The organism is Psychrosphaera sp. 1_MG-2023 (genome assembly GCF_030548245.1).
GTDB lineage: Bacteria > Pseudomonadota > Gammaproteobacteria > Enterobacterales > Alteromonadaceae > Psychrosphaera > Psychrosphaera algicola.
Window position 1 is genome coordinate 1 of sequence record NZ_JAUORW010000017.1, and the last position, 57671, is coordinate 57671.

Genomic DNA, 57671 nt, shown 5'->3' on the forward strand with positions numbered 1-57671 from the left:
ATGTATGAGCCAATTTTCGAATATTCCACTATGATGAACCTAGCCATATTAGATCAGATATTTAACCAAAATGGTATAAGGTGAAACATGCTATTCCTCTGCACTCGGTTGGAGGTTCCAAATATCGCTAAAGCTCGACTCATATTACAAGCTATGGAATGACGTTTACTGCCAGAAAAGCTCGTCATCTCAAAATCGCGAAGCGATATTTTAGATCTCCTTCAATATGCAGAGGACGTTTTTGTTCTGAACCTGTGAGCTAATTTAAAACGAATTATGAACTTCCTCAGCACTCGGTTGGAGGTTCCAAATATCGCTGTGGCTCTTTTGGAATGACGTTTTTTGTTCTGAACTTTTGAGCTGCCTGCAAGGTGAAACATACTATTCCTCTGCACTCGGTTGGAGGTTCCAAATATCGCTGTGGCTCTTTTGGAATGAAGTTTTTTGTTCTGAGCTTATGAGCCAATTTAAAGCGAATTTAGAACTTCCTCTGCACTCGGTTGGAGGTTCCAAATATCGCTAAGGCTCTTTTGGAATGACGTTTTTTATTCTGAACTTATGAGCTGCCTGCAAGGTGAAACATGCTATTCCTCAGCACTCGGTTGGAGGTTTCAAATATCGCTGTGGCTCTTTTGGAATGACGTTTTTTATTCCGAACTTATGAGCTGCCTGCAAGGTGAAACATGCTATTTCTCTGCACACGGTTGGAGGTTCCAAATATCGCTAAGGCTCGACTCATATTGCAAGCTATGGAATGACGTTTACTGCCAGAAAAACTCGTCATCTCAAAATCGCGAAGCGATATTTGAGATCTCCTTCAATATGCAGAGGACGTTTTTGTTCTGAACCTGTGAGCTAATTTAAAGCGAACTATGAACTTCCTCTGCACTCGGTTGGAGGTTCCAAATATCGCTGTGGCTCTTTTGGAATGACATTTTTTGTTCTGAGCTTATGAGCTGCCTGCAAGGTGAAACATGCTATTCCTCTGCACTCAGTTGGAGGTTCCAAATATCGCTAAGGCTCGACTCATATTACAAGCAATGGAATGACGTGTTTCAGCAAAATTACAGTGTTGTTTTGAAAAAAGCTGTTTCTTTTGTCTTTTAAATGGTGGTGATTTATGGGGTTTTTATGCATAAATATATGCACGAGATTTGCTATGCCGTCATTAAATTTTTTCAATGGTATTCGAGTAGACTGTGTTTAACATGATTTGTATAGGTAAGGACTAGAATCAGTAGGTGGTTTTTCGTAGTTAATGTTTACTAGGCTTTTGTTTACAAAGCTAATATTTACAAAGCTTTGTAAACAAAAGCTATGATTATAAAAAGCTGAGGTTTAAGTATTGGTGTTTTACGTTAAACGTTAGTTAAGAAATTTAGGCACTTTTTTAGCACAAGTAGAAGACACCGCCTTTGTTAATTAGGGTTTGTTAGTCAGAATTATTAAGCTGTTCAAACGAATAAAGTATTTTGTCTTTTTATGCAAAATTGAATTAACGGACTAAGATTAGTGCGGTAGTAAAAGTGCGATTAGTTTGCCGTGATTATTAACTCAATAAATTCGACATTATTCCAAAGATTTACAATAGTACTAAAAATACTCTTATTGCTTATTATATTAGATAGTTGCGTCTTACCAGAAAGTTGGTAAATTGAGCATCTTGAATTACAGGTAGAAGTATTTTTGCCGACTTCTTACGTGTAAGAGTTTAAATTTCATTTATGGCGAACTAGGTTTTTTGGCTCTAAAATGAGAGAGACCGAAAATTTTGGAAGATGTAAGGGATAGATGTTTCATTTTTTAAAGCTGAGTTGGATTATTGCAGTTTTGCTATTTGCCAGTTGCGGCGCGACGGCTGATACGTATTCAAAAGATAAACTAATTTCGGAACTCGATAATTTGAAAATCAGCAAGATCGCTGTACTCGGTGTCGCCCTTGATAAATCAAAAGATCTGTTGTCTTCAGCCCAACTACATGCTGATAAACAATCGATAGTAAAAGCCGTATTAATACAAGCTGAGATTCTTAAAAAACTAGAAAGGTATCAAGAGGCGCAAGAATTACTTGATACCTACAGTAACAGAATTGAATCGCTAGATGATCCAACCTTTAACCTTAGAGCAGACTTGCTCCGCCTTGCTTTATTAGACAATGCAGCAGAGTTTGACAAGTCTAAGCAGTTAACTCAAAAAATTATTTCTAAAATTAAGAGAGCTTCACAAAATGAGCTTGTTGCTAGATCTTACCTTGAAGTAGGTTATAGTTATTATCTAGATACTGGAATGGACAAAGCGATAGAATTTTATAATAAGGCCTATGAGATATATTTTAGACTTAATGAAGAATCGGGCTTGGCTGACGTTTTTAATTCCTTATCATTGGTTTATGGCGAGCAAGGCGATAAAAATTTAGCGGTTAATTATTTGAAAAAAGCCCTCGCTATATACAGCAAGCTTGGTTACCGCCATGCAGCATCGTTAGCGCATTATAATTTAGGGTTTACCTACGTAGACATGGGGCTTCTAGAGGAAGCAAAGTCGCAGTTTAGTGCTTCAATTGAAATTAGCCTAGACATCGATGACAAGTTAAATTTGGCGTATTCGAAATCGGCACTAGCACGGATTTTTATTAAGCAATCACAATTTGTTAATGCGGCAAATCTTTACAAAGAATCCATAGCTATTTTCAAATATTTTGACGATGAAGTCACTTCATTCCGTATGAAGGTTGGCCTGCTAGAGTCGTATATCGGAAGCAAAGATAAAATTGCTGCCGGTAAGTTATTTAATAAGCTTCAAATAGATTACGCCAAATATGGGCAACCGGGTTACCCAAGTAAGTTCCTGTTAATCTCTGCGCGATATCACGAACTAATGATGGACTATAAACGCGCCTTTGAAACACAATTGGATTATAGCCAGCGACTACTAAAAAACTTTGACCGGGTTCAAGAACAGGACGTAGAGAAGCTAATGGTTGAGTTTGATAGTAAAATTAAGGAATCTGAAAACTTATTACTACTCAAAGACAATGAAGTAAAAAAACTTAGGTTAGAGCAACAAAATAGTCGGCTTTTCTTTTTAATCTTAGTGGCAGTTATGGCGATTTTAATAGTGGTTGTTATTGGCTTCTTGTTATATCGACAAACTCTACACCGGACTCGGTTTCAGAAAATGGCCTTACGTGATCATTTAACTAACGCCCCTAATCGACGTGCGGTTCTACAATATGCAAAAGAACGTTTCTCTGAAGCACGACAAACAAATATGAACTTTACCATTGCTTTAGTTGACTTAGATCACTTCAAAACCTTTAACGACCAATATGGCCATGACGTTGGCGACGAAGTTTTAAAATCTTTCTCTAATGCCTGTGCATCTGCGCTAAGAAAGCAAGACCGATATGGACGTTATGGTGGAGAAGAGTGGTTATTAGTGTTGGGTGATACAGATAAAAACGAAGTCACCCAGATATTTAACAGACTAAAAGCTAACTTAGAGAAAATAAGCATCAACGGTGTTGAAAAGCCTCTTACGGTTTTGTTTAGTATGGGTGTCGCTCAATATGATCCTGACACCGATAAAAACGTCCAAGACATGATCCGTCGCGCTGATAGTAACCTTTATGAAGCAAAAGGCATGGGAAGAGACCGAGTAATTCAATAACTGTCTTTTTGCCAGGCTCCTTTTTGCTTTAGGGCCAAATGTCTGCCTTCAATACTCATATAAGAAGTTAACTACACTATGTTTAAACTAAATCATCGATTCGAAGAAGACTCTATTTTTGTCACTAAACTCGAACTTTGCCAAGTTCGATTGCAAAACGATGCTCGCTTTCCCTGGTTTATTTTAATCCCCGAGGTTGAGGGGGTTGAAGAAGTTGATGCGTTGAGCGTTTCTCAACAGCACGTACTAATTGATGAAAGTTCTAAAGTGTCAGCTGCACTTAGGACCGTAGTTTCTGCTGATAAAATAAATGTCGCTAATCTTGGGAACATTGTTCGTCAACTGCATTGGCATGTGGTTGCGAGAACAGAAAATGACGTTGCCTGGCCAGGCCCTATTTGGGGGGGTGGTACAGCAGAAAAATATGAAGACAAAAAAAGAGTCGAATTAATCGACTCTTTTCTAACTGCATTAAACAAGTAAATGTTAAACGTTGTCGTTTAAAAACTCGACTAATTGCGTTTTGCTTAGTGCGCCAACTTTAGTAGCTGCAACTTCACCATTTTTAAACAACAATAGTGTTGGAATACCACGAACGCCAAATTTAGGTGGCGTGTTAGGGTTTTGGTCAATGTTCAATTTTGCAATTGTAACGCTGTCCATTTCTTCAGCTACTTCGTTCAAAATCGGAGCAATCATCTTACAAGGCCCGCACCATTCTGCCCAAAAATCTACTAATACAGGTTTGTCGCCGTTTACGACAGAGTCAAAGCTGTCATCGGTTACTGCAACTATTTTATCGCTCATTTTAAACTCCGAAATTATATAAAATTTATACGTCTATTTTGAATAATATGTTTCTTATTGCAAGTGTTAAGGTTATGCTTATCAGCTATGACTAAGACACATTTAACTGAAACAAAATTTACCGACTTTGATGTACATGAAAATGTACTAAAAGCCCTTTCTAAACTTGGCTTCGAGAATTGTACGCCTATCCAGGCTATGTGTATGCCGCTTATCGAAAAAGGTTCCGATATAGCAGGGCAAGCACAAACTGGTACGGGTAAAACGATAGCGTTTTTAACCGCTACATTTAACCGTCTTCTCAAGTCTGACACTAAACCTGGCCAGCCGAAAGCTATTATTTTGGCACCTACTCGCGAATTAGCAATACAAATTCATAAAGACGCTGTGGTATTCGCTGAGACAACTGGGTTATCTCTTGGACTTGTTTATGGGGGCGAAGGTTATGAATCTCAACGCCAACTTTTACAATCAGGAGTTGATGTAGTAATTGGCACGACTGGACGTGTAATTGATTACTTAAAACAAGACGTATATTCGCTTGAAAATATTCAAGCCGTGGTACTAGATGAAGCAGACAGAATGTTTGATTTAGGCTTTATTAAAGACATCCGTTATTTATTTAATAAAATGCCACCTAGTGACCAACGTCTAAACCTAATATTTTCTGCGACAATGAGCTTTAAAGTAAAAGAACTTGCTTTTGAACACATGAATGAACCAACTCATGTTCAAACTGAGCCTGAACAAATGACAGGCCACCGCATAGTAGAAGAGTTATTTTATCCTCAATCTGACCAGAAATTTTTATTGTTACTTTCACTAATCGAAGACGATTGGCCAGATAAAGCAATTATTTTTGCCAATACTAAACACGTTTGTGAAAAAATATATAACTGGATGAAAGCGGATAAACACCGTGTAGGTCTACTAACGGGTGATGTGAATCAGCGTAAACGCTTAAGTATTTTAGATGCGTTTGCAAAAGGTGATTTAGATTTCCTCGTTGCTACTGACGTAGCCGCTCGTGGACTTCATATCCCTGCGGTAACACACGTTTATAACTTTGATTTACCAGATGACCGTGAAGATTACGTGCATCGTATTGGTCGTACCGGCCGAGCGGGTGCTAGCGGGCATGCAATTAGTTTTGCATGTGAATCATATGTTTATAATCTACCAGCTATTGAAGAATATACTGGCCATGCGATACCTGTTTCGCATTATGACGAATCTGCGTTGTTGGACGATGTCCAAAAACCTCGTTATCAGAAACGACGTCATCATCAAAGACGCCGGAGTTAATTGGTAAGGTCAGATGTAAATGGAAAAAAACAGTAGTTATGCCGTAATTGACTTAGGGTCAAATAGCTTTCATATGATGATAGCTCAGGTGGTTGCTGGTAGTGTTCAGATTATTGGCCGGGTGAAACGTAAAGTTCGCCTAGCCTCTGGTCTAGACGAAAATCTCATTTTGTCTGACGAAGCAATGCTAAGAGGTTGGGAATGTCTCGACCTTTTTGCTGAGCGACTTCAAGATATCCCCATTAATAATATCCGCATTGCCGGAACTGCTACACTTAGACTCGCTACAAATGTTTCTGTTTTTTTAGATAAAGCCGAACAAATTTTAGGTTTGCCAATAGAAATTATATCTGGTGAACGCGAAGCGCAAATTATTTACAAAGGTGTTGCTTACACATCAAGTCGAAAAATACGCCGTTTGGTTATTGATATTGGTGGTGCTAGCACTGAGTTAATCGCAGGCGATGGAGATACTCCTGTAATATGTAAAAGTTTGAATGTCGGGTGTGTCACCTATTTAGAGCGTTACTTCCCGGGTGGTTACCTTTCAGAAACGAATTACACTAATGCTATTGCAGCGGCTGAGTTAGAAATTTCGACGATTCGCGACCTCTATAAAGATTTTAACTGGAACGAAGAAGTTGGCGCGTCGGGTACGGTGCAAGCCATTCAAGAAATTCTAATCCATCAGGGGCACGACGAAATCATTACGCTGGAAAGGCTTGTGGCTATCATGCAGCAGTCTATCACCTACGGAATTATTGATAATCTGACGATCCCCGGTTTAGTTAAAGACCGTCGCATGGTATTTCCAAGTGGTGTATCGATATTGATCGCAATCTTTAGACAACTGAACTTGACCGGGATGACACTGGCCGGTGGGGCGTTGCGCGAAGGTCAATTGTATTCGATGTTACCTGAACTGACAAAAATGAATGTTCGCAATAGGACAATCGAAAGTGTCATGACACGTTATCATGTCGATAAAGAGCATGCTAAACGAGTTGCAGAGTTGTCGATAAATTTGGCTAAACAAACCGAACCCAGTTGGGATCTGCAACAATTCGAAGCGCTAGACATATTGCGAGCAGCAGCTATGGTCCATGAAGTGGGATTACAAGTCGCCTATAAAGGTCAACAACTGCACTCAAGTTACATACTGGCAAACACCAATTTACCAGGCTTTACCGAAGCGCAGAAAAAATTACTCACTTCTTTGGTGTTAAACCACAGGGAAGACATAGATAAAGACTCGCTTTATAAGCAAAGTTCAACGTCAGTGTTACTTGCATGTCGTTTAGCTCGTATATTGAGGTTAGCGGTTATTTTGGCGCTCAGACGAGCAGACGAAGTTTTACCTGCAGTTGAAATTGTTGTAACCAATGAAGATATCGCGCTCAAATTGCCTAAAAACTGGTTGGATAACAATCCACTAAGTAAAGCAGAACTGAACCAAGAAGCGGGTTCACAAGCTGAACTAGGATGGAAATTATTTCTGGATTAAAGACATATACATAAATGAGTACAAAAAAACCGAAATCAAATTTCTGACTTCGGTTTTTTTTTGGTTTTTAATTTGTTCTTAATAAACAGGATAAGCCCTAAATCGCACGTCCTTTTTGTTTAAGTGCATTGATTGAAGGCTAATCAATCAGGAATTAGGCTTATTGCCGAACTTATTCGTTTAACCAAATCGCGGCTCTTTTGGCAAAGTAGGTTAATATCCCGTCTGCGCCGGCGCGTTTAAATGCTAGTAAGGATTCCATCACAGTTTCTCGTTCAGACAACCAGCCATTTTGAATTGCCGCCATGTGCATGGCATATTCACCACTTACTTGATAAGCATAAGTTGGTACTTGGTACGTGTCTTTTACGGCTTTTACGATATCAAGATAAGGCATGCCCGGTTTAACCATAACCATATCAGCACCTTCTTCAAGGTCTTGGGCGACTTCACGCAAAGCTTCATTACAATTAGCAGGGTCCATTTGATAGGTCTTTTTATCTGCACCTTTGAGATTACCAGCAGAACCTACGGCGTCTCTAAAGGGCCCGTAATAATTAGATGCGTATTTTGCCGAATACGCCAAAATAGAGGTGTTGTGATATCCGGCAATTTCTAATGCGTCTCTTATTTCCCCTATTCGACCATCCATCATATCGCTTGGTGCAACTACATCCGCTCCAGCTTCAGCATGCGACAGTGCTTGTTTGACTAAAATTTCAGTAGTAATGTCGTTAAGGACATAACCGTTGTCGTCGATGATGCCGTCTTGGCCATGGATTGTGAATGGATCTAATGCAACGTCGGTAATAACGCCTAGTTCAGGGCAGGCCGCTTTGACAGCGCGAACCGCTTTTTGAGCCAAACCCTCTGGATTATATGCCTCTTCAGCCATAACTGATTTTATAGATTGCGGTGTTACCGGAAAAATCGCAATGGCCGGTATGCCCAACGAAACTAATTCTTTTGCTTCATTAACGAGATGATCAATGGTCATGCGTTCTATGCCAGGCATCGAATCGATAGTTTCTTTTTTGTCTGTCCCATCCAATATAAACATTGGATATATTAAGTCATTTGTAGTTAATACGTGTTCACGCATAAGTCGACGTGAAAAATCATTTTTACGCATTCTGCGCATTCGCGTAAATGGAAATGCACCTAAATCATTGTGTGGCATTAATATTTTCCTCTGAATTAAATATGATAACTCGATTTCGCCCCGTTTCTTTGGCCTGATATAAGGCGTCATCGGCTTGACCAATAATATCCTTTGGGCTCATCGAATGAGTTGCATCGGTAAAACCTACGCCAAAACTTGCATTACAACTTATGGGGCCTTTTTCACTATTAATCGCAAGTTGAGAAATCTTTATTCTGATTTTTTCTGCAAGGGCAAATGCTCCCAGCTTTTCAGTATTTGGCAAAATGAGTGCAAACTCTTCGCCACCGTAGCGGAATACTTCGTCGGTTGAGCGCTGCAAGGTTTCTGCGGCGGTGAGCGCAACGCTTCTAATAACTTCATCGCCGATCAAATGCCCGTAGGTGTCGTTAACTTTTTTAAAGTGGTCTATGTCAAACATAACTAAAGATAGCGGCAGTTGTTCACGTCTGGAACGGCGTAGTTCCGCTAAAATGCGTTTATCAAAATGCCTGCGATTATGGATACCGGATAAAGCATCTAATGTATTTAGTTTTTCTAATTCGTGATTTTTCTCTTTCAGTTCACGTAGGGTAACTTGCATCTCAAAATTTTGGTCGGCTAGTGTTTTATTTAGTTGATCAACCGTTTCTTCATCCGGACCAGAGCCGTTTGAGGTTGTTTGCTGCCAGTAGTTTTCAACTACATAATAAATGATGGCAAACATCCAAAGATTTTGCGGCGTTAAATTCGATTGCAGGTTTGCAGCGAGAAAAATAACCGTATAAAGCACAGAAACAATGAGTAAAGAAAGTGGAATGTAATGTGTTTTTGGTGTTTCAAAATGGATGTTGGCATTTTCAAAAGCAAATAAAAGATAGCTTAATAGAGACGTTAAAAAGACAAAGGTTAGTATCAACAGAAATACGCTTGGCGGCGCAATAAAAGTAGTAAGCGGAGTTAATATGGTAAAGCTACAGGAAAGCTTGAGAAGCAAAGTTATGCGGGGGGAAATGTCCTGACCTAAAGATAAGTAGCAATACAAAGAGATTAAGTTAAATGCGAATAACGCCAAGGATGCATAAATAGTAATGACTTGAGAAATGGTATCAGACCCTAAACTCAGGGAATTATCGAGGTTCAAACTTAAAGTCATCAGCATTAGAGAAAGTAAAAAGCCGCTTTGTAAGCCATTTACTATTGATTTTTTTTGGATGGCGATGATGCCGTTAAATAACATGGAGCCGATGATAAGCCCCATCCAAATATACGCTAAAGGAGATAACTGATAAATTTCAAATATCGGGTTATTGAACATAAATTAAATTTGGTTCATTAAATTAGCTGAATTCCCTATGGATCCAAGTTGAGTCTACAGCGCAAAATATAAATATAACGCTAAACCGAATAACTTCCATCCCAATATTTTTGTTATCTTTTAACCTAACGCAAATTTTAACGATACGTCGACGCCACCAAGCATTTTATTTAATACTATTTTAGGCGTTTTATCTTGTATTGATTATTTGAATTTGCTTTTTTAAGGGTGAATGAGCCCAATATTGCACGTTCTATAACAATGACTTCGTTTGCCTTTAGTTTAAGCCTGTCCGTTGTGGTCTGTTTCCAAATTTGACCATTATCTAAATAAATCTTTAAATGGCCATATGCCGTTTTTTTGACTTTAGTTACGGTAGCGGTAATTTGCTCTGCAGATTGTTCGTCCAAATATTGCTTGTGTTCGAGGCCAAATTTACTGTTAGCTGACTTTTTAGGCGCTTGTTTTACTGCCTCGTCGCTGTGAGCTACTTCGCCTTTGCTAGAAAAAACACGATCTGCCAAATTGTCGTAACAATTGAGTCGTTTGATATCAGCTTTAATGCTGTTGCATGCGGCATAGTCTTTATTAGAAATACCCGCAGCATTAGCAGAAAATACTGAAGTTACTGCTATTAATGTGAGTAGGAAAATAGAAAACTGCGTTTTACTTGTTGTCATCTTGTTCTCGCTTTTTATTTACAATCGTCGCCATAATTAGCCCAAGCTCGAATAACATCCACATTGGAATTGCCAGTAATGTTTGGCTAATAACATCCGGAGGAGTGAGCAACATTCCAAGTATAAAGGCACCTACGACAACATAAGGTCGTTTTGTTTTTAGTGTTTCTACATCGGTGATCCCAGCCCAACAAAGGACAAAAACAACGATTGGAACTTCAAATGCGAAACCAAATGCGATAAATATTTTAAGAATAAAATCCAAGTAACTGCTTATATCGGTCGCTATCGTAATACCTTCTGGGGCTACACTGGTAAAGAATGCAAAGGCGAGCGGAAAGACAATAAAATAGGCAAATGCAATACCACTGTAAAAAAGAAAAACAGAGGAAAATAAGATAGGCGCAGCGAGTTTTTTTTCGTGACTATATAAACCCGGCGCAATAAATCCCCACATTTGATGCAGCAAATACGGGAACGCCGCAACGATGGATAACATGAAAGCAAGTTTAAATGGCGTTAAAAATGGTGCAGCAACATCGGTTGCAATCATACTTGCACCCTCAGGCAAAACATCAATTAAAGGCGCCGCAATTTGGGTATATATCTCGTTTGCAAACACAGCCAACACGGCAAAACACAAAAGAACGGCAACAACGCTACGAATTAACCGTTGTCGAATTTCTATTAAGTGCTCAATGATTGGGGGTTTTTCAGTCTTTTCTGTTGTCATCAGACTTATCTTTTTGGTGCTCAACATTAAGCGGTTGGTTTACGCTTTCTGCCGCTTTGGTAAGCTCATCTACAGATTTCTGTAGTTCGGGGGAAAGGCTATCCAATCCTTGCTGTTCAGCCTTTTTGAGGTTTTCATGGAGCTCGTGCACTCGTAATTGCTCGTTTACTTCCGCACTAAAGCTCTGTGTCATTTGTGACAACTGCCGTTTGAACTGCACTACTTTACGCATAGCAGCTGGCAAGCGATCAGGCCCTAACACAATTGTGCCAACAACCGCGATGAGAATCAGCTCCCAGAATCCCACTAGTCTTTTTTCACTTTTTCTTTGTTGGTTTCAACAAACTCAGCATCTTTCTTTTCGTCAGTTTTATCTTCAACTACGGGTTCGTCAGAAACAGAATTTTTAAATCCTTTAACGGCAGAGCCAAGATCGCTCCCTAATGATTTCAATCTCTTAGTGCCAAATAATAAAATTACAATTACCAAAACGATCAGTAATTGCCAAATGCTAATTCCACCAAACATGTAACGCCCCTTTTTAAACAATTACTGCTATTATAAAGTCATAAGTGCTCAAATTCATACCCTTAAATCACATTAAAACGATGCAATCGGTCGAGGAACAGGATGCCTACAAAATGTACGGGAAATTAATCACCAATATTTTAATATTTGTGAGTTTGATATTCGAAGTTATGGCTACGGAATTGCCTTCAAGTCCACAACAAGATATCTGCAAAGGCAGTGATGATAGGGTCTCGTCGGTAAAAACTGAATCGAAAGAAAATACTAACGCTCCCAGTCCTCAATGCGTCAATCAACCACTACCTCCGGCGGTCGAAAATAAAACAGATAAAGATATAACCGAATTAGAAAAAGAGCTCGAAGAAAAACGACTAAAAGTATTGTTTGTCGATGTTAATACGGTGATGGAAACTGTCGGCGATACTATGGATTGGACGGCAAACTGGGTTGATGGTTATTTTGCAAATGGTAAGCCCGGTAGCGACAAAGCAAAAGCCTGGGGCCATGTTGTTATGGGTTGGGAACCACGCGATGGTGAGTGGGGAAATTTTCCCGTTAAATTTAAAGTAAGAGCGAAACTTCCTAATCTAAAGGATCGTGTCGAATTAATTTTAACTGACGATGAGCAAGATGATTTTAAAAATTTACCCTACGAATCTGTTCGTCCCGATGCGTACAAATCGAGTGAGCGTTCTTTAGGTGCCGCGATTCGTTTTCTACATTCAGTATCGGAGGATATCAGTACATCTTCTAGATTAGGGTGGGGTGACAACCAACTTTACGCCCGTTCGCAAATGTCCTATCGTAAGAGGTTTTTTAATGACAAAGTGTCATTAACGCTGCAACCCTCTTTAGAATATTATGTGAGTGACGGTTGGGGTAGTCGCTTTCTAATCGACACTGGATTAGAAGTCAGTCCTATTAATGAACTTCGTTTAAACTATTCTATCCGTGACTTACAAACCTATGAAAGCCCAGAATGGCGTTCGGGTTTGTATTCAATTACGGCAGTGAGTGACAAGTCTGTCGTGATCGTTGGCTTATCTTCGGTTGGTGTTGTAAAGCCCAAATACGCTCCGGAGTTTTACAAATTTAGTGTTCGTTACCGCAGAAAAGCTATCCGGAGTTGGATATTTTTTGAAGTCGAACCGTTCCTAGAGTTTAGTCGTGAACCGGATGTTGATAGTTTAGTCTCTAAGCATGGTTATACCGAATTCCAACGAGACATCGGCATAACCCTTAGATTTGAAGTGCATTATGGATTTTTGTAATGAATGATCCGCAATGACTAGCGGTTTTTAATGAAAACCCGATAAGCAAAGTAGATAACTGCAAGGCCCAAAAATCCACTTAACCCATACCACAGTTGATTGTCGAATTTGGCAAACAACGCTGTGAGTAACAAAGATAAACTCGATAGTGAAAATAACGCGAGGTCTTTCACAAATTGTTTGTGTCCATTTTGCGCTATCTGATACTCGCTAATGAGTTGTTGCTGTAATGTGGGCAACTGCTTAATGCTAGTTAAACTTGCGTGTACTAAATCTGGTAAACCTGGGGCTTTTTCAATCCAATAAGGCGCATTTGATTTAATTTGTTTCCACGCTGATTTAAAGCCAATTTGCTGATTAACCCAGTCTTCTAAAAATGGTTTTGCGGTTTGCCACAAATCAAGTTGCGGATAAAGTTGTCTTCCTAGCCCTTCAACATACAACAGTGTTTTTTGCAGCAATACGAGTTGTGGTTGTACTTCCATTTCAAACTGTCTTGCGGTGTCGAATAAACCGATTAACACTTGAGCAAAAGATATTTGGTCCAGAGGTTTATTAAAGATAGGTTCGCAAACCGTGCGTATTGCCATCTCAAATTGTTCGACATTCACATGTGCTGGAACCCAGCCAGATTCAACATGCAATTGAGCAACTTTTAGATAATCACGGTTAAAAAATGCGACAAAATTTTCAGCAAGATAGCGTTTGTCACCAGAATTTAAGGTGCCCATGATCCCAAAGTCGATTCCGATGTATTGTGGATTTTCAGGAGTTGTCTCAGCAACAAAAATATTACCAGGGTGCATATCGGCATGGAAAAAACTGTCCCGAAACACCTGAGTAAAAAATACGCTCACGCCTTTTTCTGCAAGTCGTTTTAAATCTGTATTTTGGCTTTTTAGTCGCTCAACATCAGAGACCGGGATGCCATAAATACGCTCCATAACCAGCATGTTTTTACGGCAATGTTCACTGTAAATTTCTGGAATATAGAGGTCATCAGATTGTTCAAAATTTCGTTTTAATTGCTGACCATTTGCGGCTTCTTGCGCGAGGTTTAATTCACTATGTATGGTTTTTTCGTATTCTTCTATGACTTCTAAAGGGCGTAAACGAACGCCGTCTTTTAAATAACGTTTAACAAGACCCGCAGCGAGTTTCATTAAGCTAATATCGGCTTCAATTTGCTGAGTAATGCCAGGTCTAATGACCTTTATTACAATGTCTTTTGGCTGTTGGTCAACGAGTAGTGTTGCGGCATGAACCTGAGCAATAGACGCTGTTGCTAACGGTGTGGTTTCAAAGGTTTCAAAGCGTTGGTGGATATCGTCGATGCCAAGTGCCTGACAAATGATGTGTTTTGCTTGTTCGCCGTCAAAGGGAGCGATTTGATCCTGCAGTTTTGATAACTCAACACTAAATTCGTCAGACAATAAATCTTTGCGAGTGGATAACATTTGCCCAAGCTTAATCCAAACTGGGCCAAGAGATTCAAGGGCCAGTCTAATATTGTATGCGTTGGCTGATTTTTGTTTGGTTTTTGGATACCAGAAAAACACCAAAAGAATTAGCTTGATATACCAAGGACGGAGATGCTTTGGAATGCCGCTAAACAAGCGATAGTACAAAGCGGTATGGAATATAAATGCCAAGCGGCTTAAGTTCGAGAGTTTCAAACTGACTTCCTAAATTGAGTGAACATTGAGAATAAACGCTCAGTTTGAGCATGCAAGTTGTCGACGTCTTCAATAAATTGGTTTATTTCAATGTTATCTGGCGTGACTTTGAGTTCGTCGGTCAAGGCGGAAGCAACTGTGTAATCAATATCGGCAAGCTTGCGGGCAAGTAATTGGTTTAATTTTATGATGACACTTGCAACACGGTGTGCAAGGGCATCACCTAAATACGTCGACAACCACTCTTGCCAATCTATGTTGCTTTCAATTAACAAATTTGAATAGGCCTGTGCAATTCCAAGGTCACCCTCAAGTTCGAGTTCATCCGATTTGATGAGTTTGGTCAGCACCGACGCATCGGATAACGATTTTAATTTATCGAATTTTGTACGGACGGTGCAGTCGCTACCTTCAGCATTGGTCATTAACTTAATTTGGTTATTAATGACCAACAAACTCAGTGACAGTTTTAAATCGGTTAACGTGACAGTGAATTTTTTGTTTTCTAACTTAGCCAGTTTTTGCTTTGCATTGTAGTCGTAACCGAGTGCTTCGTTCAGCGCCGGTTCAATAATCATAAAGGCAGCATTTAACAGCATAGTTAGAATTTAAATCCTTTGTGTAACGCGACAATACCGCCGGTTAGGTTTGAATAATTGACTTGGTCAAAGCCCGCGCTCTGCATCATCGTTTTAAGTGTTTCTTGATCCGGGTGCATTCGAATCGACTCAGATAGGTACAAATAGCTTTCTTTGTCATTGGCAATTAATTGGCCAACGTTAGGTAATATGTTAAACGAATAAAAGTCATATACCTTGCTTAACCACTCTTGGTTTGGCTTAGAGAACTCAAGTACTAATAATCGTCCACCAGGCTTTAATACGCGATAAATCGATTTAAGCGCTGCGTCTTTGTCAGTTACGTTACGTAAACCAAATGCAATAGTAACAATGTCGAATGTATTGTCGGCGAATGGTAATGCCTCTGCATTTGCTTGAATGTATTCTACGTTGCCAACAACGCCTAAGTTTTCAAGCTTTTCACGACCTACTTTTATCATTGAGTCGTTTATGTCGGCTAAAACGACTTGGCCATTTTCACCAACGATTTCGCTAAATTTACGTGTTAAGTCACCAGTACCACCGGCTAGATCGAGTACCTTGTTTCCGGGGCGCACTGCACTAGCATCAATTGTAAAGCGCTTCCAAACCCGATGAATTCCCATCGACATTAAATCGTTCATAATGTCGTATTTCGCCGCGACAGAATGAAAAACATTTGCGACTAGGTTTTGCTTGTCATTTTTGTCTACAGTTTGGTAACCAAAATGGGTTTTTTCTTCGGATTTAAATTCTGAGGTCATTGATTTTTGCGTACTGTTTTAATTGAATGAAGCTAGTTTACTGAATTGTGTAGGCGAAACCAAAGAAAAAATCAGAATATCGAATTGTAGAATACTTAACCAAATCTAATTTCTTTGCTAGACTGACAAAATAATAACAATAAAAAAAAGCACCTTATGCGCATACTTATTTTTATCGTGTCATTGATTTACACCATCAACCTTGCCGATGCCAGTCAGCAAGCGCTTTTGCGTGTTCAGTGGCAACAATTAGAATTGCAAAAACACACTTTAGATAAAAATCAAAAACTCAGTCGAGTTCAGGCGCTGACTGCTCAAATTCAATCCAATAACTTAAATGCTACTCATGTTTCGCAACTTTATAACGATGTTTTTGAAACGGGAACGGCGAATGACGCTGAATTAGCATTTATGAAATGGTCGATGTTATCTCAACTAGGCTTTGACTCATCTGCTTTTCGGTTGGTCTATTTAAATCAAAATAATCATAATCAAGTCGCCTTATTATTTAACAGTAGTGATGGCGCTCGTATTTTGCTTCGTGACCAAGTATTAGATAAAGCGGAATTTAATGAACATTTAAATTTACAACACTTGTCGGTGGTATCTGTAATCGACCCTGCGTCGGTGCATTTTAGTCGTGCTGGAACTCGAATTTAATAGTGAATTTTCGCTGAATTGTTATTTGTGATCTTTTGAGGTGTTGAATTGAAACTTTCCCGTCAGCTTTTTGTAATCCACAGTTTAATTATTACCCTCTTAGTCGCCGGATACGCGTGGCTTTCTTTGTTAAACGTAAGGCAACTTACGGTGCAAGAGTTAGTGAATCAATCGAATACTGCTGCCCAATATTTATCTGACCCCCTCCATTTGGCGTTAATGTCTGCAAACCAAGAACTCTATCAAGCCAAAATAGACAGTTTTTATGATGCGGGGAATTATTCACGTATTAGTTTGTTTGCAGCGGATGCCACTAAATCCGTTTTATATCAACGTACTGATCTCAGCGCTACCGCGGGGGTGCCGCTTTGGTTCCAAACGATATTGCCACTAGAAGTTATAATGGGAAGCCAAGAACTGTATCGCGGTATTGATAAAATTGGCGAGTTGGAAGTTGAAATACATCCATATGCGTTTTATCAGTTTATTTGGCGACAGTTTACCGACATGTTATCTATTACTATTTTTGTCGGACTTATCGCATGGGCTTTAGGGCTAGCTCTTTTTAATATTGTATTGCGCCCCATTAGCGCGGTTCAACGCCAGGCGGCAGCTGTTGCTAATAAACATTATCCACAAATAGAAACTCGGTCAGGTATTGCTGAGTTTGAGCAGTTGATTCAAGCCCACAATGATATGACCAAGCAAATTAAAATTTTGTTTGATACGCAACAGGAACGGATGGATGAACTTAAGCATAGCGTTTATCACGATACCGTGTCGGGATTACCTAACCGCGAATACTTTAACTCTGCCATAACCGATGTGATTAACACAGAAAATGACAAGGTTCATTGCGGCTTGGTGGTCGTGCATTTAACTAATTTGGGTAAGTTGAAACTCGAACAGGGTTTTCCTACCTATAAAACGGTACTTGAATTTGTAAAAAACAGCGTCGAACGAACCCATGGTTTAGGTAAAAACATTCAATTATTTCAATTGAACGAACAAGAAATGGGCGTTTTGTTATTGCATTTTGGGGCGCAGGAAATTGTTGATTTTACCAAAGACATTGCAAAGCAGATGGTCGATTGCACGCCTTTAAAAATATACGGCGGTGCCGTTTTAGGTGCAGTTGAGCTCTTAGAAACGGATACCAACAAATCACTGTTAAAACGAGTTGATACTGCGCTTAAACATGCGATTACCCAAGGTAAACGGTTTTATGTTGATAGCTCCGTTGTTAATGAGGCGGGCTCAACGGTTTATGGTTCTAAAGGTGAGTTATTAGCAGCGATGGAAACAGCACGAGTTGAGTTCTTTCTTCAACCTGTAGTTTCCACCAGTCAAAATACCTTGTTGTTTACCGAGCTATATACGAAGTTGACGGTCAACGATCAGGCTGTTTCACTTGGTACTGTTATTACAATGGCTGAAAAATTTGATGTAACTGCAGTGCTTGACCAACGGACCTTAGAAGAACTTCATAAACATTATTTATTTGGCGCTGTCGCGGGCAAAGTTTCTATCAATGTATCGGCATTTTCACTTAAGTCCGAAGAGTTTATGAAATGGTTAGTGGAAATGTTAGAAAGCTCACCGGGGTTGGCTAATAATTTGATCATGGAATTTGATGAAATAGATTTGTCTCACTGCCAAACTGCGCGCGAAGCCAGTTTTAGAATCGCCAATATGGGGGTGCAAATTGCAATCGACCACTTTGGTCGTGGCTCAAGTAGTTTGGCGAGATTTTCTGATATGAAAGTTCATTGGCTAAAACTCGATAGCCGGTATATTAACCATGAAGACTCGTCGGCAAACAAAGACTACTTAAGCATGATTTGTGATCTCGTTGATAAACTAGGTGTTAATGCGGTTATCCCTAATATAGAAACTCACACTCAACTAGACCTAGCAAAAGAAGTAGGTGCATACGGCGTTCAAGGATTCCTAATAGCAAAACCACTGTCAATTTATGAGCAAATCTAATTTGCAAGGTTTAGTAACCTGTATCCCATTTTGAGAAGGGGAGACAATAATTTAGTGCAGCAGTACTCGTAGGGCTATAGAACCGCTATGCCGTTTACTAGCTGTCGGTAAATACTCGATTTCGTCCGGTTGCCTTAGCCATTCTCATTGCCGATGTGGCTTTTTGTAACGTACCTTCAATTCCGATTTTAGGATTATATGATGTTACACCGAGGGAAACGGTAACTTTGGGTAATCGTTGACGGTTTTTAGCATTAACAAATTGTAATTTTTCTACGCCTTGGCGCACTTTTTCGGCAATCTCACCTGCAGTATGTACATCAGCCTCAGGGATCATAATCAAAAATTCTTCACCACCGGTGCGAACCGGCAAGCCGCTATCCGCAACGTAACTTTTAACTTTCTGAGCAACTTTAGATAAAATTACGTTTCCTATCGTGACACCGTAGTTATCATTAAATTGTTTAAAGTGATCGAGGTTTATGGCAATGGCCGCGATGTTTTGAACATCGTTACTGACCCACATGTCGACAGTTTGGTTTAAAACCGAGCGATTAAATAGCCCAGTAAGTTGGTCGATTTGTTTACTTTCTTCATACTCATCTATTTGTTGTTGAAGTTCCGCTGTTTTCGCCTGTGCTTGGCGTAACGCTTTCAACAATACGGTCTGAGAATTTTTCATCGAGGAAGAAATCTTAATGAGTCGGTCGATGACCTGTTTCGACAACGTTGTGTCTTCGCGGTCTAACATCGACATGCCTTCATCTAATATAGAGATATAGTTCGACGTGTCTTTATGTGCTTTTGTTGCATGTTTTTGCGTGGTGGATACGACATTGTGAACATCATCAACAATGGCTTCTTGCTTGGCGTCTTGTTGTAAAATGAAGTCTTTGTACAATGACTCCATCAAAAATGAATCTATGGTTTTGCCGGCCTTTAAATCACGGTCTAATGTTTTGGAAATGTCCTTATTTGATTCAGCCATATACTCATATACAACCCCATAATTTATGGGATTGGCTGGCAAACGATGTTGTTTCAAAAAACCTAACGTTTTTTGTAACATGCCGTCAGCTTGCTCTATGGTATCAAGGTATTTCATGCCGCACAGACTCCAGGGCGATTTTCAACGCAAATAAAACTTGGACACATTGTACTGCTGCGCTACGGATAAGCAACAAGAACAAAATGTGATTATCGTGTTGTAAATTCACAACAGGGTTAATGAACATTCCCTTATATTCATGTTATAAACTAAGATTCTTTTATTTTAAGGTCAAGAAAATACTGTAATATTTACTGATGGACAGCAAAAGTGAATGATTACAGTAAGTAAATTTAGGTCATACGAATGGAAATGAAAAAAGCAAAAAGCCAGCAGCAAAAACTTGATCGAACAAATAGCATCATTGATGCCGCCGAGCAGTTATTTAAAACTAATAAAGGTGAACTGCCTTCTGCCAGTCAAATCGCTACCGCTGCAGGCATTGCCAAAGGTACGGTCTATATCTATTTTACGAGTAAAGAAGCTATCTTTTTAACGCTTCTTGAGCGCCACATTCAAAAGTGGTTACAGGATATTGCTCGTAAAATGCAACAATTTGAAGAAAACAACTTAGATGATATTTGTCAATTTATGTTGGAGTACTGGCAGCAAGAACCGACCCTAGGTCAGTTGTATCGAATTAGTGACGCTATGTTAGAGCCAAAGGTTGATGACAAATTTCATTTTGGATTTCAAACTCGTAAAGTAAATGAATTTAAACGCTTAGTCCCTACTTTTAAAGAACTCAATCCGGATGTCACGGCAAAAGAATGGAATGCCTTGTTGCAACGTAGCTTGGCATTAATTGCTACCGCTTGGGTTTTATCAAAACCTCATAGTGATCTTGGGGCTGATAAACATGACTTCACAAAACTCGCGACGAGTCTACTAACACCGTTTTGGGAAGCGACATTAAGTAAAGTAGTGACTCTGGAAAAACCAAAATCCGGATGGCGTAAACTATTAGGGAATTAAGTGAAATGAAATTACTTCTGTTGGTTTTACCAATTTGTCTGCTGGCTGGTTGTGCCGCCACTCCGGATGCATCTAAAAACTTTAATCGTGTGTCGGACACTATTTGGGAATACCGCCAAGCTCAGTCACCTTTTTCTGCGGATCCCAATAGTGATGATCCGCGGGCTGGGCAATTGCCAGATCTTTCTGCAGAAAAGCTTCACGAAGAGTACGAACAAACATTAAAACAGTTACAACTATTAGCGGATATTGATGTTGCTTCCCTATCGGAACAAGAACAAATAAACCACGTTGTACTGACCCATAGATTACAAAACATTGCTGATGAATATCGATTTAAAAGTCATCAAATGCCATTAACCGCAGAAGGCGGTTTTCATACCTCATTGGCTTTTTTACCAAGTGGTGTGAACGTTAAATCTAAACAAAGTTTACTCAACTATATTGCTCGATTAAAAGCCTTTCCAAAATACTTTGACCAGCAAATAAAGTGGATGAACGAAGGGCTAAAAAAGGGTAATAGTCAACCCAAAGCAGTGTTAGCTGGATACGATGGCACCATAAAAGCCTTTATTACAAAAGTGCCAACAGAAAGTGTCTATTACCGTCCGTTTACTCAGATCGGCGATTTATATTCAGAGCCTGAAATAGCAGAGCTACAAAATGCCGCTCAACTTGCGATTAGCGATTTTGTTGTACCTTCTTATAAGCGTTACCTTAACTTCTTCAATCAACAGTATTTTCCGCAAGCTCGTGACACCATCGGGGTTAAGTACACACCAAATGGTAGCGAGTTTTATCAAAACCGAGCGCTGCATTACACAACGACAAATATGTCTGTGGAAGAAATTCATCAGAAAGGATTGCAGGAGGTGGCTCGAATAAGAGCAGAAATGCAGTCGACTATTGAGCAGGTAAATTTTTCTGGTTCATTTAGTGAGTTTTTAGCGTTTCTGCGAACCGACCCGCAGTTTTATGCCAAGACACCAGAAGAGCTATTGATGCGAGCGGCTTATCTATCTAAAAAAATGGATGCCAAACTGCCTCAGTTATTTAAGCATTTACCAAGAACACCTTATGGGGTTGCGCCGGTGCCAGATCATATTGCGCCAAAGTACACAACTGGGCGATATGTGGGCGCGTCTAAAGATACAGACGCCGGCTATTATTGGGTTAATACCTATGCACTTGAACGTCGACCTTTGTACGAATTAGAAGCACTAACGTTACACGAAGCAGTTCCGGGTCATCATTTGCAAATTTCGTTGTCCCGTGAAATGACTGATACTCCAGCTTATCGCTCAAATTATTATATGTCGGCCTTTGGTGAAGGGTGGGGCCTGTATGCCGAAAAACTGGGACTAGAAGCAGGGTTTTATGAAGACCCATACTCTAATTTTGGACGTTTAACCTATGAAATGTGGCGCGCTTGTCGATTAGTCGTCGATACCGGTATGCACATGAAGGATTGGACAAGGCAACAATCTATCGATTATATGAAAGCTAATACCGCGCTTTCAGAGCATAATATTGAAACTGAAATAGATCGTTATATTTCATGGCCTGCTCAGGCGTTGTCTTATAAAATAGGTGAACTTACGATATCACGATTACGACAAGAAGCTGAGCGACAACTTGGCGATAAATTTGATATCCGTGAATTCCATTATACTGTGCTTAAGAATGGTTCTGTGCCGCTGTTGGTACTAGAAAAACAAATTCAAAAGTACATTTCAAATACTAAACAAAAGGAGAGTCTCTAGTTGGTCGTTAATCAATTAATACGATTCCTGAAAATACAATTTAGTCAGGTTACTTGGAATACTATCTTCCTGCTATTTATTGCCCACGCGGCGATAAGTTGGTTAGCGCTGGTGGGTGCTGGAGAGTCGGCACTAACTCGTTGGGATGCGTTTGTCTATTACTACGTCGTGACAACAAGTACGGTTGGTTTTGGCGATATGAGTCCAACTACAGAGGCGGGTAAATGGATAGTCGCGCTGGTGCAAATCCCATTAGGATTGGCAATTTTTGGGGCACTATTAGGTAAATTAGGACAATCAGTAACAAAAGTATTAAGGCAAGTTATGACAGGCGAAAAAGATTTTAGTCACTTAGATACGCACATTTTAATTTTTGGCTGGCATGAAACTCGTACCGCAAAAATTATCGAACACATACTTGGCGACAAACGCCGCATGCAACGCACAATATTATTGTGTGTTTTTGAAGATATGGAGCATCCATTTTTAGATAATCCAATGGTTGAATTCGCTCGTCTTTCTTCGTTTACTGATGACGATGAATTGAAGCGGGTCAACGTGGCGGAAGCCGATCGGATAATAGTGGATTGCATTACCGACGACATGACATTTACGTGCGCTTTAAAACTCAGTCCTTTAGTGGCGGATGATTGCCATATAAGTGCTTACTTTGACGACGAGACGAAAGTTGAAATGTTAAATAAGTATACTGATAATGTTGAATGCAATAGCTCTAAAACGGCTGAGATACTTGTACGTTCAATGCAAGACCCAGGTAGCAGCCGATTACATGACGAATTGATGTCTACGCTTCAAGGTAATACTCAGTTTTCTACACAAGTACCAGAAGATATTGGTAACGTTCAGTTTGGTCAATTATTTTACTATTTTAAACAACATCATAATGCGATTTTACTTGCTGTCGCTAAAGATCGTATCGGTTTGGACATGACACTAAACCCGGCTAGTGACTCACTAATCACAACAGGTGATGTGCTGCATTATGTTGCGCTTGACCGTATTTTACACGAAGAAATTGACTGGACGCTTGTCCGTAAAGGAAAGGACGTATAATGAGTGAAGTACTCGACCAGCTATTAACGCACCTTAGTTTAGAAAAAATAGAAGAAGGTCTTTACCGTGGACAAAGCCAAAACTTAGGTTTTGGTCATGTATTTGGTGGACAAGTTATTGGTCAGGCGTTAAGTGCGGCCAAAGAGACTGTGGATGAACGTTTTGTGCATTCCTTTCATAGCTACTTCCTGCGTCCAGGGGATGACCGTAAACCGATCATTTATGACGTTGAAAATATTCGTGACGGTGGTTCCTTTAGCACACGTCGGATTAAAGCAATTCAATTTGGTAAGCCGATCTTTTATATGACAGCGTCATTTCAAAGTGAAGAACTTGGTTATGAGCATCAGGCTGCTAAACCTGACGTGCCAGGTCCGGACGGTTTACTTTCTGAATACGAGTTTTATCAGGAAAACATTGATAAAATTCCACCGCATTTACATGATATCGTTAGTTGTGAAAAGCCGATTGAAATTAGGCATGTACAGGTTAACAACCCATTTAATCCGAAGGTGATGAATTCACGTCGCCAAGTTTGGATTAAAGCGAACGGCATTTTACCTAGCGACCCGCGGGTTCATCGCTATTTACTCTCTTATGCCTCGGACTTTAATTTTTTACCTACGGCTTTGTTTCCGCATGGAAAAAGCTTTTTACAACGAGACATGCAAGTTGCCACAATAGACCACTCGATGTGGTTCCATCGTCCGTTTCGGATGGATGAATGGATTTTATATGACATGGAAAGTACCAGTGCGAGTGGCGGCCGAGGGTTTGTTAAAGGGCAATTTTTTGACCAAGCAGGTAATTTAATTGCGTCGGCAACTCAAGAAGGTGTTATTCGCGACCGACAAAAGTTTCCTCGAAAATAAGATAAGTAAAAGGTCGACGTGTAAAGCGTCGACCTTTTTTATTGCATTATTTTTTGTCTAACCTAATGACTTTAACGACTGCAAAACTTCAGTACTTAACAAGCTGTTAATGTAATTTGCGGTTTGTTCGCCTTCAGTTGATAGGTGCATTAAGCCCGCTTCATCTATTTTCACCAGCTTTTGCTCTCGAATACATGTTACTAATCCTGAGATGACTTTTTTATCAAAATACTCAGGTGCTTTTAGGTCGTGTAATTTGAGTAAACGTTTTGCTAGCTTCAAACAATCTCGTTCCAATTCGCCACGTTGTACGCCGTCAAGTTGCGCTACGCGATTAAACGTGAGTGCATATCGTTGTAGGGTATCTTTCATTATACGGGCCAATAGGTTCAGCTGAGAGTAACCATCACTTTGACGGTCAACCAAAAATTCGCCATCACTATTTAGTTGAATAACGTCATGGGACTCGAAGTATTCAATAGTATTATCGATATATAATTCCAAGTCGGTGATCGTCATGAAAAACTCGTCACGTAGAAGAGGAATAAGCGAAGATACAATTTCGACTACGTCTCGTTTTGTTGAGTTTCGGCGGGTTAATATGATCCCTGCGATTACAGACGGTACCGCAAAAAGGTGAACGACATTATTGCGGTAGTAGCTCATTAATATTGCATTGGTATCGTCAAGACGAATAATCGTGCCGTATTCGTCGTTCTCAGATTCCACTTTCTCTAAACGGATGGCTTCATCAATGACTTCGCTACTGGTTAAACTAGGTAGTTTCACCTTGTCTGAATATGGAACCGCTTGCTGTAATTGTAAATAGAACTCAATTAATTCATCCATTTCGTCACGCGGCAAAGCGTGATTTTCTGACGTTAACAACGCCATCGCACAAAGGTTTACGGTATTGATAACGGCGGCGTCATTGATGTTTTCCATTACTAAATTTGCCGTGTGGTTTACAACAGGTGTTAACCATTTTGGTTTGACAACGTCGTCAACTGTTATGAGTGACCGCCAGTCAGGTTCTGTTTGGTTTAGGATCTCGTTTAAATTAATTGGCTTACCGAAGTTGACATCACCGTGGCCATAATTTTTAAGGTTACGAAGTGCCTTAAAGATCGCAAATACCGATTCTTTTTCTTTATTTTTACCCTGCAATTCTTTTAGGTAAGTATTTACTTCCATTACATGTTCATAGCCAATGTAAACAGGGACAAGCGTAATAGGTCGGTCTATACCACGTAACATGGCTTGGATTGTCATCGCCAACATACCTGTTTTGGGGGGTAACAAACGACCCGTACGAGAACGCCCACCTTCAGTGTAATATTTGACTGGGTAACCTTTAATAAACAGCTGGCTAAGGTACTCACGAAATACGGCCGAATATAACTTGTTGCCCTTAAAGCTGCGTCTTAAAAAGAATGCGCCGGCTTTTCTAAATATAGGCCCTGCAGGCCAAAAGTTGAGGTTAATACCCGCCGCAATGTGAGGCGGAACAAGCCCTTGATGATAGATTACATAGGTTAACAATAAGTAATCCATATGACTGCGGTGGCAAGGAACATAAACAATCTCGTGGCCTTTTTGCGCCAACTCACGTAACTCGTCAGAATTATGGACACGTATGCCGTTATAAATCTTGTTCCAAACCCAAGTTAATATTCGTGAGAAGAATCGGACGTAAGTCTCGTTATAATCACCTGCGATTTCGTGTAGCAGTTTGTTTGCGTTCTTTTTCGCTTCAACCAAAGAGATGTCTTTGGTTTTCATTTCATCTTGCAGCGCTCTTTTCAACGCAGGACTTGCCAGCATACTGTTAAAAAATGCCTGACGAGCCATGATTTTAGGGCCTGTTGCAACTAAACGCTGACGTTCGAAATGAATACGCGCAACACGCATTAGTTTATGAGCTGCATCCACAGAAGTACCGTGATTGGCGACCATTTTTTGCAGGGATACTGGCTTACTAATTCGCACAAAATTGTGGCGACCTGAAAATAATACGATAAAAAACTTTCGAAGTGGCGTGGCTTGAATCGTTGCAGCTACCAGATCCCAAATACCAATTTTGTTTTGGTCATCGGTTGCTTTGCGTTCAACCCCTGGCGAGCGACCCCAACAAATCATTACTGGAACAAAAAGGACATCTTGTTGGCTTAATTCAACTTGCTGCAGAATTTTTTGACCTTCTGCTAGCGTATCCCGCATATGTGTTTTTTCATTTTTGAATATCGACTTAATTGGTTTAACACCAAAAGTACGGTTAAAACTCTTAAACTGAATTTTAAGTTTCGAAAACGGCGAGGCTAAGTTATGTTCACGACATGCCTGCTCAAACGCAAGTTTGTCAGTAAATGAATCGGTGGTTAACACATAACTTATCTGTTGATTCTGACTCAACGTCGATAAATCGAGTGAATAATCGATAACAACTTTGGTACGAATAAATGGTCGAGTTAACCAATAAAATACAGATGCAATAATAGACATTTTTTCGCTTAATTAATGATTTTCAAAAAGACGAGGTTGATTTTAGCAAATCGGTTCGTAAATCCTACAAATGAATTTAGTTTTTCTATTTGCAGTTTATAAATGACTGTATATACTGACAGTTATCATTACTGTATGGAAAAACAGACTTATGCGCCCGTTAACAGAACGACAAGCTCAAATATTAGACTTAATTAAACAAAGCATCGTGAATACTGGTATGCCACCAACACGAGCCGAAATTGCCACAAGACTAGGATTTCGTTCTGCCAATGCGGCGGAAGACCATTTAAAAGCGCTAGCTAAAAAGGGCTTTATTGAAATATTGCCAGGTACATCCCGCGGTATTCGTTTGACTGAAGATATTTCGCAGATGGAAACTGGCCTACCGGTTATAGGTAAAGTTGCTGCGGGTTCGCCAATACTGGCGATGGAACACGTGGACAGCCACATAAATGTCGATCCAACTATGTTTAACCCTGCCGCTGACTTTTTATTGAAGGTTGAGGGTGAAAGTATGCGCGATATCGGCATAATGGATGGTGACTTTTTGGCGGTCCATAAAACTCAAACTGCTCGCGACGGACAGGTCGTTGTTGCTCGCGTAGAAGAAGATGTGACAGTTAAAAGGTTAGAACGCAACGGTAGCCAAGTTATCTTGCATGCAGAAAACAAAGAGTTTTCGCCTATTAAAGTGGATTTGAACTACCAAGACTTTGCAATTGAAGGGTTAGCCGTAGGCGTAATAAGAAATTCGTCGTTGATGTAATTTTCTGACGACAAGCTAGGAGATTCTTAGCGCCGAAATTCTAACTGTACTCCGTTAGTCTTTTTTGGTGGATATGGGTGATATTAGGTTTAGTTACTCTGTGAAAGATCGCTGAATACAAGATGTTCAGCGATTTTTTGTTTGTGCAGATTCGTGATCACAATACCTACACTAATGATTAAATTAGGCTACGTTGGAGTTTAGTCTAAGCAGCTGTCCAGTTTGCTTAGTCATTTACATCTTTATAAATCGTCATCGTCGACATCCGGATCGTCTTCCACATCTTCCGCTTTTGCCGTTAACGTATATTTGGGTTTACCCGTAGTAATGATATTTTCATACTTGGCCCAAACACGCTCAACAACACTTTCTGGTAGCAAGTTGTGTTCACACATTTCCAAAAAGTGCTTTTCTGCGTCGGTTTCTGCTGCAACTTTTTTCTGTTTAAGTTGCGCTAACCTAGAACCTAAAGATGACAATATCTCGGATTCCGCTATTGTAAAATCTCCAGATCGCTTAAACCCTTTTGGAAAGTTTTTGTCGTCGTAAAACTCACTAGACTGCATAAAACCATGAAATTCTGACATAGATGTTTTTACCTCAAAACCAATTTTACTAAATAATAATTTGCACTCCATTTAGTCAGAATATTAGCCGAGAAATTATCTGATGCAAGCCCCCTAAATCAATTTATTTTAGTTTGCTTATTGTGTGACTAGCTTTGCTTTTTTAGGTCTTTGATTGTCTGTGAATTTTGTTCAATATAATGGGAATGTAACCGTTAAGTTTTGTGGCAATTTCAATTTAACCTAACGATGTATGACTTTAAGATACTGCAGACACAATGCACTAATTAAGGTCATTAAAAAAATGAGTGCTTGTCGACTAGGATCTTAGCATTAAGCCGGCGCAAATCTGCAGAGCAATAATGGCTATTAAATCGCTACGACAATGATGAAATTGGTTGTGTAGTGATGTGGTGACTTGGGGTCACTTTTGTAAATGACTTTAGGTCATATAATGACCGTTGGGGTTCAATTATTGTTGAGCCTTTTTTAGTTCAGGTGTTCGGTGTTTGATGTGTGCTCAGAAAAAAGCTAGTTGTTGTCATTTCTAGAAGAGTTTTAAGTGAGATAAAATCAACGTGCGCTAATAATTAAACGCACGTTGTAGGTTAGGTAAAGTAAACAGATTTTAAATAAACGATGAGTTTACGTATTTATTGCTCTAGTACTTTAGCTACGCCTCGATTAAATTTGTTAGTTTCAGAAGCTGCTTGCAGTTTATTACCTTGCTTAATCACAATTTGTAGATCGCCAAAAGCGCCTTCTACCAAGTTGTAACCCATTTTTTCGAGTTTGTTTAATACATCATGGTCTATTCCAGAAAAATGCTTGATCTCATTTATTGGCCATAACTGATGGTGGAATCGCGGTGTATCAACAGCGGATTGTGCAGTTATTTTGATGATATAAACATAAACTCGGTAATGGGAACGGATAATTGAAAAATCAAAAAATAGTATTTTTTTGATTTTTCAAAGATAGCTCATGAGAGATTAATTATCCTTTGTCGGTCGGATTAAGATCCTCTTCTTGACGCAAATACCCCGCGGCTTCTTCATCTTGTTCTAACGCTGCCGTTGATGTTGGATTTGCTCTAGTTTGCTGGTTTAGCTGATAAAGTTGTGATGCATTCCCCAAATCTCGTTCACTGGTAATTGAAGCTATAGATTCACGGTCTTTTAAGAACGAAATGACATCCGCTTTAATGGCGGCTAATTGCTCATTATCTTTATGTAGCTCCATGATATGTCTTGGATGCTCCAGGTTTTTCATACCAGTCGCAGCAAATGTAGTAGAGACGATGCGGGAAACGATAATCCATGGCGTAATACTGCTTCGAACCAAAGTATTTTCAGAGCGAGTGCTATCGTGGATACCAGTACCAGTAGAAATTTTAGATTCAGTAAAGGTCCCTTCGCACTTGAAGTAGACCAACAGAGACTCGAATTGCATTTCAGCATAGAACAAATGAGCACAATTGGTCAGTAGCCTTGCAAATGCACGCAGTAAAAAGCCAATAAGCAAGATGTGAAAACTTGCGATTAATAACGTACTAAATTCCAATAGATGGTCAGAATTTATTATTTGCTCAATGTTGCCAATATTAACCGTGTCGATAAAGTGAATGATATCGATTGCGGAATAAGCAAATAGCACAGTAAAAGCAATGGCTATTAAATAAAGTGCATTACCACAAATAAGTGAAACTAGACGAGCAGTTTGAAAGGTTTTACCTAATGACAAAGGCTTAAATTTCGGCTGTATCTCTTGGATCATTTCGCCTTTAAAGCCACCTTTACCATCAACTTGTTCCTGCAGTTGTGGTTCAAGTTCCTTGTAAACTCGGTTTGGCACTTCTTTATAACGGCGGTTCGCCATGACTAAGTTATCGAGGTTAATAAAAATTTCCTCAGGGTGTACCGATTCCTGCCAATTTTCACGAAGTTCTGATACTTCAGCTACCGGATTAGAGTTACCTAGACGAGCTTTGATCATAATAAAAATTAAGGCACTGCAAATAAGTGCTAAAACGATAGTCGCAACAAGATAAAGCGCAGCATTAAAGTCAGGCAATTGAGTCAGTGCATTATCTATATCCACTTTGTTTAGGTTACCTTGTGCCATTAACCAAGAAACAAGAAGGCCAATGATGATAGGAAAGACAAATGACAACGAAATGATTTTGGCTAGTGTACCTGAGCCTAATGCTTCAATCTGAGTTTCTGCATCACGTTGGATTGGTTTACCAGCAGAACGCCATGAAAATAGGATATAAAACATTAATAGGGTGCTATAAATAGGGAATGCCAATTCACCTGCTTCACCGGCAAACCCGGCTAAAGAAACAAATGCGATTAGACCATAGGATAGTAATGCTACTAAGGTACTTACCCACGAACCAAATAAACGCTGGGCCATATTTCGTATAGGAAAAGGTAAAAATAATAATTTTGGAATTAAGCTATGTAAAAGACGAGATAGAAAACCGACGGGTTCAACGAAGGTGCTGTTTTTTCGACCAACCAGCATTTCTTCTAATGTTTTAGCATTATATGCAACATCATTTTTTTCTTCTTGCGCTGTAGATGTTTCTGACTTACTAAAATTATATGCAAGAGATGTGGGGTGATTTCTGCCGACAAAATAACGTAATGTACTATAAATACCAGATGCTAATATTTTGATACCTAGTCCAAGCGAGATCATACCAAATATCATTAATATCCAGCCGATACGAGGGTCTTCTTTAACTGAGCCCGACGCGATGACAAGTAAACTTATCCCAACGATAGTTTGAATAATTCCTCTTAGAGCAGTGATTTTGCCCTCTAATTTAAAGGGGTTTTTTAGACCGAGATCTATAGAGCCATAATCAAAAGCCACGGAATTCTCCTTGTTGTCTTATTCCATATAAGATGATGTTTTACAGTGTGTTATATCACTTCGCGGTAAATATTTCACGTCGCCGATACTTTGCCTATATGGCACCTTTTTTACAATGAATTTTTGAGAATGACTGACAAAAAAGGCCAATATGTAGAACCACTCCAATTAAAAAATGATGTGCTAGCACGAGGGCGATGAGACGAAAATCGTTCGCGATTATTCATAAAGAGCGGTACGGCACAATATATTGAACGTGAAGGTTCAGTACATTATAAATGTAATAAAATAGACGATTGATCTTTTTTAGCCATTTTATTTACGACGAGCATAAAAGAGTTATCTATCAATCGTTCTATTTCGCCTTTTGGAATGGGGTCTTCAAAATAAATAGAAATCCAATGTTTTTTATTCATGTGGTAGCCCGGTTTAATAGTTGGAAAAATTTCTCGAAGCATTATCGATTCGTCCGGATCACACTTTAGATTTAACATTAATTGGTCGTCACGCCATGCGAGCAATGCAAACATTTTGTTTTTGACCTTATAGACAGAAACGTCGTCTCCAAATGGAAATGTCTCTATTGTTTCAGGCTTATTGATTAGGTAGGTTTTGAGCTGGTCAAGTTCCATTAATTCCACAGTATTGAGCTTATTAAGTTGCATAGATAAGGCCACAGACTCAACTTTAATTCAAACATTGAATTAAAGTTGAGTCTTTTTAACTAAAGCTAAACTAGATTAAAACGACTCAAAATACCCATTAGGGTCTATTGTTAATTAATAATTTTTATTCTTTATTATTTTTTTAAGACAAAACATCAGTCTAACTAGCTGGAAAACAATATGTTTTTGGGATATATGTTTTTGTTCGTTATTTATACAAAAAAGATATAATAAAAAATGTTAACTAATGGGGGTTATGGCCGATAACAATCTTGGGTAGATATAGGTAGAAATTTATATGATTAGATTAGACACAAATTTGATGAGTAACTTAGGGCCGAGTTCGTCAAATAACAAAACAAGGTCAATGGAAGAATCTAGTTCGACAGGTGTGAAAGCACACGAACAAATTACATTCTATCAATACAATAGTAGCGATAAAAAAAGCTTTTCGATGTTTCAGCAAACGGTTCATCGTCGACTTGAAGACTCGCTGCAGGCAAAATTTCCTTCGGCAAATTCATCTTTAGAAGAACTCGAAGTTAAAGAACGCGAAGAACGAGCTAATCTTGCGGCAAACAATATCTTAAAGTTTGTTGAATTGCGGTTGAAACATGATGTGGCCGATGGCGCAACTTCTGAGCAACTCGAGTCAAGATTAAAAGCTGCTTTAGAAGGTTTTGAGAAGGGATACGACGAAGCCAACGATGTTCTAAAAGATATGAACTTGTTAAGCCCCGAAGTTGATGAAGATATATCGTTAACCAAAGAAAAGGTGCTTGCAGGATTAGAACTTTTAAAAGAAAAGTATCTACCAGAAACAGCAGTTGAAAATTCTGACAACGACGTAAATGACTTGGCCAATAGCGCTGTTAGCAGTAATGACGTTGTTGCTAAAGCTTCTAAGTCTGAAGTAAGACAAAATATTGGTAAGACGCTCGCTGAGTACAGCGCTGTTCAAGTGGGTGAAGCTCGAGATTTTAGTTTTGAATTGCAAACAAAAGATGGAGATGTCGTTACGATCAACGCATCTTCATTAATGGCCTATCAGGCAGAGTCAGCGAGTGGCTCAACAAAAACACAGTTCGGCGAATCTCAGCTTAATTATTTGTCAGCGGATAGTTTAGAAGAAAACAACTTTGCGTTTTCAGTAACCGGTGAACTCGACGATGACGAGTTAAAAGCGATAAACGATATTCTAAATAGCGTTAATGATTTAGCGACTGACTTTTATGGTGGTGATGTAAACAAGGCATTTGAGAAAGCGATGAATATGGGATTTGATTCAAACGAGATCAGTTCCTTTGCATTCTCCATGACTCGAGTAAGAAGTGTTAAAGCAATACAGGCTTATCAACCAGAACAAGAAATACTTAAACCGAGTGTATTAAGCGAGTTAAAACCGATTGGTAAATTTGCGTCTGAGTTAGCTCGTAGCCTGACCATTGCCAAGGAGCATTTTACTCATCCGCAACAATTGATAAGCTCAATACTTGAACAGGTCGACTTACCAGATTCTTCGGGTAATGAAGCCTCTAATAGTGACGGTAAAGGCAAAATGAGCTTTTTCGAATTTGCTCAATCGCTATTGGAAAAGTTTGACGAATTAGATGCAATGACGGCAATGCCAGACGCTAAGGGTAAAGAAACAGGGTTATAACCTCAGTACTTTTATTTTGTTTGGGTTGAATTTCAAAATACATAGTTGAAACGGGCATTGCTTTAAAATCTAACAATGCCCAATAACGAATGCTCTGGTCGTTCACTCTATTTCGAGCATTTCGAGCTATTTCGAAGTGTGAGTAAACGAGCCATCCCAATCACTTGCTAAGTCTTCATGCCTGAGCTGTTCAATGCGTTCCAAATACATTTTGTAAAGGTATCGTTCTGGGAACTGCTCTAGCAAAGTGGTGTACTTTTGATCCGCACTGTCCCAGTTTTGCTCAAGGTAGTCTTGATAAGCCGATTCTAAATCGGTGATTTCCACTTTAGTGACATCGTCCAAATCGTCTAACATGCAAACGGGCTCAAAGATGGCGACGGCCAAATCTTTACCTTTTACTTTTACTTTGTCCACGGGCCTAAATGCGATATTAGGGCATTGCGCTCGGGTGAATTCACTAACAAGAAACTCCAAACCATAAAACTTTGTTAACCCTTCAAGACGAGCACCTAAATTCACTGCGTCGCCAAGCACCGTATATGCCCGACGATATTCTGATCCCATGTCACCGACGTTCATTTCACCGGTATTTATCCCAATACCAACGCGCACAGCCGGCCAGTCTTTTTTCGCAAACTCTTCCCGTAAGTAGGCGGTGATTTTTAACATGTCAAAGCCACCGATGACCGATAACTCAGCATGTCTAGGGTTGTCGATAGGGGCCCCCCAAAAGGCCATAACCATGTCACCAACGTATTTGTCGATTGTACCTTCATGCTCAAATATGCTCTTGGTAATTGGAGAAAAGTATTCATTTAACATGTCTTTTAAATCATTAGCGGAGAGTTTTTCAGAGATGCTGGTAAAGCTGCGGATATCTGAAAACAGCACCGACATTTCTCTTCTTTCACCTTTTAATGATGCGCTTGATGGATCACTTAACATTTGGTCTATATGCGCTGGTGGTACATATTGGTCAAACATCGATTTGATCCGTTGTTTGTTTGCATTTTCACTAAAGAAGCCCTTTGCAATATTAAATATTGAAATCCCGATGGACACTATTAATGCATGGATTATGGGGAGGTCCATTTGTTCAACTTGCCAGAGATAGAAATTAAACCCAACGATGCTTGCGATGGAAACAAGTCCCCAAACCGCCATCGACATAGGCCCGACGAAGGGTAAGACGAATGATAAAATCAGCCCCCAAATAACAATTTGCGCTGCTACGGCACCTTCCCAAAATACCGGACGGTACTTAAACAGCTCGGGATTAAGCAAACCCTCAACCACATTGGCGTGTACTTCAACCCCTGGGTATTGAATACCGACTGAGGTCTCTCGTAAATCGGCAATGCCAACAGCCGATGTGCCCACTAACGCAACGCCACCTTCGAGTAATTCAGGGGCGATGCGTCCATGTAATATGTCAGTAGCAGAATAATATGGGAAAGATTTTCGTCCCCCACGATAAGGAATTAATACTCGACCAAATGAGTCAGTTTTTATCCGTCGTTTAGTGCCAAATTTGATGGCTGAAATATCATGAGCTCCTTCAAATGCCTCAGATGGTTTAGTCTCAACAAAGACTTCATCGGCGAGCTCATATACGCGAGCTATTTCTATAGATAAGGAAGGGTATAACACGCCATTATGTTCAAACACTAAAGCGGCTCGGCGAATTGCTCCGTCGACATCTGGGACAGAATTGAAAAAGCCCTGCGAGATTGCCGCTTCTTGGAGGACCTCAACATTCGCAACTTTTCCGGCAAAGTGCATACTAGATATTCGAACGGCTTTAGGATCCAACATGACAATAGGAGACGGTTTAAGCGTACCTACGTCAACTGACTTGTCATCTTGTAGCAGACCACCTAAAACAACGTCATAGTCCGCTATGGTTTGTGCAAACTGCGTATCGGCGTCGAGTTTAAGCCTTAATTCAGCGAGTTTAGATTTTGAGAGGTGACTTAAAGCGTCAGCGTCGATTAAGGTATCCACCGGATTTATTTCTGGTTCAGAAAATACGACGTCGAATCCGACAACAACGACCCCAGCTTCTTTGAGTTGTTCAACCATTTGGCCTACAGTGGCACGGCTCCATGGCCAGCGACCAACTTCTTCTAACGCCTTTTCGTCAATGTCGACAATAAAGATATTGTGGCTACTTTTTCTTGGGGTATCCGGTAGAGTGGCGTTGAGCCTTAGGTCATAAATAATGCCTTCGATTTTTGAAATGTTTTCCTGCAGTAGTTTGTTTTGCGGGTTTATTAGTCCTAAAGCCAAAAAGGTGATGATTAACCCAATCGCAATCGCATTTTTTTGTTTTCTTAAGCGCTTCATTTATCTGCAGATCCCTTGAAGTCAAAGTCGTAGATATAATGGCACGGCGAATGCGAGATAAAATCACATGGTTCGAATATGCCTATCTTTTATTGACCTAAGAGTACTTAACGATGAGGAAAATTGAAAGCTGACACTGAATTTGTTTAGGTTTTAATTTGAGATGTGTATTTTTTTAACAATGTTGCGGTGGCATTGTGATTGTTTAGGAATAGGAATAGGAATAGGAATAGGAATAGGAATAGGAATAGGAATAGGAATAGCAAAATCCAAAACGCCCAACAGGGTCGGGCGTTTTGCAGCTGAATTAATGGGAACGGCGGCGTTTGCTTATTTGAGCATCAAGCCAACGGGCACTCTTACTCAACATCTTTTGACATCGTTTTAGCCAAACCTTTGCCGCTGGGTATTCAAAGCTAAGTAGATACAAGCCTGGGATCAGTAGCAACAGCGACGGCCCAGGGACAATGACAAATATCAAACCTAAGAACACCAACAAACCACCTGTGATTGTATAAAGAAGCTTTTTCATTTTATACCCCATTAGTCGTCAATTGAGACGTTCCCTTTGATACCAGAAATAGCCAATCCGCCAGAACCCGATTCGATAATCGTTAAGCCGCCAGCGGTATTTATTGAGATGTCGCCAGAACCATCGTCAATTGTCACCAAACCCGATATTTGAGTTACTGTTAGGTCGCCAGAGCCGTCTTCAATGTCCACGTTACCTTTAATATTGGCGATATAGAGTTCACCTGAGCCGTCGTCAATCCAAACATTTCCGTGTGCGTTTTTAACGACGATGTCACCAGAACCATCATCGATGACAATGTCTTTGGCAACTTGATTGAGCAAAATGTTTCCAGAGCCGTCGTCAATCGCAATACCGTTGGTGACGTTTGATATAGAAATATCCCCAGAACCATCATCGATAGTTAAAGCGAGTTCAAGTGGCATGGTTATTTGTAAATGTATACGCGGTGAAGAGCCAATCCAGTAACCAGAACTACCGTCATGTTTTGCAACTAGCTCAGCGGATTTACCGTTTTTTCTTAGTGTGAGTTGATAATCTTTTTGTTTTGTTGTGAAGATTGAAGCTTCAACAATAATGTTGGTTTGTCCCTCAATACCTCTAATAGTAAGGTCGCCGGCACCCGCTTCGATTTCAAAATTACGTAATCCTGTGGCATCAAGCTCGAGTTTTTCAGTTAATTGCACGTTGGCTTTTTGGCCTTTGTTGCCCCCAACATGAATGACACAGGCTGAGATCGCAGTAGTAAACAGTGCAAGGATAGTGAATTTAACGAATAGCTTTTTCATATTTTTAAACGGTCCTAATTTTAACGTTATTAAGCTATAACAATCAAAATCGAGGCCATGTTTTAACTATATGATTTTAAAGGTTTAAAATATATCTCTATAAAAAAGAAACGTTGCGTTTGGTTTAATAAACCACTATCTGGCAAAAATGCCAAAATTAGTGGTTTATTTAAGCCAATATTTGTATGGTTTAGTCGGCTGTTTTGGATGAGCCCTGCACTGCGTTATTTATTGTCGCCATTTCATTTTTGGACAATTCACGCCATTGTCCTACAGCTAACCCTTTTAACGATACATTCATTATTCGTGTGCGTTTTAATTTCGTAACGTCATATCCCAAATATTCACACATGCGGCGAATTTGTCGATTGAGTCCTTGAGTTAAAATAATTGAAAATTGCTTTGGCCCAATAAGCTTAACTTTACAAGGTTTAGTTACGGTACCTAAGATTGGGATGCCTTTTTCCATTCGAGATTTAAATCGGTCGTTTAATGGGGTGCTAACAGTAACTACATATTCTTTTTCATGGGCGTTTTCGGCACGAAGAATTTTATTAACAATATCGCCATCAGAGGTTAAAAATATGAGCCCTTCGGAAGGTTTATCGAGGCGACCGATTGGGAAAATACGTTGCTTGTGATTGATCGCGTCTACGATATTGCCCCTAACATGTTTTTCAGTCGTACAGGTAATGCCAATTGGTTTATTGTAGGCAATATAGATCCTATCCGATTTATTTTCGGCACTCGCTTTAATCAATTTACCATCAACTGTTACAGTATCTCCTGGCAAAACTTTTGTGCCGAGCTCGGGAATTTGTTCGTTAATTTTTACGCGATTTTGCTCGATTAACTTGTCGGCTTCACGTCTAGAACAAAAGCCAGATTCGCTTATATATTTGTTTAGACGTTTGGATATGACTTCGCTCAAAATCAGGGCCTCTTTAATTAGAAATGTGGTACGGGGCGGAGTGTACCACAAAGCAAATCAGAGCATTAAATGATAGTTTTAGACCAATCCAGCGCAAACGCATAAGCAGCGTCAACTTTTTCCATTGGTGCGTCTAATTGTTCGGCGTATTTGACCACAAGTTCTTCGTTATTTTGCTCTTTTGCTTTAGCGATTTGGAGCGCAATTGAGCGGCGACATTCTATTTTTACCAATGCCGCTTTTATTTCTGGGTGCAATGGAATGAGTTGTAAAACGTCATCGAGTGGGTATCCTAAGATTAAATCTATCTGCGACAACATACCCGCTAAGAACGCTCTGTCATCAAATTTATTATCCGTTGCATTAGTCAGAACTATTTCACAAAATTTAGCTCGTTGAAGCGACTTTAGTACTAAATCGCTATTTTTATCCGACGCCAAATTTGCGATTAACAGCAATGATAAATATTTTTTAACTTCGTGCTCACCTAAATATATAAGGGCGTGTCGGACACTTTCTATTTCTTTCTCAAGTTGCTTGTTTGCATTGTTTAAAAAGCGCAGTAATTTATACGTTAGCGTTATGTCTTTTAAGAATAGTTGTTCTAGTGTGTTGTAATTTAATTTAGGTTCGCTCACTAGGCTAATCAACTCGACAACTAGGTTTTGCGATAGGCTTACTTTGTTTTTCTTGAGCATCTCAGGAGGAGAAAAATAGTATCCTTGAAAATAGGTGAAGCCGAGTGACAAATATTGAGCAAACTGTTTTTCTGTCTCAACCTTTTCCGCTAACCAAATAACATGTTTATATTCTTCACGTCTAATTTGCTTCATACATTGTAGAAGGCTTACCAGCTGAATGTCGACTTTGACTATTTGGGCAAATGGCACAATAGGTAACCATTTTTCATCAAAGTCAAAGTCGTCTAGTGCAAAGACATAACCTTTTTTACTGAGTGTTTCTAACACTGAGATTAATTTGTCGGAGACTTCTACATCCTCAAGGATTTCTATAATAACCGTACTTGGGTCGATAAAATCTGGAAAGTTATTAATTAGCGTATCGGTGGGGAAATTTACAAAGGCTAATTTATTGTCTGTTACTTTCTGCAAACCCATAGTGAGTTCATTTTCTGCAATAAGTGTTGTTGTCGCCGTGTCGGGGTGTATTTTTGGAAATGTGTTGTTTTCAGTATCTCGAAACAATAATTCATAGGCATATAAATTATTATGTTTATCAACGATAGGTTGGCGGGCAACGTAGGAATACATGCTGATAATAGGGTCTTCTAATTTTCATACAATAAGTATTGGTAACAATAGTAATAATGTCGGACTTTCACAATAGGGGAATGTCTTATATTAGAAAAATTTAATATTGTGAACTTAAGGCTGAGGCTGCTTTGTTGTTCCTTCTAGACGTATTTTGTTGATTTACAGGCATAAAAAAACCGCTGAATAATCAGCGGTTTTTACAATAAATTTAGTTAAAAACTTATTTAGATTTTTTAGCTTCTTTAGCGGCAGCAATAACTTCTTCTGCAACACTGCTAGGACAAGGCATGTAGTTTTTGAATTCCATAGAGAATTGACCACGGCCTGAAGTCATAGTACGTAATGACCCGATATAACCAAACATTTCTGAAAGTGGTACATCAGCTTTAATACGTACGCCAGTCGCGCCCGCTTCTTGACCAGCGATCATGCCACGACGACGACTAAGGTCACCGATAACATCACCAACGTGATCTTCAGGAGTGAACACGTCTACTAACATTACTGGTTCAAGTAGTTGTGCACCTGCTTTTGGAATTGACTGACGGAATGCGCCACGTGCTGCTAATTCAAATGCTACTGCAGATGAATCGACTGCGTGGAAGCCACCATCGTATAGTTCGATTTCAACGTCAAGTACAGGGAATCCAGCAAGAACACCATTTTCCATCATACCAGCAAAACCTTTCTCGATAGCCGGGAAGAATTCTTTTGGTACGTTACCACCAACAACAGTTGATGCAAACGTGAAGCCAGAACCAGGTTCGCCAGGCTTGATACGGTAATCAATTTTACCGAATTGACCAGAACCACCAGATTGTTTCTTATGCGTGTATGAATCTTCAACTGCTTGCGTGATAGTTTCACGGTATGCAACTTGAGGTTCACCAACTTCTAATTCAACACCGTAAGTACGTTTTAAGATATCAACTTTGATGTCTAAGTGAAGCTCACCCATACCAGATAGGATTGTTTCGCCAGAATCTTGGTCAGTTTCAACGCGGAATGTTGGATCTTCAGCAACCATTTTACCGATGGCAATACCCATTTTCTCAGTTGAACCTTTATCTTTAGGCTTAACAGAGATTGAGATTACTGGCTCAGGGAATACCATTGCTTCTAGGATGATTGGGTCTTTAGGATCACATAATGTGTGACCAGTTTGAACGTTACTTTTCATACCAACGATAGCGATGATGTCGCCCGCTTGTGCTGAAGTAAGTTCTTTACGGTCATCTGCTTGCATCTCAACCATACGGCCAACACGCTCAGTTTTACCTGTAGCAGCATTCATGATCGTATCACCTTTGTTCAGTTTACCTGAATAGATACGTACGAACGTAAGGGCACCAAAACGGTCATCCATGATTTTGAATGCTAACGCTTTGAAAGATTCATCAGCAGAAACGATAGCGTGACGACCAGTAGGTTCGCCTTCTTCGTCAGTTAGTGGCTGAGGATCAACTTCTGTAGGTGAAGGCAAGTAATCAACAACAGCGTCAAGAACTAATTGAACACCTTTGTTTTTAAATGCAGAACCACAGTATGTTGGGAAGAAATCCATTGTACGAGTACCTTTACGGATACAACGCTTGATGTCTTCCATTGAAGGCTCTGTGCCTTCTTCTAAGTATGCTTCGAAAAGGTCATCGTCTTGCTCTAAAGCAGTTTCGATTAACGCTTCACGGTACTCTTCTACTTTGTCAACCATGTCCGCAGGAACATCAGTTACTTCGTAGTTTTCAGGAAGACCAGTGTCATCCCAAACGTAAGCTTTGCGTGTAAGCAAGTCAACAACACCAGTGAAATCGTCTTCGATACCGATTGGAAGTACCATAACTAGTGGGTTAGCACCAAGTACGTCTTTAGTTTGTTTAACAACGCGGTAAAAGTCAGCACCTAAACGGTCTAATTTGTTTACGAAGATAATACGTGCAACTTCTGAGTCATTCGCGTAGCGCCAGTTAGTTTCTGATTGTGGTTCAACACCACCAGAACCACAGAATACACCAATACCGCCGTCCAATACTTTAAGAGAACGATATACTTCAACTGTGAAGTCAACGTGTCCTGGAGTATCGATAACGTTAAAACGGTGGTCTTTCCAAAAACAACTTACTGCTGCTGATTGGATAGTAATACCGCGCTCAGCTTCCTGTTCCATGAAGTCAGTCGTAGACTCACCGTCATGTACTTCACCGGTCTTATGAATTTGACCAGTTAATTTTAAAATACGCTCAGTTGTTGTGGTTTTACCAGCATCAACGTGAGCGAAGATACCTATGTTTCTGTATTTAGATAAGTCAGCCATATCGTACTCTATCTTCTCAAAATGGATTGGTTAAAAAAAGCCGCGGGATTCTACCATTAAAAGCATAAAACAGCACACTTTTAATCCAAAAAAGTTGGATTTGTTTATCGACTTAGTTCAATCTAGCTGGAATATAAGGTTGAAAAACGAACAAAAGTTCGTCGGAATGATTTTGAAAACCTGTTACTTTTATTTTTTACGGCATGGTGAATTAACCGGCAAAGGCCAGTTGGCAGGGCATACAGACATTCCGCTGTCAGTAGTGGGATTGCAACAAATGCGTACTTCCACTTATGGACTTGATATAAATCGCTGTATTTCTTCGCCATTAAAACGTTGCAAAGTATTTTCAAAAGAATTTTCAATTAATCAAAATTTGCCCCTAGATTTCTCTTCCGCAATCCAAGAAATGAACTTTGGCGAGTGGGATGGCGAAGCGTTTGATCAGCTTTGGCAGATGCCTAAGCCAAATATTGGCGACTTTTGGGAAACACCTGATACGGTAACGCCTCCGCGGGGGGAAACATTTGCTGATTTTTCGATTCGAGTCAAAGCATGGTGGGAACATCAAGTTGCACAGCATACAGAAGAAAACGTCTTGGTTGTAACCCACGCTGGTGTTATCAAACAAATCATTGGTTTGGTCACTGGGGTGTCGCCGTTGAGCAGTATTCACAGTCGATTAGAGGTTAAATATGGCGGTGTTATTTGCGTTAAAGTTTATTCCGACGACAATCATCCTCCTTGGGTAAGCCTTGTTTTTTAGCCTTGTTTTAAATCATGTTTTTTAAGTCAGGAGGCAAGTTTGACCTTGCTATTTATGTAGTCTTTTGGATAATAGCCATCCAGATGTCTGATTGTTCTTCATACTAATTGCTATTTTGCTGTATGATGGCGCTCAGAGACAACTTATTAAAACTGGGAATGTGGTTCGAATCCACAACTGTACCCGCAACTGTATTCAGAGCAATGTTTGAAACCACTGGCCAAAATTAAATTATGGTTGGGAAGGCAAACATCGAGTAGCTGAAAGTCAGGATACCAGAGTATTTTAATAAGAACATAATTGACCTAAACGAGCGGGCATACTCGTATTAGGGGAAACATCAGTTTACCTTTAAATTGATCTACCTCTTTACGCCCGCATTATTAGAGCTAAGCAAACGGCGTGACTTTGATATCTACACAGCAGCAAACTATTTTAGACGTTGACCAACTTTGTTGGCACGTTCATTCACGCGTTATTCTCGACAATATTTCTTGCTCCATTAATAAAGGAAGTTTTACCGGCGTATTAGGGCCAAATGGCGCTGGTAAGTCGACATTACTTCGTTGCTTTTATCGTTATATGAAACCAACTTCAGGTGTTGTGCGTTATATAGGGGATGACATTCAAACGTTGTCGCCAACAGAATACGCCAAACAAGTGGCTGTCGTATTGCAGCACACACCGCAAGACTTTCAGCTCAAAGTGGCCGATGTCGTCGCATTGGGGCTGACGCCTCATAAGTCGTGGCTAAGTCGCTTAGATGGAAACGATCATGCAGCAGTGCAAGCGGCAATGACACAGGTTGGTGTTAGTGACAAACAAGCGGATAACTTTGAAACTTTATCTGGTGGTGAAAAACAGCGAGTGATGATCGCCAGAGCCATTGTACAAAAACCGCAAGTTCTCATCATGGACGAACCAACAAGTCATCTTGATGTCAAATATCAAATTCAAATTATGGAATTGGCTAAGTCTTTAGGTATTACCGTTATAGCGTCATTTCACGACCTCAATCTAGCGGCTTCGATGTGTGACAACTTATTGCTATTAAAAGGGGGTAAGTTGGTGGCCAGTGGTTCACCTAAATCGGTTATTACAGAACATCAATTGTCTAAGGTATTTGATGTTTGCACAAAAGTGTCTGAGCATCCTCAGCATAGTGCACCACTAGTTACTTATTATTATGGCTATGTTGCGGGAACCGACCATGAAGAATAACGCAACTAAACAAATGGTCTATTTTTCAGTAATCCTTTTGCTCATTTTAATCTTCAGTTTTGCATCAGCGTTATCTATTGGTGCCGCACAGTTGTCGTTTAGCCAAGTATTTGATTCAGTGTTTGGGCTATCGAATGATCAGTCTAGCTATATTAGTAGCATTGTATGGGACTTACGGATGCCACGCAGCTTATTGGCATTTGTCGCTGGATGTGGTTTGGCTTTAGCGGGTTTGATATTACAAAAAGTGACGAGAAATCCACTTGCAGATCCCTATTTATTTGGCATTTCCTCAGGCGCTTCTTTAGGTGTTGTTGCCCTTATGTCTGTTACGTCGTTGGGATTTGGTTTTTATTTGTCGATAGGCGCATTTGTCGGTAGCTTGCTTGCCGTTGTGATGTTGTTAGTTATTGCAGGGCATTATGGCCCTAGACAAGTTGAAAATATGCTGTTGGCTGGCGTGGCGTTATCGTTTTTATTTAGCGCTTTTACCAGTTTAATGCTGTATTGGAGTGATCCACAAGCGGTCACCTCGATTATGTTTTGGACCTTAGGTAGTTTTGCCCGAGCGGATTGGCAAACCCTATGGATCCCCACCACAGTGGTTTCCATCTGTTTAGTTTTTATGTTTTTACATCAACGCCAACTCACCGCGTTGTTATTAGGCGATGAAAGCGCCACCACATTAGGGATTAATGTATCGCGACTACGTATCAATATGTTGCTGTTGAGTTCGTTATTGACGGCATCGATAGTTGCCCTATGCGGCGGGATAGGTTTTGTGGGGTTAATGATCCCGCATATTGTTCGTTATTTTGTGACTAACGGCAGTCGGTTTAGCTTTTTTGTCACCGCCTTTGTTGGCGGGATTTTTATGCTGTGGGTAGACATAGGCTCACGAATAATCTTGACCAATCAAGAACTACCCATTGGAATTATTACCTCAGCCATTGGCAGCGTATTTTTTCTGTCTCTCCTTTATTTACGAAAACGTAAGGCGCTTGATTAATATGTTTGAAATAGCCCCATTGTCGACTTCTTTTAGCGCTTTAATTACCAATAAAATTAACAATAAAACGAAACCACTTGGTGCCCTCGGTAAGCTTGAATCTCTTGCTGTAACATTGGCTGAAATTTATTCAGACAATGCAGGCGCATGGCAACAAACCTTAGAAATTACTCAGCCTAACCTAATTGTGTTTGCCGCTGATCACGGTATCGCAGCGCATGGGGTATCCATAGCGCCCAGTGAAGTGACGCAACAAATGGTGATGAATTTTGCCAACGGCGGAGCGGCCATTAACGTGTTTACTCGTCAGTGCCATTGGCAACTCACCGTCGTTGACGCGGGTATACTTGTTCCTGTTGCTGAATCCCTTGGTGTTTTAAACCAAAGATTAGGCGCGGGGACACAGGCCATTCATTTGCAAGATGCGATGACAACGGCGGAAGTTATCAAAGGTTTTGAGCTGGCTAAATCTCTTGTCGCTGAGAAACATCAACAAGGCTGTAACTTAATTGCATTTGGTGAAATGGGCATAGGCAATACGAGTAGTGCGTCGGCTTTGATGGCGGTTATATTAAATTTATCGGCGGCCGACGCCGTAGGTCGAGGTACCGGCATTAGCGATAATGTATTTAAGCATAAAATCAAACTAGTCCAACAGGCTGTCGACAGAATAAAGGTGTCACAACCGACTCCTAATGAGCCAATCACATTGTTAGCCCAATTAGGGGGCTTCGAAATTGTGCAAATTTGCGGTGCTATGTTAGCGGCGGCAGAGTTAAAAATACCCATTGTGGTCGATGGCTTTATTTGCAGCGCCGCGGCCATGGTAGCGAAACTCATCAATACACATGTCAGTGATTACTTAATTTTCTCCCATGCGTCCGGCGAGCAGGGTCATGCGGCTATGTTAGATTGGTTTGACGCGGAGCCACTACTGGATCTTGATTTGCGGTTAGGCGAAGGTACTGGCGCAGCATTAAGTTTGCCGCTCATTATGGCCGCTTGTGGCTTTTATAATGACATGGCCAGTTTTGAGTCAGCGCAGGTTGACGATGTTGTGACGAACCAATGAATTCAACTTCAAACTCACAAATGAGCAAGCGACAAAACCTTCAACAACATTGGTTTTATTTCCGTTTGGCACTGGTGTTTTTAACTCGTATTCCTATCGTGATCAAAGAGCAGGTCAATGACAGTGACATAAACCACACATCCGCTTATTTTGGATTTGTCGGTTTTGTTCTTGCCGCGATTTTAGCCATTGTTAGTTGGCCACTGTTATTGATACTTCCTCCGGAAATTGTTGTCGCGCTAAGTATGGCCGTTAGCTTAATGTTAACCGGTGCTTTTCACGAAGATGGTTTGGCTGATACCGCTGATGGTCTTGGTGGTGGTTGGACTCAAGAACAAAAGCTCAACATTATGAAGGATAGTCGTATTGGAACGTATGGCAGTTCGGCGTTGATTATTGTTTTATTAATAAAATACCAACTGCTTGTTAGTCTTATTAATGTCGGCTTTATTGAGTTTGTTGTCGCTTTGTTCACAAGTCATAGTGTAAGTCGAGTTATCGCGGTGAGCCTAATTGGTGCGTTGCCCTACGTGCAACTTGATCAACAAAGCAAAACCAAGCCGATTGCACAGGAGTTACCTAGCGGTGCATGGCGATTATTAATGTGCTCTTTAGCTATTGTTGGCTTGATATTGTTATTCGTATTGGAGGTTGCCATAACCCATGTTTTATTGAGTATTGGCGTCATATTGGCATTACGGTTGGCATTTAAGAAATACATGAAATCACAACTTGGCGGGTACACCGGCGATATATTAGGCGCCACACAACAAGTGTTTGAAATACTGGTTTACGTCCTCTTAGTTGTTTGGCTGGTGGGATAATGATGGGACCCAACAGCATTCACTTTATTTTAGGGGGCGCACGGTCTGGCAAAAGCCGTTTTGCCGAAAACGCGGCTGCAAGATCAGGAAAAAACGTCATTTACATTGCGACTGCCGAAGGTCTCGATGATGAAATGATTGATCGCATCGCACATCATAAAAACCATCGCCCAGCAAGTTGGGCAGTAATAGAATCGCCACTTCAGTTAGCCGATACGATAGAGCAAAATGCAACTGAACACACCTGCATTATTGTTGATTGTTTAACTCTGTATTTAACTAATTGGCTTTGTAAAGACAATGACGCGGCGTGGCAAAATGAAAAGCAGCGGCTGCTCAGCGTGTTGGAAAACGCGGCACACAATAAATTTCAGATTGTATTGGTCAGTAACGAAGTGGGTCAGGGCATAGTCCCTTTGGGTGAATTGTCTCGTACTTTTGTCGACCAAGCTGGGTGGCTACATCAGGATATCGCAAGCCTTGCTGGTACGGTTGATTTTATTGTCGCCGGTTTAAATATGAGGCTAAAACCGCAAAAGGGCGAACAATGAAAGTATTAATGGTGCAGGGGACTACGTCCGATGCAGGAAAAAGCACGTTAGTCGCTGGACTGTGCCGAGTCTTCTCAGATTTAAACGTAAAAACAGCCCCGTTTAAACCACAAAATATGGCACTTAATAGTGCCGTTACCGACGATGGTGGTGAAATTGGCCGGGCCCAAGCACTACAAGCCGTTGCGGCAAGACAAAAAACGCGAGTCGATTTTAATCCCATTTTATTAAAGCCAAACTCAGATACAGGCGCGCAGGTCATTATTCATGGAAAAGCCTTGAGTAACATGGAAGCGGATACTTACCACGACTACAAAAAAGTGGCGATGGACGCGGTACTGGTTTCGCATCAACGATTAGCCACTGAGTTTGACCTATTGTTAGTGGAAGGGGCGGGCAGTCCTGCTGAGATTAACCTTAGGGAAAATGATCTTGCAAATATGGGGTATGCCGAAGCTGTCGACTGCCCGGTTATTATTATTGCCGATATCGATAAAGGTGGTGTATTCGCGCACCTAGTCGGTACATTGGCGCTGCTATCTGAAACAGAGCAGGCGCGGGTAAAAGGGTTTGTGATAAATCGGTTCCGTGGCGATATTGCATTATTACAATCGGGACTTGATTGGCTGGAAGATAAAACAAATAAGCCGGTTTTGGGGGTTTTGCCTTATATTCACGATTTAGCGTTAGATGCTGAAGATGCGATAAGCATTGAAAATAAGACCGGAACTGTGCAATTAAAAATTGCCGTAATTGTGCTTCCGCACATTAGCAATCATACGGACTTTGACGCACTTCGGTTACACCCAAATGTTGATTTACAATATGTTGGTATATTTGAATCTTTGCCTAATTGTGATCTGGTTATTTTACCCGGCAGTAAAAATGTCATTGGCGATCTGACTCACTTAAAATACAACAAATGGCCGGCGCAAATTAATCGGCATTTGCGTTATGGCGGCAAATTACTGGGTATTTGTGGCGGATTTCAGATGTTAGGCCATACCATTTTTGATCCTAATGGTGTTGAGTCCAGTACGCCTAAAACCAAAGGGTTAGCATTAGCTGACTTTGAAACTGAGTTAACAGAATCGAAAACCTTAACTCAAATTGCTGGTACGAGTGCTCTGCACGCTGTTTCGTTTAACGGTTATGAAATTCATTGTGGCCATTCCACAGGAGCCGCATTACGTCAGCCAGCTTTTTATATTGACGACTATGATAAAGACAAGGGCATTGTGAAAAAACCTGACGGTTTTGTATCAGACGATAATCAAATTATGGGAACTTACATCCACGGATTATTTGATAGCCCACAGATAAGCCATTTATTGTTTGACTGGATAAACCCTGCACACGGTATTAAAGCAGGATTTGACTTAAACCGTCATAGAGAAGAACAACTGGATCAATTAGCCGATTCATTACGCGCTAATTTAGATATGCAAAAAATACAACAAATAATAGGAATGACTCATGAGTCAAGATGAACTAAAAGCCCGCCGCGACGAGAAACACGCAGAACGTCAACAACGGATAAAAAAAGAAGTCGACGAACGAGTCGCTAAAGCACAAACCGAACAAGGTGTATTCCAAGTGATAACCGGAAACGGTAAAGGAAAATCTACGTCTGGTTTTGGCACTGTTGCACGTTGTGTTGGTCACGGTATGAGTGCCGCAGTGGTGCAATTCATTAAAGGCGGCTGGGAGTGTGGTGAACGCAATTTATTGCAAAAAGTTGGTGTTCCATTTACGTTTATGGAAACCGGCTTTACCTGGGAAACGCAAAATCGTGACTCAGATACGGCCGCAGCTCAGGAAGCTTGGGTTGTCGCTAAGCAGTACTTGGCAGATGAGAGTATCGATTTGGTTTTACTCGACGAATTAACGTATATGATCACCTACGATTACATCGAACTTGGAGATGTGCTCGAAGCGATAAAAAATAGACCAAAAATGCAATCAGTGATCTTAACCGGTCGCGGCGCGCACCGTGAATTAACTGAATTGGCCGACACGGTTAGTGAAGTTAGAAACGTCAAACACGCCTTTGATTCGGGTGTGAAAGCACAAAAAGGATTTGATTTCTAACCCATGAAAAATCTGATAACCGCGAGTATTTTAACGTGTCTAATTAGCTTCGGCCTAACGGTTTCGAGCTCTGGCATGGCTGCGTCCAAAGCGAACATAAAACCAGCGACGCGAATTATTGCGCTCGCACCGCATATCGTTGAGTCGTTATTTGATATTGGTGCGGGTGATAAAATTGTCGCCACTGTCGATTATGCCGATTACCCCGTGGAAGCGTTAGATATTCCAAGGGTTGGAGGCTATTACGGCATTCAAATGGAAAAGGTTTTGGCCCTTAAACCTGATCTCATCATTGTCTGGAAAGGCGGGAATCAAGATGGTGATATTGCTCAATTAGAAAAGTTGGGGTTACCTGTGATTTACAGCGAGCCTACTTCATTGAGTGGCGTTGCGGCGGAACTTAGAATGTTTGGCGAGTTAACCGGCTTATCACATAATGCAGAGGTACTCGCGGATCAGTTTGAAGATGACTTGGAGATTATTCAACGACGTTACGGTAATCGCCATCCTGTTGACGTGTTTTATCAATTGTGGTCGGAACCGATGATGACAGTAAACAAAAATACATGGATCAATCAACTTATTGAAACGTGTGGTGGGGTCAATGTTTTTGCCAACAACCCAACTGAGTATCCCCAGATCAGTATAGAGAATGTCATTGTCGCTCAGCCTTCAATTATTATTATGCCGCAGGAAAAGTCAGATAAGCCTCAACCTAAAATCGATTGGCAAAAATGGACTGTTGTACCGGCGGTTAAAAACAATCAATTTATGGAAGTAGATGCTGATCTTATTCATCGCTTTAGTCGTCGAATGCTTATTGGCCTAGGTGACATGTGTAAAAAGATAGATGGGTTTCGTTAATTATTATTTGACGCTTTGAGAGGGGCAAGTGCTTAGCAAAGGGTTAACTATCAACGAACGCACAAATAAAAAGATAGGCAATAAAAAAGGGCGTTTTAACTATCCGCCCTTTTTAAATTTTGAAAACTAAGTGTTTATGGTTTCTCGAACGCGCTCATTCAAGCGCATTAAAAACCTAGTCTTCTAAGATTGCGATAACCGCAGGGTTTAAGTCTGTAAGTAATCGCTCACCATATAATTCGCCAGTTTCTAAGTCGAGAATGTCTAAACCTGGCGTGGTGTTTGAGCCTACTGCAATCCAAAGATATCCATTGGCATCATAAGCAATAGCATTGATTGCTTCTTCTCCAGAACCCGCAACAGTTTGAGTGTTAATTTCACCGGTTGTTGGGTTAAATTGGTATAAAGCAGAAACTTCGTGGTATGACGGTTCATAAACACTTTGGCTTACGAAGAAAAACCCAGTGTCAGCGTCAACAACCACTGAAGCTTTGATATTAGCCGCTGTATTGTCCGTAATATCCGACGCAGTTAATACTTCACGTAGTGCAAACGTGTCTGTATCAATTGCTTCAATCATGCTGCCACTTAAGTCAAAGCTAGAGTAGCTATCGCGTGATGTAATAAATACTTCATCGCCAAATGCAACTAAGCTATTTTCAAGCGGATTAACGCCGTTAACTGGAATACCCATAACGCTATCGGTTGACGATGCATTGGTTTCAATTTCAGCGTCAGTTGCAGTATCAAACACGGCAACATAAGCTGATTGAGCGTTCCAACTATCGTCTATACGTTGCATGGCGATAAATAACTTTCCATCGGTGATCACTGCAGATGAAGGTGATGGGGTTTGAGCACTGTTATTTTCAGCATAAGCACTTAGGTCCAATTCACCAATTTTAAAGTCTTCAGCTTGAGTTGCTTGTGGATTAACAATCCAAACCGTTGGTGAGCCATAACGCAATAAATACGCTTTTTGATCAGAAGCAAATGCAATGGCATAAGGGTTACGAGATGTCGTGTCTAAGTCATCTTGAGTAGAGTAAGACCAAGTCGCCACATCGAGATTGTCAGAGGCAAACTTTTCAATAGTATCAATCCCAAAACGACCAATATGGAACACTTCGTTGTTATAGGCAGATACCGTAAAGTCTGACTTGTCTTTGACTTGATAACCTGTGCTGACTTGCGCGTCGTCGCCGGTAACCATAACTAATTCTGATGATGTATAGTCAGGTGCAATCGTTTGAACAACGGCATTGCTAGGTGTGGTTTCAACAATGATTTCGACATCAGTGTTGTCATCTTTATTGTCGTCATCGCTACTACAGGCAGAGATAAAAGTGACGGCGAATAGGGCCGCGAGAGTAAGTTTGTACTGTTGTTTCATTAGAACTCCTTCAAAGTAAATTTAAAATTGATGTTTCGACCGGCCGCTGGGCGATTGGCTAAGTCGTAATAGGATTGGTTAAAAATGTTGTTTATCGCCAACGAGGCACTGTACTTGGCGTGATGCCAAGACAATTGCAGCTGCGTGGTATTGTTGTCCGTTGGAAAACCAGAATGAGACGAGACTTTATTTGCTCGGTCAAAGTACAAGTCGTTTTCGATTCGAGTTTGGAGGCTTAGATACCAAGTTTGGTTAAACGAATATTGGGCCTGAACTTGATATTGTTGGTGGTAAATACCAGGCAGCTTTTTATTATCAAACACATGAATGTCAGATTGTGTATTTGAGTCAATGAGGTCGATGGTTGCGATAAGTTTAAAATTCGGCGTTACGGCGATATCCAATTGCGTCGATAGACCAAATAACGTTGATGACGCGACATTGGTGTAACTACCGATGCCACTTGAATTAAATATAGCGACGATTGAATTATCAATTTGTTGGGCATACAGCGTATTTTGAATATTGATATTTTGCCAACGGGCGAGCCAGTTAAGTGAAATTGAATTGGCAAGTTCAGCCTTTAAGTCTTCATTTCCTTTGAAAGAACCTCGGTCACCAAATAATTCGCTTAGCGTTGGGGTTCTTATCCCTTTAGCGATATGGGCTGAAATGCGATGATGGTTAAACCGATAACTCACATCAAATTCAGCTGAGTGGTGAGAATAACTGCTGTTTAAGCTCTTTGTATCTGGCTGGTAACGGGCGTCATTGGTGTTTTTAGCGTTCAAAAAATTCCACAGTAATGAATACTGTATAGCCGACTTTCCTGGCCAATTCAGTCGCGAGCCGAGGTTCATTAAACGTTGAGTTGCCTCAACATCACAGCTTTGAAAATTATTGCAAGCTGGGCGCTGTTGATTAACCCAACTATCTGAAACAAATGTTTGGTTATTGATATTAATGTAGGGCGTTACTTTTAGGGTGTTGAATTTTGTCGGAGCCGAAAACTGCACATAAAATTGATCTGTATCGTATTGGTAAATGTCGTTTTTACTTGCCTTTGGTCGGTCTGTATATGTTTCTTGTTGATTAAACCAATAGGCTTCCAAATTAACAGCGTAGTCGAGTTGCCACAAATCAAATGGTTGTATAGTCGCGTGTTCAAAACCAACTCTGTAGTTGGTATTTTCTAGCGTAGATGCCATTTCTGGAGAGTTATTTTGATAATTAGGAATGGCTTTGAGTTGCTCGTTATATTGAGCATTGATTGACGTTGTTGTGTTACTTGATGAAAACTCGTCACTTAAAAAATAAGTAGTTTTTCTAAAGTGGTTATTCCGCAGAGGTTCGGTTATCGATTCTTGACTATTGTTAAAGCTTTGCGGTACTAAGTACTCATAATCATTGTCTGTTTGCTGGTGGTTTACACTCATCGACAATTGATGCTGTTTATAAAGCAAATTCCCTTTCAAGTTAATTTCTTGGGTTTGCCAACTGCCTAACGTGGCAGACAAACTTGCATTGCTGCCATCGCCTTTGATTGTATTAATTCGAATTTCGCCACCAATAGGTGTGACTCCTGTAGATGTCGATTGATATTGACTGACTTCAATTGACTCTATTAGTGCCAACGGGATTTGGTCTAAATCGAACCCGCCAAATTGACCGGTATTAATGAGTTGACCATCGATGCGTAGATTAACTTGTTGACTGGTTGAACCTCGGATTGAAATTGCAATTGGGTTACCCAACCCTGCCACCTGTCGTATTTGCACCGAAGGTAAGCTGGCTAAAACAGAAGATAAGCTATTGGCTGTTTCTAATAAGGCTTGTTGGTCAATTAAATAGGTATTAAGTGAGGTATCCTCGCCACTATTTAGGACTTCTATTCGCTCTATTTTTTCTACAGTCTGATCTGATTTTTCACCGACGTCAGCAAATGCCTGCGTTGCAGTGATTAAAAAGAAGTAAGCTGTAAATAAGAACTGTTTCATGTCATCTCGTAGTTGAGCTTATATTAGCTCGATGAGACGAAAGGGGCACACAAGGTCGCGACGAATAGGCGAAGTTGGATGCCGTATTCGCCCACCGCAAATCGGTTATTTATCTTAGGTCGGTATCGGGCTTATTTTTTCAAAATAACCGTTGCGGGGGCAGCGTTGGATTTTCACCAATCTTCCCAGTTACCCTACAGAGTAGGCACCTAAAATAATGTAGTAAATATCGTGTTGTAAAACACGACATCAGAATTTGGCGCGATAATAACAGGAAGCAAGGTGTGACGAAAGTTCTTGTTGGCTATATCGTATGTCGTTATTACAAATGGTTTAGATAGATAGTTACAATTGATAACGATATTGTAGTAGATTCATGGTTATACTAAGTAAAACTAAAATAAGTAAGGGGTATTATGTTTAAGCTCATTTTATCAATAATTGTCGCTGGGTTTATATTGGTTGGTTGCGCCTCAAATAATACGCTCACGAAAGAAGAACGGACTGCCGCCTATGAACAGTTTGTGGTGGATAACAACCTTGAACGTACTGATAAAATCCCTGGATTCAAATTTGATCAGTGGTCCTCTTTAGGGGCGAAACACCTTATTTTATACCGTAATTTTCGCTCACCTTATTTAGTGACATTGCAACGGAACTGTTTTGATCTCGACTTTGCTCATCAATTAGCTATAGAACATCAAGGTGGGTCTTTGCGGGCTAAATTTGATTATGTGTTAGTGCCGAATACTATTCCTGTGAAATGTTTTATTTCGGCAATTCATAAGATCACGCCGGAGCAGAAGAAACAGCTAATGGCGATTGGAGAAGATCCTAAAACGTCCTCGCCAGATGATGCCGAGGATAATGATCAAGAAGCCGACGGTGAAGCGTCAGACAGTGACTTGGAGTCGGTATAACTCGACGATGTTATCGGAGCATAGGTCCGTAATAATTAGTGACTGAGGTCAATATTAAATCAAGGTGCTACGACGTAGTGCCTTTTTTTATGTAATTTACATATGGATTTGCGTCCATCCTCGATAAATACGATGAACAACAGGAACTTCGATATAAAAACCGATATTTGTTTAGGAAACTCTGCTTTAATAAGCAAAGGTATTAATAAGAAAAAACAAAAGTGGAAGGTAACATATGCGTTTGGTCCCGGTAGCAGCTTTATTGAGTATTTTATTCTGTTCCTCAAATTTACTAGCACAACAAACCCTCATTAACGCCGACGCCTATGTCGATGTGGAAAGTGGCGAAACGATTAATTACGTGTCGGTTTTAGTTGAAGATAACGTGATTATAGAGGTTGGCCGACAGGGCAAAGTCTCCGCTGATGCAGGCGCTGACATTATTAACCTACAGGGGAAAACCTTATTACCAGGCTTAATGGATATGCATGTTCATTTAACTGGTGATGCGGAAGAGAACTTTTTGGCATCAAAAGGAAACTCGGTTCCTAGGATGACGGTAAAAGCGGTAAAAAATGCTAAAAAAACTTTGATGGCTGGATTCACTACTGTTCGTAACTTGGGTGCAAAGGGTTATTCAGTCATTGGTGTACGAGACGGCATTAACGCTGGTGAAGTTGTCGGGCCTCGAATTTGGGCCGCAGGCCATTCTGTTAGTATTACAGGCGGTCATTGTGATGATAATTTCTCACCACCAGAAGCAGAAAGTATCAGTGGTGGTGTTGCAGATGGTCCGTGGGCGGTGCGAACTAAGGTGCGTGAAAACATCAAGTATGGCGCAAACACAATAAAAGTGTGTGCAACAGGTGGTGTGTTTTCAAAGGGCACTAAAGTTGGCATACAACAATTAACGGAAGAAGAAATCCGCTCGGCTGTCGAAGAAGCTCATATGCGCGGTCTAATTGCTGCGGCACATGCGCACGGGACTGAAGGTATTAAAGCCGCTATCCGTGCTGGTATCGACAGTGTTGAACATTGTAGCTTTATGGACCAAGAAGCAATCGATTTGGCACTAGAGCATGGTACATACTTGTCGTGTGATATTTATAATACTGAGTATACGTTGGCGTTTGGTGAAGCAAATGGAGTCCCAGAAGAAAACATCAACAAAGAAAAACTCGTATCAAAAGCACAACGTGATAGCTTTAGAATGGCCGTCGAAGCTGGTGTGAAAATGGTATTTGGTTCAGACGCGGCAATTTATCCACATGGCGATAACGGCAAACAGTTTTCTCGTATGGTACGGTTTGGGATGACACCTATGCAAGCGATTCAGGCGGCAACATTAAATAGTGCTGATCTTTTGCAACAGGATAACATTGGTCAAATTAAAGCGGGTTATTTAGCGGATATCGTCGCTGTTGATGGCAATCCAATTAGCAATATTGATCTTATGGAAAATGTAACTTTTGTAATGAAAGACGGTGTTGTTTATAAGCAATAAACCGCTATGAAAACGGTGTCTTGATATACGCCAGTGTTGTTGCGTATTTCAAGGCACTTTTAATAGGAGATCGACAGTAAAACGATATCGCTATCGACTTCACAGCTTTAGATGAATTTAAAACTAGCCTGTGATGTTTTGAGTATGTTCGACCTGATCCGTCATGATGCAATTTCTGCCAGCATCTTTGGCTTGATAAAGTAAATTGTCAGCGCGGGCAAGGAGCAGAATGTCAGTGTCTTTGGGTTTAATTTGAGTTAATCCAAAACTTGCTGATAGCGGCCAAGAAATTCCTTCAAATTGATTTTTCTCGATATTTGCCTTCATTCTTTCAATCACGGTCAGTGCAGCCGAAATTTTAGTACGTGGCATGACAATAACAAATTCTTCACCGCCAAATCGGATCAAAATATCCGTAGATCGGCTACTTTGTTTTAATACTTCCGCGATTGCTATAAGGGCTTGGTCACCAGTTAAGTGACCTAATGTGTCATTAATTTTTTTGAAGTGATCTAAGTCACATACAGCAATGCAAAAAGACTCATTTGAGCGTGCAAATTCTTTAACTTCGCGCAGTAAGAAGTCCGTTAAATAACGTCTGTTGTACAATTTTGTTAATGGATCTTGAATGGATTCTTCTTTGAGTTTTTCGTTGGTCTTTTTTAAGTCCATGGACAGTTTTAACATCAGTCTGCGGTTGCTCTCTAGCGAGTTGGCAATTAAAAATGAAACGACACAAATCGCAATGATGGGAAACAAAAATAGGACGCTAAAAGGCTGATCATAAAAATGGAAATAAACCACTGAGAATTGGGTTGTGGCAATTGCCATAATGATGACATATTTAAGAGAACAGGCTCGGTACGCGGTTACTGTGCCTAAAATAGCAAACGAGAATGCGGTGAAATTTGGCGTTAATAAGGACTGTAAAGCGGTAATAGACGCCGCAATAATGCATACGATTATGGCGTAACTCATCATCAAGAAGTCCATGTTCTTAATGTTGTTATAGGCTTTCGCTGTAGGTAAAACAAAACGGAAAACGGCTGAGCATAAAAATAGGCCAAACCAAATTATTAGGTAAGGGCTACTGTATTCTCCGTTAATGTCGTTGACTTGATGGTATATGTTGCGGCAACAAAATAGCAATGCAATGATGCCCAACACGTAAGTCGCTACGACAAATCGAGAATAATTGTCTTCGACCTGAGATTCCAAATATTTGATAGCAAAACCACGTTGTTCAGCTTGAGCCATTTTTATTTTTCTTAATTAACTTAATTACGGCACTGCTCTTAAATCACATTGCTCATTTGCTATACAGAATAAAGGTTGCGCTTTTTCTGTGCAACACTTTGTTACATTTTGCGCAAAAATTAGGCACTTGCGGTTGGTAAGTGCTAACAAAATAGGGTTATCTAAACTAATTGTTTGAAAAGTCATCAAATCGATTGAGCCAAATCAAAAAGTAGGTATAATTGCGCCCCCAAATCAGCTATCAATTTTTGTTCCTTGCCTTTGTACAAGTTTGGCTGAGCTTGAGTTTAAGGCTACTAATCCAAAAGGAATCTAACGATGCGTCATTACGAAATCGTTTTTATGGTTCACCCTGACCAGAGTGAACAAGTAACTGGTATGATTGAACGTTATACTGGTTCTATTACTGAAGCCAATGGCCAAGTACACCGTCTTGAAGACTGGGGTCGCCGTCAATTAGCTTATCCAATTGAGAAATTACACAAAGCACACTACGTTCTTATGAATGTTGAAGCGCCGAGTGAAGTAATTGCTGAATTAGAAGAAACATTCCGCTACAACGATGCGGTATTGCGTTCTCTAACTATCCGTAAGGA

50 protein-coding genes and 2 riboswitches (1 of these 52 running past the window's edge) are annotated in these 57671 nt (G+C 40.3%); of the genes, 25 read left to right on the forward strand and 25 right to left on the reverse strand.

The window, feature by feature from the left end; genetic code table 11:
• The first annotated feature begins 1791 nt into the window (after positions 1-1791).
• Both Q4575_RS15375 and Q4575_RS15380 read left to right on the forward strand, forming a co-directional pair.
• Entirely contained in the window at positions 1792-3669 is a 1878-nt protein-coding gene (locus Q4575_RS15375) for a tetratricopeptide repeat-containing diguanylate cyclase (RefSeq protein WP_303523435.1), read from the forward strand.
• A 78-nt stretch (positions 3670-3747) separates the two neighbouring features.
• Positions 3748-4152 (forward strand): HIT domain-containing protein, encoded by a 405-nt coding sequence (locus Q4575_RS15380; protein WP_303523436.1) that lies wholly within the window; start codon positions 3748-3750, stop codon positions 4150-4152.
• Positions 4153-4155: 3 nt separating this feature from the next.
• Here Q4575_RS15380 and trxA read toward each other — a convergent pair whose 3' ends face one another.
• The gene (gene trxA, locus Q4575_RS15385; RefSeq protein ID WP_303523437.1) at positions 4156-4476 is read right to left on the reverse strand and encodes a thioredoxin TrxA; all 321 of its coding nucleotides are present in this window, start codon (positions 4474-4476) and stop codon (positions 4156-4158) included.
• 87 nt (positions 4477-4563) lie between these two features.
• Here trxA and rhlB point away from each other — a divergent pair, with 87 nt between their 5' ends.
• A complete protein-coding gene (rhlB, locus tag Q4575_RS15390; RefSeq protein WP_215964633.1) occupies positions 4564-5781 on the forward strand; it encodes an ATP-dependent RNA helicase RhlB in 1218 nt (405 codons plus the stop codon).
• Positions 5782-5800: 19 nt separating this feature from the next.
• A complete protein-coding gene (gene gppA, locus Q4575_RS15395; protein ID WP_215964634.1) occupies positions 5801-7285 on the forward strand; it encodes a guanosine-5'-triphosphate,3'-diphosphate diphosphatase in 1485 nt (494 codons plus the stop codon).
• Between the two features lie 172 nt (positions 7286-7457).
• Here gppA and hemB read toward each other — a convergent pair whose 3' ends face one another.
• From hemB to tatA, 6 genes are all read right to left on the reverse strand, one after another.
• Entirely contained in the window at positions 7458-8465 is a 1008-nt protein-coding gene (gene hemB / locus Q4575_RS15400; protein WP_303523438.1) for a porphobilinogen synthase, read from the reverse strand.
• A complete protein-coding gene (locus Q4575_RS15405; RefSeq protein WP_303523439.1) occupies positions 8452-9744 on the reverse strand; it encodes a GGDEF domain-containing protein in 1293 nt (430 codons plus the stop codon). The genes hemB and Q4575_RS15405 overlap by 14 nt, the downstream gene beginning before the upstream one ends.
• 176 nt (positions 9745-9920) lie before the next feature.
• Positions 9921-10424 (reverse strand): hypothetical protein, encoded by a 504-nt coding sequence (locus Q4575_RS15410; protein WP_303523440.1) that lies wholly within the window; start codon positions 10422-10424, stop codon positions 9921-9923.
• Complete coding sequence (gene tatC / locus Q4575_RS15415; protein WP_215964638.1) at positions 10411-11157, reverse strand: twin-arginine translocase subunit TatC; 747 nt, start codon at positions 11155-11157, stop codon at positions 10411-10413. Before tatC ends, Q4575_RS15410 begins: the two co-directional genes overlap by 14 nt.
• Positions 11138-11464 carry a Sec-independent protein translocase protein TatB gene (gene tatB, locus Q4575_RS15420; protein ID WP_303523441.1) on the reverse strand — a complete coding sequence of 109 codons (327 nt, stop codon included), beginning with the start codon at positions 11462-11464 and terminating at the stop codon, positions 11138-11140. The genes tatC and tatB overlap by 20 nt, the downstream gene beginning before the upstream one ends.
• Entirely contained in the window at positions 11464-11685 is a 222-nt protein-coding gene (tatA, locus tag Q4575_RS15425) for a twin-arginine translocase TatA/TatE family subunit (protein WP_215964640.1), read from the reverse strand. Before tatA ends, tatB begins: the two co-directional genes overlap by 1 nt.
• A gap of 113 nt (positions 11686-11798) precedes the next feature.
• Between tatA and Q4575_RS15430 the strand changes: the two genes are divergently transcribed.
• A complete protein-coding gene (locus Q4575_RS15430) occupies positions 11799-12956 on the forward strand; it encodes a hypothetical protein (protein WP_303523442.1) in 1158 nt (385 codons plus the stop codon).
• Positions 12957-12973: 17 nt separating this feature from the next.
• On the opposite strand, the gene ubiB is transcribed toward Q4575_RS15430, so the two are convergent.
• Genes ubiB through ubiE form a run of 3 tightly spaced genes read right to left on the reverse strand, consistent with a single transcriptional unit; the run spans position 12974 to position 15995 of the window.
• Positions 12974-14632, reverse strand: coding sequence for a ubiquinone biosynthesis regulatory protein kinase UbiB (gene ubiB / locus Q4575_RS15435; protein ID WP_303523443.1), 1659 nt, complete (start codon positions 14630-14632; stop codon positions 12974-12976).
• Positions 14629-15210 (reverse strand): SCP2 domain-containing protein, encoded by a 582-nt coding sequence (locus tag Q4575_RS15440; RefSeq protein ID WP_303523444.1) that lies wholly within the window; start codon positions 15208-15210, stop codon positions 14629-14631. The genes ubiB and Q4575_RS15440 overlap by 4 nt, the downstream gene beginning before the upstream one ends.
• A 23-nt stretch (positions 15211-15233) precedes the next feature.
• Positions 15234-15995 carry a bifunctional demethylmenaquinone methyltransferase/2-methoxy-6-polyprenyl-1,4-benzoquinol methylase UbiE gene (ubiE, locus tag Q4575_RS15445; protein ID WP_215964643.1) on the reverse strand — a complete coding sequence of 254 codons (762 nt, stop codon included), beginning with the start codon at positions 15993-15995 and terminating at the stop codon, positions 15234-15236.
• A gap of 156 nt (positions 15996-16151) precedes the next feature.
• On the opposite strand from ubiE, the gene Q4575_RS15450 reads away from it, so the two are divergent.
• On the forward strand, positions 16152-16655 hold the full coding sequence (locus Q4575_RS15450; protein ID WP_303523445.1) for a hypothetical protein: 504 nt from the start codon (positions 16152-16154) through the stop codon (positions 16653-16655).
• 48 nt (positions 16656-16703) lie between these two features.
• Positions 16704-18644, forward strand: coding sequence for an EAL domain-containing protein (locus tag Q4575_RS15455; protein WP_303523446.1), 1941 nt, complete (start codon positions 16704-16706; stop codon positions 18642-18644).
• 97 nt (positions 18645-18741) lie between these two features.
• Here the strand turns inward: Q4575_RS15455 and Q4575_RS15460 are convergent, their stop codons facing one another.
• A complete protein-coding gene (locus Q4575_RS15460; protein ID WP_303523447.1) occupies positions 18742-19749 on the reverse strand; it encodes a GGDEF domain-containing protein in 1008 nt (335 codons plus the stop codon).
• Positions 19750-19998: 249 nt separating this feature from the next.
• Here Q4575_RS15460 and Q4575_RS15465 point away from each other — a divergent pair, with 249 nt between their 5' ends.
• Genes Q4575_RS15465 through tesB form a run of 4 tightly spaced genes read left to right on the forward strand, consistent with a single transcriptional unit; the run spans position 19999 to position 24376 of the window.
• On the forward strand, positions 19999-20667 hold the full coding sequence (locus Q4575_RS15465) for a TetR/AcrR family transcriptional regulator (protein ID WP_303523448.1): 669 nt from the start codon (positions 19999-20001) through the stop codon (positions 20665-20667).
• Positions 20668-20672: 5 nt separating this feature from the next.
• Positions 20673-22430 carry a DUF885 family protein gene (locus Q4575_RS15470; RefSeq protein ID WP_303523449.1) on the forward strand — a complete coding sequence of 586 codons (1758 nt, stop codon included), beginning with the start codon at positions 20673-20675 and terminating at the stop codon, positions 22428-22430.
• Positions 22431-23504 carry a potassium channel family protein gene (locus tag Q4575_RS15475; RefSeq protein ID WP_215964649.1) on the forward strand — a complete coding sequence of 358 codons (1074 nt, stop codon included), beginning with the start codon at positions 22431-22433 and terminating at the stop codon, positions 23502-23504.
• The gene (gene tesB, locus Q4575_RS15480) at positions 23504-24376 is read left to right on the forward strand and encodes an acyl-CoA thioesterase II (protein WP_215964650.1); all 873 of its coding nucleotides are present in this window, start codon (positions 23504-23506) and stop codon (positions 24374-24376) included. The genes Q4575_RS15475 and tesB overlap by 1 nt, the downstream gene beginning before the upstream one ends.
• A gap of 57 nt (positions 24377-24433) precedes the next feature.
• Here tesB and plsB read toward each other — a convergent pair whose 3' ends face one another.
• Positions 24434-26878 carry a glycerol-3-phosphate 1-O-acyltransferase PlsB gene (gene plsB, locus Q4575_RS15485; protein ID WP_303523450.1) on the reverse strand — a complete coding sequence of 815 codons (2445 nt, stop codon included), beginning with the start codon at positions 26876-26878 and terminating at the stop codon, positions 24434-24436.
• 151 nt (positions 26879-27029) lie between these two features.
• Here plsB and lexA point away from each other — a divergent pair, with 151 nt between their 5' ends.
• Entirely contained in the window at positions 27030-27647 is a 618-nt protein-coding gene (lexA, locus tag Q4575_RS15490; RefSeq protein ID WP_215964652.1) for a transcriptional repressor LexA, read from the forward strand.
• 242 nt (positions 27648-27889) lie between these two features.
• On the opposite strand, the gene maoP is transcribed toward lexA, so the two are convergent.
• From maoP to Q4575_RS15510, 4 genes are all read right to left on the reverse strand, one after another.
• On the reverse strand, positions 27890-28234 hold the full coding sequence (gene maoP, locus Q4575_RS15495; RefSeq protein ID WP_215964653.1) for a DUF413 domain-containing protein: 345 nt from the start codon (positions 28232-28234) through the stop codon (positions 27890-27892).
• A gap of 632 nt (positions 28235-28866) precedes the next feature.
• Positions 28867-29181, reverse strand: a complete 315-nt coding sequence (locus Q4575_RS15500; protein WP_368393333.1) for a gamma-glutamyltransferase — start codon at positions 29179-29181, stop codon at positions 28867-28869.
• 28 nt (positions 29182-29209) lie between these two features.
• Positions 29210-31096 (reverse strand): hypothetical protein, encoded by a 1887-nt coding sequence (locus Q4575_RS15505; protein ID WP_303523451.1) that lies wholly within the window; start codon positions 31094-31096, stop codon positions 29210-29212.
• 272 nt (positions 31097-31368) lie between these two features.
• Complete coding sequence (locus Q4575_RS15510; protein ID WP_368393331.1) at positions 31369-31761, reverse strand: MmcQ/YjbR family DNA-binding protein; 393 nt, start codon at positions 31759-31761, stop codon at positions 31369-31371.
• A gap of 298 nt (positions 31762-32059) precedes the next feature.
• Between Q4575_RS15510 and Q4575_RS15515 the strand changes: the two genes are divergently transcribed.
• Positions 32060-33421, forward strand: coding sequence for a DUF5610 domain-containing protein (locus Q4575_RS15515; RefSeq protein ID WP_215964656.1), 1362 nt, complete (start codon positions 32060-32062; stop codon positions 33419-33421).
• A gap of 126 nt (positions 33422-33547) precedes the next feature.
• Here the strand turns inward: Q4575_RS15515 and Q4575_RS15520 are convergent, their stop codons facing one another.
• The 6 genes from Q4575_RS15520 to fusA form a co-directional block, all read right to left on the reverse strand.
• Positions 33548-35770 carry a CHASE2 domain-containing protein gene (locus Q4575_RS15520; protein ID WP_303523452.1) on the reverse strand — a complete coding sequence of 741 codons (2223 nt, stop codon included), beginning with the start codon at positions 35768-35770 and terminating at the stop codon, positions 33548-33550.
• Positions 35771-36077: 307 nt separating this feature from the next.
• Positions 36078-36302, reverse strand: coding sequence for a PGPGW domain-containing protein (locus tag Q4575_RS15525; protein ID WP_303523453.1), 225 nt, complete (start codon positions 36300-36302; stop codon positions 36078-36080).
• An 11-nt stretch (positions 36303-36313) separates the two neighbouring features.
• Positions 36314-37090: a hypothetical protein gene (locus Q4575_RS15530; protein ID WP_303523454.1), complete on the reverse strand. Its 777-nt coding sequence runs from the start codon at positions 37088-37090 to the stop codon at positions 36314-36316.
• A 190-nt stretch (positions 37091-37280) separates the two neighbouring features.
• Positions 37281-38021 (reverse strand): 23S rRNA pseudouridine(2604) synthase RluF, encoded by a 741-nt coding sequence (gene rluF, locus Q4575_RS15535; protein WP_303523455.1) that lies wholly within the window; start codon positions 38019-38021, stop codon positions 37281-37283.
• Between the two features lie 65 nt (positions 38022-38086).
• Entirely contained in the window at positions 38087-39292 is a 1206-nt protein-coding gene (locus tag Q4575_RS15540; RefSeq protein WP_303523456.1) for an EAL and HDOD domain-containing protein, read from the reverse strand.
• Positions 39293-39515: 223 nt separating this feature from the next.
• Entirely contained in the window at positions 39516-41606 is a 2091-nt protein-coding gene (fusA, locus tag Q4575_RS15545) for an elongation factor G (protein WP_215964662.1), read from the reverse strand.
• A 172-nt stretch (positions 41607-41778) separates the two neighbouring features.
• Here fusA and Q4575_RS15550 point away from each other — a divergent pair, with 172 nt between their 5' ends.
• The 9 genes from Q4575_RS15550 (at position 41779) to Q4575_RS15590 (ending at position 50004) form a co-directional block, all read left to right on the forward strand.
• Complete coding sequence (locus tag Q4575_RS15550) at positions 41779-42372, forward strand: histidine phosphatase family protein (RefSeq protein ID WP_215964663.1); 594 nt, start codon at positions 41779-41781, stop codon at positions 42370-42372.
• A 113-nt stretch (positions 42373-42485) separates the two neighbouring features.
• Positions 42486-42671: riboswitch (cobalamin riboswitch) on the forward strand.
• Between the two features lie 103 nt (positions 42672-42774).
• Positions 42775-43593 carry an ABC transporter ATP-binding protein gene (locus tag Q4575_RS15555; RefSeq protein WP_303523457.1) on the forward strand — a complete coding sequence of 273 codons (819 nt, stop codon included), beginning with the start codon at positions 42775-42777 and terminating at the stop codon, positions 43591-43593.
• A 13-nt stretch (positions 43594-43606) separates the two neighbouring features.
• The gene (locus tag Q4575_RS15560; protein WP_303523478.1) at positions 43607-44602 is read left to right on the forward strand and encodes an iron ABC transporter permease; all 996 of its coding nucleotides are present in this window, start codon (positions 43607-43609) and stop codon (positions 44600-44602) included.
• Position 44603: 1 nt separating this feature from the next.
• Entirely contained in the window at positions 44604-45674 is a 1071-nt protein-coding gene (gene cobT / locus Q4575_RS15565) for a nicotinate-nucleotide--dimethylbenzimidazole phosphoribosyltransferase (RefSeq protein WP_303523458.1), read from the forward strand.
• Positions 45671-46498 carry an adenosylcobinamide-GDP ribazoletransferase gene (locus tag Q4575_RS15570; RefSeq protein WP_303523459.1) on the forward strand — a complete coding sequence of 276 codons (828 nt, stop codon included), beginning with the start codon at positions 45671-45673 and terminating at the stop codon, positions 46496-46498. Before cobT ends, Q4575_RS15570 begins: the two co-directional genes overlap by 4 nt.
• Positions 46498-47049: a bifunctional adenosylcobinamide kinase/adenosylcobinamide-phosphate guanylyltransferase gene (gene cobU / locus Q4575_RS15575; RefSeq protein WP_303523460.1), complete on the forward strand. Its 552-nt coding sequence runs from the start codon at positions 46498-46500 to the stop codon at positions 47047-47049. Before Q4575_RS15570 ends, cobU begins: the two co-directional genes overlap by 1 nt.
• A complete protein-coding gene (locus tag Q4575_RS15580) occupies positions 47046-48539 on the forward strand; it encodes a cobyric acid synthase (protein ID WP_303523461.1) in 1494 nt (497 codons plus the stop codon). Before cobU ends, Q4575_RS15580 begins: the two co-directional genes overlap by 4 nt.
• A complete protein-coding gene (gene cobO / locus Q4575_RS15585; protein WP_303523462.1) occupies positions 48526-49140 on the forward strand; it encodes a cob(I)yrinic acid a,c-diamide adenosyltransferase in 615 nt (204 codons plus the stop codon). Before Q4575_RS15580 ends, cobO begins: the two co-directional genes overlap by 14 nt.
• Positions 49141-49143: 3 nt before the next feature.
• Complete coding sequence (locus Q4575_RS15590; RefSeq protein WP_303523463.1) at positions 49144-50004, forward strand: cobalamin-binding protein; 861 nt, start codon at positions 49144-49146, stop codon at positions 50002-50004.
• A gap of 175 nt (positions 50005-50179) precedes the next feature.
• Here the strand turns inward: Q4575_RS15590 and Q4575_RS15595 are convergent, their stop codons facing one another.
• Positions 50180-51397: a cadherin repeat domain-containing protein gene (locus tag Q4575_RS15595; RefSeq protein WP_272181402.1), complete on the reverse strand. Its 1218-nt coding sequence runs from the start codon at positions 51395-51397 to the stop codon at positions 50180-50182.
• Complete coding sequence (locus Q4575_RS15600; protein WP_303523464.1) at positions 51397-53394, reverse strand: TonB-dependent receptor; 1998 nt, start codon at positions 53392-53394, stop codon at positions 51397-51399. Before Q4575_RS15600 ends, Q4575_RS15595 begins: the two co-directional genes overlap by 1 nt.
• A gap of 99 nt (positions 53395-53493) precedes the next feature.
• Positions 53494-53622, reverse strand: a riboswitch (cobalamin riboswitch).
• A gap of 188 nt (positions 53623-53810) precedes the next feature.
• Here Q4575_RS15600 and Q4575_RS15605 point away from each other — a divergent pair.
• Positions 53811-54314 carry a DUF6491 family protein gene (locus tag Q4575_RS15605; RefSeq protein ID WP_215964673.1) on the forward strand — a complete coding sequence of 168 codons (504 nt, stop codon included), beginning with the start codon at positions 53811-53813 and terminating at the stop codon, positions 54312-54314.
• 235 nt (positions 54315-54549) lie between these two features.
• Complete coding sequence (locus tag Q4575_RS15610) at positions 54550-55818, forward strand: amidohydrolase family protein (RefSeq protein WP_215964674.1); 1269 nt, start codon at positions 54550-54552, stop codon at positions 55816-55818.
• Positions 55819-55941: 123 nt separating this feature from the next.
• Here Q4575_RS15610 and Q4575_RS15615 read toward each other — a convergent pair whose 3' ends face one another.
• The gene (locus tag Q4575_RS15615; protein WP_303523465.1) at positions 55942-57075 is read right to left on the reverse strand and encodes a GGDEF domain-containing protein; all 1134 of its coding nucleotides are present in this window, start codon (positions 57073-57075) and stop codon (positions 55942-55944) included.
• Between the two features lie 318 nt (positions 57076-57393).
• Between Q4575_RS15615 and rpsF the strand changes: the two genes are divergently transcribed.
• Positions 57394-57671, forward strand: partial view of a 30S ribosomal protein S6 gene (gene rpsF, locus Q4575_RS15620; RefSeq protein ID WP_215964676.1) — the 5' portion only. Its footprint extends 58 nt past the window's final position; the window shows 278 of its 336 coding nt (coding positions 1-278); it begins with the start codon at positions 57394-57396; its stop codon lies beyond the right edge, outside the window.

Excerpts from the sequence above, each read along its gene's own strand:
- Q4575_RS15470 (WP_303523449.1), top strand. The coding sequence starts at position 20,673 with ATGAAATTACTTCTGTTGGTTTTACCAATTTGTCTGCTGGCTGGTTGT.
- Q4575_RS15520 (WP_303523452.1), bottom strand. The coding sequence starts at position 35,770 with ATGAAGCGCTTAAGAAAACAAAAAAATGCGATTGCGATTGGGTTAATC.
- Q4575_RS15525 (WP_303523453.1), bottom strand. The coding sequence starts at position 36,302 with ATGAAAAAGCTTCTTTATACAATCACAGGTGGTTTGTTGGTGTTCTTA.
- Q4575_RS15595 (WP_272181402.1), bottom strand. The coding sequence starts at position 51,397 with ATGAAACAACAGTACAAACTTACTCTCGCGGCCCTATTCGCCGTCACT.
- tesB (WP_215964650.1), top strand. The coding sequence starts at position 23,504 with ATGAGTGAAGTACTCGACCAGCTATTAACGCACCTTAGTTTAGAAAAA.
- Q4575_RS15440 (WP_303523444.1), bottom strand. The coding sequence starts at position 15,210 with ATGATTATTGAACCGGCGCTGAACGAAGCACTCGGTTACGACTACAAT.
- Q4575_RS15460 (WP_303523447.1), bottom strand. The coding sequence starts at position 19,749 with ATGAAATACCTTGATACCATAGAGCAAGCTGACGGCATGTTACAAAAA.
- rhlB (WP_215964633.1), top strand. The coding sequence starts at position 4,564 with ATGACTAAGACACATTTAACTGAAACAAAATTTACCGACTTTGATGTA.
- Q4575_RS15465 (WP_303523448.1), top strand. The coding sequence starts at position 19,999 with ATGGAAATGAAAAAAGCAAAAAGCCAGCAGCAAAAACTTGATCGAACA.
- Q4575_RS15430 (WP_303523442.1), top strand. The coding sequence starts at position 11,799 with ATGTACGGGAAATTAATCACCAATATTTTAATATTTGTGAGTTTGATA.
- cobT (WP_303523458.1), top strand. The coding sequence starts at position 44,604 with ATGTTTGAAATAGCCCCATTGTCGACTTCTTTTAGCGCTTTAATTACC.
- cobO (WP_303523462.1), top strand. The coding sequence starts at position 48,526 with ATGAGTCAAGATGAACTAAAAGCCCGCCGCGACGAGAAACACGCAGAA.
- Q4575_RS15560 (WP_303523478.1), top strand. The coding sequence starts at position 43,607 with ATGGTCTATTTTTCAGTAATCCTTTTGCTCATTTTAATCTTCAGTTTT.
- fusA (WP_215964662.1), bottom strand. The coding sequence starts at position 41,606 with ATGGCTGACTTATCTAAATACAGAAACATAGGTATCTTCGCTCACGTT.
- Q4575_RS15540 (WP_303523456.1), bottom strand. The coding sequence starts at position 39,292 with ATGTATTCCTACGTTGCCCGCCAACCTATCGTTGATAAACATAATAAT.
- Q4575_RS15450 (WP_303523445.1), top strand. The coding sequence starts at position 16,152 with ATGCGCATACTTATTTTTATCGTGTCATTGATTTACACCATCAACCTT.
- Q4575_RS15605 (WP_215964673.1), top strand. The coding sequence starts at position 53,811 with ATGTTTAAGCTCATTTTATCAATAATTGTCGCTGGGTTTATATTGGTT.
- hemB (WP_303523438.1), bottom strand. The coding sequence starts at position 8,465 with ATGCCACACAATGATTTAGGTGCATTTCCATTTACGCGAATGCGCAGA.
- Q4575_RS15380 (WP_303523436.1), top strand. The coding sequence starts at position 3,748 with ATGTTTAAACTAAATCATCGATTCGAAGAAGACTCTATTTTTGTCACT.
- Q4575_RS15580 (WP_303523461.1), top strand. The coding sequence starts at position 47,046 with ATGAAAGTATTAATGGTGCAGGGGACTACGTCCGATGCAGGAAAAAGC.
- Q4575_RS15600 (WP_303523464.1), bottom strand. The coding sequence starts at position 53,394 with ATGAAACAGTTCTTATTTACAGCTTACTTCTTTTTAATCACTGCAACG.
- tatC (WP_215964638.1), bottom strand. The coding sequence starts at position 11,157 with ATGACAACAGAAAAGACTGAAAAACCCCCAATCATTGAGCACTTAATA.
- ubiE (WP_215964643.1), bottom strand. The coding sequence starts at position 15,995 with ATGACCTCAGAATTTAAATCCGAAGAAAAAACCCATTTTGGTTACCAA.
- Q4575_RS15405 (WP_303523439.1), bottom strand. The coding sequence starts at position 9,744 with ATGTTCAATAACCCGATATTTGAAATTTATCAGTTATCTCCTTTAGCG.
- maoP (WP_215964653.1), bottom strand. The coding sequence starts at position 28,234 with ATGTCAGAATTTCATGGTTTTATGCAGTCTAGTGAGTTTTACGACGAC.
- gppA (WP_215964634.1), top strand. The coding sequence starts at position 5,801 with ATGGAAAAAAACAGTAGTTATGCCGTAATTGACTTAGGGTCAAATAGC.
- Q4575_RS15615 (WP_303523465.1), bottom strand. The coding sequence starts at position 57,075 with ATGGCTCAAGCTGAACAACGTGGTTTTGCTATCAAATATTTGGAATCT.
- Q4575_RS15610 (WP_215964674.1), top strand. The coding sequence starts at position 54,550 with ATGCGTTTGGTCCCGGTAGCAGCTTTATTGAGTATTTTATTCTGTTCC.
- cobU (WP_303523460.1), top strand. The coding sequence starts at position 46,498 with ATGATGGGACCCAACAGCATTCACTTTATTTTAGGGGGCGCACGGTCT.
- lexA (WP_215964652.1), top strand. The coding sequence starts at position 27,030 with ATGCGCCCGTTAACAGAACGACAAGCTCAAATATTAGACTTAATTAAA.
- Q4575_RS15510 (WP_368393331.1), bottom strand. The coding sequence starts at position 31,761 with ATGCAACTTAATAAGCTCAATACTGTGGAATTAATGGAACTTGACCAG.
- Q4575_RS15375 (WP_303523435.1), top strand. The coding sequence starts at position 1,792 with ATGTTTCATTTTTTAAAGCTGAGTTGGATTATTGCAGTTTTGCTATTT.
- Q4575_RS15410 (WP_303523440.1), bottom strand. The coding sequence starts at position 10,424 with ATGACAACAAGTAAAACGCAGTTTTCTATTTTCCTACTCACATTAATA.
- plsB (WP_303523450.1), bottom strand. The coding sequence starts at position 26,878 with ATGTCTATTATTGCATCTGTATTTTATTGGTTAACTCGACCATTTATT.
- Q4575_RS15515 (WP_215964656.1), top strand. The coding sequence starts at position 32,060 with ATGATTAGATTAGACACAAATTTGATGAGTAACTTAGGGCCGAGTTCG.
- Q4575_RS15590 (WP_303523463.1), top strand. The coding sequence starts at position 49,144 with ATGAAAAATCTGATAACCGCGAGTATTTTAACGTGTCTAATTAGCTTC.
- tatA (WP_215964640.1), bottom strand. The coding sequence starts at position 11,685 with ATGTTTGGTGGAATTAGCATTTGGCAATTACTGATCGTTTTGGTAATT.
- trxA (WP_303523437.1), bottom strand. The coding sequence starts at position 4,476 with ATGAGCGATAAAATAGTTGCAGTAACCGATGACAGCTTTGACTCTGTC.
- Q4575_RS15570 (WP_303523459.1), top strand. The coding sequence starts at position 45,671 with ATGAATTCAACTTCAAACTCACAAATGAGCAAGCGACAAAACCTTCAA.
- Q4575_RS15530 (WP_303523454.1), bottom strand. The coding sequence starts at position 37,090 with ATGAAAAAGCTATTCGTTAAATTCACTATCCTTGCACTGTTTACTACT.